The 56,769-nt window shown below is 71.5% G+C and carries 53 protein-coding genes and 1 pseudogene (2 of these 54 running past the window's edge); 28 read left to right on the top strand and 26 right to left on the bottom strand.

The features are described from left to right. Positions 1–597 carry the start of a toll/interleukin-1 receptor domain-containing protein gene (locus WH85_RS21030; protein WP_045743624.1) on the bottom strand. Its footprint begins 660 nt before the window's first position, so only the first 597 of its 1,257 coding nucleotides appear in the window; the start codon lies at positions 595–597; its stop codon lies beyond the left edge, outside the window. 203 nt (positions 598–800) lie between these two features. Here WH85_RS21030 and WH85_RS21025 point away from each other — a divergent pair, with 203 nt between their 5' ends. The 5 genes from WH85_RS21025 to WH85_RS21005 all read left to right on the top strand — a co-directional run bounded on the left by WH85_RS21025 (position 801) and on the right by WH85_RS21005 (position 5,380). Beyond that, on the top strand, positions 801–1,430 hold the full coding sequence (locus WH85_RS21025; RefSeq protein ID WP_045743623.1) for a hypothetical protein: 630 nt from the start codon (positions 801–803) through the stop codon (positions 1,428–1,430). Between the two features lie 382 nt (positions 1,431–1,812). Beyond that, on the top strand, positions 1,813–2,457 hold the full coding sequence (locus tag WH85_RS21020; protein ID WP_045743622.1) for an ABC transporter permease: 645 nt from the start codon (positions 1,813–1,815) through the stop codon (positions 2,455–2,457). After that, positions 2,454–3,644: an ABC transporter ATP-binding protein gene (locus tag WH85_RS21015; protein ID WP_045743621.1), complete on the top strand. Its 1,191-nt coding sequence runs from the start codon at positions 2,454–2,456 to the stop codon at positions 3,642–3,644. The genes WH85_RS21020 and WH85_RS21015 overlap by 4 nt, the downstream gene beginning before the upstream one ends. Then, positions 3,644–4,432, top strand: a complete 789-nt coding sequence (locus tag WH85_RS21010) for an ABC transporter permease (protein ID WP_045743620.1) — start codon at positions 3,644–3,646, stop codon at positions 4,430–4,432. The genes WH85_RS21015 and WH85_RS21010 overlap by 1 nt, the downstream gene beginning before the upstream one ends. Before the next feature lie 12 nt (positions 4,433–4,444). Beyond that, a complete protein-coding gene (locus WH85_RS21005; protein WP_045743619.1) occupies positions 4,445–5,380 on the top strand; it encodes a glycine betaine ABC transporter substrate-binding protein in 936 nt (311 codons plus the stop codon). A 141-nt stretch (positions 5,381–5,521) separates the two neighbouring features. On the opposite strand, the gene WH85_RS21000 is transcribed toward WH85_RS21005, so the two are convergent. Then, the gene (locus tag WH85_RS21000) at positions 5,522–6,580 is read right to left on the bottom strand and encodes a hypothetical protein (RefSeq protein ID WP_157411126.1); all 1,059 of its coding nucleotides are present in this window, start codon (positions 6,578–6,580) and stop codon (positions 5,522–5,524) included. Then, positions 6,463–7,395: a transporter substrate-binding domain-containing protein gene (locus WH85_RS20995; protein WP_157411125.1), complete on the bottom strand. Its 933-nt coding sequence runs from the start codon at positions 7,393–7,395 to the stop codon at positions 6,463–6,465. Before WH85_RS20995 ends, WH85_RS21000 begins: the two co-directional genes overlap by 118 nt. 131 nt (positions 7,396–7,526) lie before the next feature. On the opposite strand from WH85_RS20995, the gene WH85_RS20990 reads away from it, so the two are divergent. The 3 genes from WH85_RS20990 to rraA are packed head-to-tail and all read left to right on the top strand — an operon-like array spanning position 7,527 to position 9,335. Then, on the top strand, positions 7,527–8,408 hold the full coding sequence (locus WH85_RS20990) for a hypothetical protein (protein WP_052720588.1): 882 nt from the start codon (positions 7,527–7,529) through the stop codon (positions 8,406–8,408). Between the two features lie 31 nt (positions 8,409–8,439). After that, positions 8,440–8,835, top strand: a complete 396-nt coding sequence (locus tag WH85_RS20985) for a hypothetical protein (protein WP_045743617.1) — start codon at positions 8,440–8,442, stop codon at positions 8,833–8,835. Positions 8,836–8,870: 35 nt separating this feature from the next. Beyond that, positions 8,871–9,335, top strand: a complete 465-nt coding sequence (gene rraA, locus WH85_RS20980) for a ribonuclease E activity regulator RraA (protein WP_045743616.1) — start codon at positions 8,871–8,873, stop codon at positions 9,333–9,335. A 200-nt stretch (positions 9,336–9,535) separates the two neighbouring features. Here the strand turns inward: rraA and WH85_RS20975 are convergent, their stop codons facing one another. Continuing rightward, positions 9,536–9,931: a MerR family transcriptional regulator gene (locus WH85_RS20975; protein WP_045743615.1), complete on the bottom strand. Its 396-nt coding sequence runs from the start codon at positions 9,929–9,931 to the stop codon at positions 9,536–9,538. 60 nt (positions 9,932–9,991) lie between these two features. Between WH85_RS20975 and WH85_RS20970 the strand changes: the two genes are divergently transcribed. The 4 genes from WH85_RS20970 to WH85_RS50605 all read left to right on the top strand — a co-directional run bounded on the left by WH85_RS20970 (position 9,992) and on the right by WH85_RS50605 (position 13,736). Further along, positions 9,992–11,122, top strand: a complete 1,131-nt coding sequence (locus WH85_RS20970) for an oxidoreductase (RefSeq protein WP_045743614.1) — start codon at positions 9,992–9,994, stop codon at positions 11,120–11,122. Positions 11,123–11,144: 22 nt separating this feature from the next. Beyond that, a complete protein-coding gene (locus tag WH85_RS20965; protein ID WP_045743613.1) occupies positions 11,145–12,971 on the top strand; it encodes a S9 family peptidase in 1,827 nt (608 codons plus the stop codon). Positions 12,972–13,020: 49 nt separating this feature from the next. After that, entirely contained in the window at positions 13,021–13,488 is a 468-nt protein-coding gene (locus WH85_RS47175) for a hypothetical protein (RefSeq protein ID WP_052720587.1), read from the top strand. 62 nt (positions 13,489–13,550) lie between these two features. Continuing rightward, positions 13,551–13,736 (top strand): hypothetical protein, encoded by a 186-nt coding sequence (locus WH85_RS50605; RefSeq protein ID WP_157411124.1) that lies wholly within the window; start codon positions 13,551–13,553, stop codon positions 13,734–13,736. A gap of 300 nt (positions 13,737–14,036) precedes the next feature. Here the strand turns inward: WH85_RS50605 and WH85_RS20955 are convergent, their stop codons facing one another. Then, complete coding sequence (locus WH85_RS20955) at positions 14,037–16,781, bottom strand: beta-L-arabinofuranosidase domain-containing protein (RefSeq protein WP_045743612.1); 2,745 nt, start codon at positions 16,779–16,781, stop codon at positions 14,037–14,039. 255 nt (positions 16,782–17,036) lie between these two features. On the opposite strand from WH85_RS20955, the gene WH85_RS20950 reads away from it, so the two are divergent. Then, a complete protein-coding gene (locus WH85_RS20950; protein ID WP_045743611.1) occupies positions 17,037–17,255 on the top strand; it encodes a hypothetical protein in 219 nt (72 codons plus the stop codon). A 28-nt stretch (positions 17,256–17,283) separates the two neighbouring features. Here the strand turns inward: WH85_RS20950 and WH85_RS20945 are convergent, their stop codons facing one another. After that, positions 17,284–18,414: a Fic family protein gene (locus WH85_RS20945; RefSeq protein WP_045743610.1), complete on the bottom strand. Its 1,131-nt coding sequence runs from the start codon at positions 18,412–18,414 to the stop codon at positions 17,284–17,286. 132 nt (positions 18,415–18,546) lie between these two features. Between WH85_RS20945 and WH85_RS52320 the strand changes: the two genes are divergently transcribed. Beyond that, positions 18,547–19,065, top strand: coding sequence for a hypothetical protein (locus WH85_RS52320; RefSeq protein WP_083449138.1), 519 nt, complete (start codon positions 18,547–18,549; stop codon positions 19,063–19,065). Positions 19,066–19,141: 76 nt separating this feature from the next. Here the strand turns inward: WH85_RS52320 and WH85_RS20940 are convergent, their stop codons facing one another. Both WH85_RS20940 and WH85_RS53030 read right to left on the bottom strand, forming a co-directional pair. After that, positions 19,142–19,963, bottom strand: coding sequence for a YdcF family protein (locus tag WH85_RS20940; protein ID WP_063775528.1), 822 nt, complete (start codon positions 19,961–19,963; stop codon positions 19,142–19,144). Positions 19,964–19,994: 31 nt separating this feature from the next. Then, complete coding sequence (locus tag WH85_RS53030; protein ID WP_052720586.1) at positions 19,995–20,795, bottom strand: hypothetical protein; 801 nt, start codon at positions 20,793–20,795, stop codon at positions 19,995–19,997. A gap of 263 nt (positions 20,796–21,058) precedes the next feature. Here WH85_RS53030 and WH85_RS20930 point away from each other — a divergent pair, with 263 nt between their 5' ends. The 3 genes from WH85_RS20930 to WH85_RS20920 all read left to right on the top strand — a co-directional run bounded on the left by WH85_RS20930 (position 21,059) and on the right by WH85_RS20920 (position 23,208). After that, positions 21,059–21,754 carry a HEAT repeat domain-containing protein gene (locus WH85_RS20930; protein WP_157411123.1) on the top strand — a complete coding sequence of 232 codons (696 nt, stop codon included), beginning with the start codon at positions 21,059–21,061 and terminating at the stop codon, positions 21,752–21,754. A gap of 9 nt (positions 21,755–21,763) precedes the next feature. Then, complete coding sequence (locus WH85_RS20925; protein WP_045743609.1) at positions 21,764–22,702, top strand: helix-turn-helix domain-containing protein; 939 nt, start codon at positions 21,764–21,766, stop codon at positions 22,700–22,702. Between the two features lie 74 nt (positions 22,703–22,776). Next, a complete protein-coding gene (locus WH85_RS20920) occupies positions 22,777–23,208 on the top strand; it encodes an SgcJ/EcaC family oxidoreductase (protein ID WP_045743608.1) in 432 nt (143 codons plus the stop codon). On the opposite strand, the gene WH85_RS20915 is transcribed toward WH85_RS20920, so the two are convergent. Then, a complete protein-coding gene (locus tag WH85_RS20915; protein ID WP_245674029.1) occupies positions 23,165–24,052 on the bottom strand; it encodes a S1 family peptidase in 888 nt (295 codons plus the stop codon). The genes WH85_RS20920 and WH85_RS20915 overlap by 44 nt on opposite strands. Before the next feature lie 152 nt (positions 24,053–24,204). Between WH85_RS20915 and WH85_RS20910 the strand changes: the two genes are divergently transcribed. Both WH85_RS20910 and WH85_RS20905 read left to right on the top strand, forming a co-directional pair. Continuing rightward, positions 24,205–24,864: a response regulator transcription factor gene (locus tag WH85_RS20910; protein ID WP_045743607.1), complete on the top strand. Its 660-nt coding sequence runs from the start codon at positions 24,205–24,207 to the stop codon at positions 24,862–24,864. Further along, positions 24,861–25,952, top strand: a complete 1,092-nt coding sequence (locus WH85_RS20905) for a sensor histidine kinase (protein ID WP_045743606.1) — start codon at positions 24,861–24,863, stop codon at positions 25,950–25,952. Before WH85_RS20910 ends, WH85_RS20905 begins: the two co-directional genes overlap by 4 nt. Before the next feature lie 220 nt (positions 25,953–26,172). On the opposite strand, the gene WH85_RS20900 is transcribed toward WH85_RS20905, so the two are convergent. Continuing rightward, a complete protein-coding gene (locus tag WH85_RS20900; RefSeq protein ID WP_045743605.1) occupies positions 26,173–27,816 on the bottom strand; it encodes a phospholipase D-like domain-containing protein in 1,644 nt (547 codons plus the stop codon). Between the two features lie 46 nt (positions 27,817–27,862). Then, complete coding sequence (locus WH85_RS20895; RefSeq protein ID WP_045743604.1) at positions 27,863–29,443, bottom strand: peptide chain release factor 3; 1,581 nt, start codon at positions 29,441–29,443, stop codon at positions 27,863–27,865. Positions 29,444–29,640: 197 nt separating this feature from the next. Here WH85_RS20895 and WH85_RS20890 point away from each other — a divergent pair, with 197 nt between their 5' ends. Continuing rightward, on the top strand, positions 29,641–30,021 hold the full coding sequence (locus tag WH85_RS20890) for a PPOX class F420-dependent oxidoreductase (protein ID WP_045743603.1): 381 nt from the start codon (positions 29,641–29,643) through the stop codon (positions 30,019–30,021). Between the two features lie 44 nt (positions 30,022–30,065). Beyond that, entirely contained in the window at positions 30,066–30,809 is a 744-nt protein-coding gene (locus WH85_RS20885; protein WP_045743602.1) for a hypothetical protein, read from the top strand. A 52-nt stretch (positions 30,810–30,861) separates the two neighbouring features. On the opposite strand, the gene WH85_RS20880 is transcribed toward WH85_RS20885, so the two are convergent. Next, positions 30,862–31,260 (bottom strand): cellulose binding domain-containing protein, encoded by a 399-nt coding sequence (locus WH85_RS20880; protein WP_045743601.1) that lies wholly within the window; start codon positions 31,258–31,260, stop codon positions 30,862–30,864. 132 nt (positions 31,261–31,392) lie between these two features. Here WH85_RS20880 and WH85_RS20875 point away from each other — a divergent pair, with 132 nt between their 5' ends. Then, entirely contained in the window at positions 31,393–34,365 is a 2,973-nt protein-coding gene (locus WH85_RS20875; RefSeq protein WP_045743600.1) for an AfsR/SARP family transcriptional regulator, read from the top strand. Positions 34,366–34,419: 54 nt separating this feature from the next. Then, positions 34,420–35,277: a DUF4394 domain-containing protein gene (locus WH85_RS20870; RefSeq protein ID WP_045743599.1), complete on the top strand. Its 858-nt coding sequence runs from the start codon at positions 34,420–34,422 to the stop codon at positions 35,275–35,277. 213 nt (positions 35,278–35,490) lie between these two features. Here the strand turns inward: WH85_RS20870 and WH85_RS20865 are convergent, their stop codons facing one another. Beyond that, on the bottom strand, positions 35,491–36,198 hold the full coding sequence (locus tag WH85_RS20865; RefSeq protein ID WP_045743598.1) for an alpha/beta fold hydrolase: 708 nt from the start codon (positions 36,196–36,198) through the stop codon (positions 35,491–35,493). Between the two features lie 129 nt (positions 36,199–36,327). Between WH85_RS20865 and WH85_RS20860 the strand changes: the two genes are divergently transcribed. From WH85_RS20860 to WH85_RS20850, 3 genes and pseudogenes are all read left to right on the top strand, one after another. Further along, complete coding sequence (locus tag WH85_RS20860; protein WP_045743597.1) at positions 36,328–36,678, top strand: winged helix-turn-helix transcriptional regulator; 351 nt, start codon at positions 36,328–36,330, stop codon at positions 36,676–36,678. Positions 36,679–36,707: 29 nt separating this feature from the next. Then, positions 36,708–36,884: pseudogene (locus WH85_RS54155) on the top strand (LD-carboxypeptidase); the annotation flags it as partial. Between the two features lie 299 nt (positions 36,885–37,183). Next, the gene (locus WH85_RS20850; protein WP_157411121.1) at positions 37,184–38,059 is read left to right on the top strand and encodes a hypothetical protein; all 876 of its coding nucleotides are present in this window, start codon (positions 37,184–37,186) and stop codon (positions 38,057–38,059) included. 203 nt (positions 38,060–38,262) lie between these two features. Here the strand turns inward: WH85_RS20850 and WH85_RS20845 are convergent, their stop codons facing one another. Beyond that, complete coding sequence (locus WH85_RS20845) at positions 38,263–38,598, bottom strand: hypothetical protein (RefSeq protein ID WP_045743594.1); 336 nt, start codon at positions 38,596–38,598, stop codon at positions 38,263–38,265. Then, complete coding sequence (locus tag WH85_RS20840) at positions 38,591–40,300, bottom strand: hypothetical protein (RefSeq protein ID WP_045743593.1); 1,710 nt, start codon at positions 40,298–40,300, stop codon at positions 38,591–38,593. The genes WH85_RS20845 and WH85_RS20840 overlap by 8 nt, the downstream gene beginning before the upstream one ends. A gap of 87 nt (positions 40,301–40,387) precedes the next feature. On the opposite strand from WH85_RS20840, the gene WH85_RS20835 reads away from it, so the two are divergent. Then, the gene (locus tag WH85_RS20835) at positions 40,388–41,005 is read left to right on the top strand and encodes a hypothetical protein (protein ID WP_052720583.1); all 618 of its coding nucleotides are present in this window, start codon (positions 40,388–40,390) and stop codon (positions 41,003–41,005) included. A gap of 102 nt (positions 41,006–41,107) precedes the next feature. Here the strand turns inward: WH85_RS20835 and WH85_RS20830 are convergent, their stop codons facing one another. Together WH85_RS20830 and WH85_RS50595 are read right to left on the bottom strand one after the other, a co-directional pair. After that, the gene (locus tag WH85_RS20830; RefSeq protein WP_045743592.1) at positions 41,108–41,980 is read right to left on the bottom strand and encodes a phytanoyl-CoA dioxygenase family protein; all 873 of its coding nucleotides are present in this window, start codon (positions 41,978–41,980) and stop codon (positions 41,108–41,110) included. A gap of 179 nt (positions 41,981–42,159) precedes the next feature. Continuing rightward, a complete protein-coding gene (locus WH85_RS50595) occupies positions 42,160–42,318 on the bottom strand; it encodes a hypothetical protein (protein ID WP_157411120.1) in 159 nt (52 codons plus the stop codon). A 288-nt stretch (positions 42,319–42,606) separates the two neighbouring features. Between WH85_RS50595 and WH85_RS20825 the strand changes: the two genes are divergently transcribed. Then, a complete protein-coding gene (locus tag WH85_RS20825; protein WP_045743591.1) occupies positions 42,607–43,626 on the top strand; it encodes an LLM class oxidoreductase in 1,020 nt (339 codons plus the stop codon). A gap of 79 nt (positions 43,627–43,705) precedes the next feature. Here the strand turns inward: WH85_RS20825 and WH85_RS20820 are convergent, their stop codons facing one another. The 9 genes from WH85_RS20820 to WH85_RS47155 all read right to left on the bottom strand — a co-directional run. Continuing rightward, positions 43,706–43,993 carry a helix-turn-helix domain-containing protein gene (locus tag WH85_RS20820; protein WP_052720582.1) on the bottom strand — a complete coding sequence of 96 codons (288 nt, stop codon included), beginning with the start codon at positions 43,991–43,993 and terminating at the stop codon, positions 43,706–43,708. An 83-nt stretch (positions 43,994–44,076) separates the two neighbouring features. Beyond that, positions 44,077–45,120, bottom strand: a complete 1,044-nt coding sequence (locus WH85_RS20815; RefSeq protein WP_045743590.1) for a helix-turn-helix transcriptional regulator — start codon at positions 45,118–45,120, stop codon at positions 44,077–44,079. Between the two features lie 133 nt (positions 45,121–45,253). Continuing rightward, positions 45,254–45,880 (bottom strand): HAD-IA family hydrolase, encoded by a 627-nt coding sequence (locus WH85_RS47165; protein ID WP_052720581.1) that lies wholly within the window; start codon positions 45,878–45,880, stop codon positions 45,254–45,256. Beyond that, entirely contained in the window at positions 45,877–47,028 is a 1,152-nt protein-coding gene (locus WH85_RS20805) for a cytochrome P450 (protein WP_045743589.1), read from the bottom strand. Before WH85_RS20805 ends, WH85_RS47165 begins: the two co-directional genes overlap by 4 nt. Then, complete coding sequence (locus WH85_RS20800; protein ID WP_045743588.1) at positions 47,025–48,212, bottom strand: pyridoxal-phosphate dependent enzyme; 1,188 nt, start codon at positions 48,210–48,212, stop codon at positions 47,025–47,027. The genes WH85_RS20805 and WH85_RS20800 overlap by 4 nt, the downstream gene beginning before the upstream one ends. Further along, the gene (locus WH85_RS20795) at positions 48,209–49,303 is read right to left on the bottom strand and encodes a nucleotidyltransferase family protein (RefSeq protein ID WP_045743587.1); all 1,095 of its coding nucleotides are present in this window, start codon (positions 49,301–49,303) and stop codon (positions 48,209–48,211) included. The genes WH85_RS20800 and WH85_RS20795 overlap by 4 nt, the downstream gene beginning before the upstream one ends. Further along, entirely contained in the window at positions 49,300–50,007 is a 708-nt protein-coding gene (locus tag WH85_RS47160; protein WP_052720580.1) for an SDR family NAD(P)-dependent oxidoreductase, read from the bottom strand. Before WH85_RS47160 ends, WH85_RS20795 begins: the two co-directional genes overlap by 4 nt. Continuing rightward, positions 50,004–50,459, bottom strand: coding sequence for an RpiB/LacA/LacB family sugar-phosphate isomerase (locus WH85_RS20785; RefSeq protein WP_052720579.1), 456 nt, complete (start codon positions 50,457–50,459; stop codon positions 50,004–50,006). The genes WH85_RS47160 and WH85_RS20785 overlap by 4 nt, the downstream gene beginning before the upstream one ends. A gap of 17 nt (positions 50,460–50,476) precedes the next feature. After that, a protein-coding gene (locus WH85_RS47155) for a type I polyketide synthase (protein WP_052720578.1) crosses the window boundary here: on the bottom strand, positions 50,477–56,769 show its 3' portion. The gene runs 1,312 nt beyond the window's last position; only the last 6,293 of its 7,605 coding nucleotides appear in the window; its start codon lies off the right edge, out of view; it ends in the stop codon at positions 50,477–50,479.

Genomic DNA, 56,769 nt, shown 5'->3' with positions numbered 1-56,769 from the left:
CGAGTCGGGGCTGACCACGAACAGCACCGCGTCCGCGCGTTCGATCGCCCGGACGATCTCCTGCATCCAGTCGGCGGTCGGTGCGATGCCGGTCCAGTCGACCCACATCTCGCGGCCCCGTGCCACCAGGGCGTCGTGCAGCGGCCGCACGGTTGCCGCGTCTTTTCTGGAGTACGAGAGGAAGACCGTCGACGGCCCCGCGGCGGCAGCGGTGGTCACCGGTGGCGGCCCGGTCACCACGTCGCGGTAGAGCGAGTCCCGCCGGTGGCGCAGCACCGGCCGTGCCCCGAGGACGGCCAGCAGTGCCGTGACGAGCGCGATCACCGTGGTGGCGATCGTCCCCTCACGGACGTCGCTGTCGAAGCGCGCGGCGGACTCCCGCCGCTGCCGTGCCTCGTCGAGCAGCTGCGCAGCGGCCTCGGTCTGCCCGCGGGCCACCAGGTCCTCGGCCTGCGAGGTCAGCAGGGTCACCGCGTCGTCGTGCCAGTTGCGCAGGCTCATCGCGCGGGCGGTCGTCACCGTGCCGCGCAGGGTGACCGTCAGTCCGAACAGGGCGAGGAGCAGCAGGACGACTCCGGCCATCACGCTTCGGCGCACGCCCGGCACGGTACGCCGCCGCAGCCCATGATCGATGCCCCGTTGTCGGGGTTCCGGCGAAGAGGCACCGAAAGAGACCACCGCAGGCGCGCCGGACGGGTCACCCCAAGTGATGCTTTCCGTGATGTCATCGCGCCTCTGCGTAGGGGAGGCGCCCGGATCGCCCTATCTTTCCGAGGAGAGATCCACTCGAGGGGGAGACCGTGCGCTCTGTCGTCCACGCCTGCATCGCGGCCGTGCTGCTCGTCGTCCACCCCGCACCGGCCGTTGCCGAACCTCCGGCCGACCTGACCGGGAAGCTGCTCGTGGCGAAGGACCTGCCGCCCCGATACACCTCGTCGTGGCCCGACCCGTACACCGATCTGCTCGGGGAACTGCTGAAACGCGGCGACCTGTGCCGCCTCCCGGTCGACACCCGGCCCGCGCACGCGGTGAAGGCCGTCTTCGTCACCCGGGACCGGCAGGCCCTCGAGGTGGAGACCCTGACCGAGGTGCTCTCCGCCCCCGGCGCGTCCGCGGCCCGCCGGTCCGCGGCCACTCTCGCCGCCTTGCCCGACCGCTGCCCACGGGTCGAGACGCCCCGCTACACGATCAAGTTCACGCCGGCCGCCCTCCCGTCGCTGGGTGACGCCACCGGCGCGGTCGGCATCGAGATCGCCGTCAAGGCGGTCAGTGACCCGAACGCCTACGTGGACGCCCTGTTCGCCGAGGCCGGGGTGGTGGCGTCCGGCCGCGTCGCGGTGGCCGTGGTCCTGACCGGTTACTACCGCACCCACGAGCTCACCCTGGCCGAGGCCGCCGGTGCTGCCGTCCGCAAGCTCGCTCCGATGTGAGGACGGGCACTGCCTCGTGGCGGTGTGATCGTGACGAATATGGATGGTGGGCCACTCCCGGGAGTGGCCCACCATCCATATTCGTCACGAAAAGGTAACGGCCGATCCGGCGCGGCGGGTGGCGGCGTCGGACCATAAATGCATCGTTATCTCTTCGCAACTCGAGGAAAGCAACCTCGCACATTTATTGTTGCGACTATCACGTTGCGCCGTAAAAAGTCATGGAACTGTCATGTCAGGCCTCTGGACATTGCTCTACGGTTGTTCGAGTTGAATGATCAACTTGTACTGCACGGCTGTTCCACACTCCTTGGACGTGCTGGATCGCCTGCGTGCCGCCCTGATGGCGCGCATTTAATTGTCCCCGGCCCGAAGAAAGCCTATGGATTTCTACGAATATCTCGTCGATAACGCGGAGTTCCTATTCAGTGATGCCGTCGACCATGTCGTCGTCGTCGCCCTCTCGATTGGTATCGCCCTCGTCCTGGGCTGCGCCCTCGGCGTCCTCGCGCACCGCTCGGCGCGGCTGCGCCCGGTGATCCTCGCCGTGTCGTCCACGCTGCTGACGATCCCGTCGCTCGCACTGTTCGCGATCTTCATCCCGTTGCTGGGGCTCGGCACACCGCCGGCCGTGACGGCACTCGTTCTCTATGCTCTGCTGCCCATCGTCCGTAACACCGTCGTCGGCCTCGGTTCGGTCGACCAGTTCGTGCTGCGGGCGGCGCGTGGCATGGGCATGGGCTCGTGGCGTCGCTTCACCAGCATCGAGCTGCCGCTGGCCTGGCCGGTCGTGCTCACCGGCGTCCGGGTCTCCACCCAGGTCGTGGTGGGTATCGCGGCGATCGCCGCCCTGGTCAACGGGCCCGGGCTGGGCAACGAGATCTTCCGTGGGCTGCGTTCGCTGGGCAGCCCGTTCGCGCTGAACTTCGTGCTCGGCGGCACGCTCGCCATCGTCGTGGTGGCGCTGCTGTTCGACGCCGTCTTCGTCCTGCTCCGCCGTCTCACCACCGCCAGGGGGATCCGATGACCGTCACCGACAAGATCGCCCCCAAGGAAGAGCCGATGATCCGGCTCGAGGAGCTGACCAAGAAGTACCGCGGTCAGCAGCTCCCGGCCGTGGACCGGGTCACCATGGACATGCCGCGCGGCGAGATCGTCGTGCTGGTCGGCCCGTCCGGTTGCGGCAAGACCACCACGATGGAGCTGATCAACCGGCTGATCGAGCCGAGCTCCGGGCGCATCCACCTGGACGGCGAGGACGTCACCACCGCCGACCCGGACACGCTGCGCCGCCGGATCGGGTACGTGATCCAGCAGATCGGCCTGTTCCCGCACCACACCGTCGCCGAGAACATCGGCACCGTGCCCAGGCTGCTCGGCTGGAACAAGACGAAGATCGACGGCCGGGTGGACGAGCTGCTCGACCTGGTCGGCCTGGAGCCGGGCGTGTTCCGCAAGCGGTACCCGAAGGAGCTGTCCGGTGGCCAGCGCCAGCGCATCGGCGTGGCCCGGGCCCTGGCCGCCGACCCGCCGGTGATGCTGATGGACGAGCCGTTCGGCGCGATCGACCCGATCACCCGGGACCGGCTGCAGAACGAGTTCCTGCGCCTGCAGCAGACCGTCAGGAAGACCATCGTCTTCGTCACACACGACATCGACGAGGCGATCAAGCTGGGCGACCGGATCGCCATCCTGGGGGAGCGGTCCCGGATCGCGCAGTACGACACCCCGGCGAACATCCTCAGCAACCCGGCCAGCACGTACGTCGAGGACTTCATCGGCGCCGGCGCGTCGCTGAAGCGGCTCAACCTCAGCCTGGTCGGCGACGTCGCGCTGGACACCGGCGCGGTGACCGCGCGGATCGACGGCACGGCCGCCGAGGCGCGCGACCGGCTGGCGAAGTCGGAACGGTCGGCGCTGCTGCTGCTCGACGGTCAGGGGCGCCCGCAGCGGTGGGTGGACGCCGCCGACCTGGAACGGGCCGACGGCGACCTGCACCGGGCCGGTCAGCCGGTGAGCGCCCTGGTGGAGAGCGCCGCGACACTGTCGTACGCGCTCAACGAGATGCTCACCTCGAACGCGGGCGTCGCGCTCGTGGTCGACGGCGACGGCGGTTTCCAGGGCCTTCTCGACTTCGAGACGGTCATGGTGGCGACCCGGTCGGTCCAGCGCGACAGCAGCGAGTTCTACCGGGCGGCGAAGGTGGCCGGCTGATGGTGACGACCGCTTCACGCGTACCCCATGAGCTTGAATTCGAGGCGAAGCGTGCCCCGCGGGGGAGATGGACCCTGCGGCAGTGGCTGGGGATGCCGCTCTTCCTGGCCGTGGTGGGCACGGCGCTCTACGCCTGGGTCTCCGCGCAGGAGCTGGACAGCATCGAGCAGCGCACCCTGAACGCCGGTGAACTGACCAAACGGGTGATCGAACACCTGCAGCTCGCCGCGGTGTCCACGGTCATCGTGATCGCGGTGGCCGTCCCGCTCGGCATCCTGGCCACCCGGCGATCCGCGCGGTTCGTCGCGCCGGTCGTGCTGGTGCTGGGCAACCTCGGACAGGCGATCCCGTCACTCGGCCTGATCACCCTGGTCGTGCTGCTGGCCGGCGTGGGCTTCGAGTCGGTCGTCTTCGGCCTGGTCGCGTACTCCGCGCTGCCGATCCTGCGCAACACCATGGTGGGCCTGCAGCAGGTCGACCAGACCCTGGTCAAATCGGCCCGCGGGATGGGCATGTCGCCGATGCAGACCCTGCTGCGCATCGAGCTCCCGCTCGCGGTCCCGGTCGTGCTGGCCGGCATCCGCACCGCCCTGATCCTCAACATCGGCACCGCCACCCTGGCGACCTTCTTCGGCGTCCAGGCCCTGGGCTACGTCATCTTCCAGGGAATCCAGCTGGACCGCACCCCGGTCCTGATCGTCGGCGCGGTCCTGGCCTCCGGCCTCGCGCTGCTCGTGGACTGGCTCGCCGCCGCCGTCGAAGAACTGCTCACCCCTCGTGGGCTCTAGAAAGGTTTTCTCGTGAACATCTTCCGCAAGACCACTGTGCTCGCCGCCGGCCTCGGCCTCGTGTTCTCGAGCGCCGCATGCGGATCGGACGAGAGCTCCGGCGGTGACGGCCCGCTGGCCGGCACCTCGGTCACCGTCGGCTCCAAGGACTTCGACGAGCAGCTCGTCCTCGGCCAGATCACCAAGCTCGCCCTGGAGAACGCCGGGGCCAAGGTCAAGGACGAGACCAATCTCGGGGGTACGAACGCAGCACGGGCGGCGTTGACCGCGGGCCAGGTCGACGTCTACTGGGAGTACACCGGCACCGCCTGGATCAGCTTCTTCCAGAACACCGAGCCGATCGCGGACTCCGCCGAACAGTGGCAGAAGGTGTCCGAGAAGGACCTGGCCGACAACAAGCTGGTCTGGATGACCCCGGCCACCTTCAACAACACGTACGGTCTGGCGTACAGCCGCAAGGCCGCGGAGAAGCTGGGCAGCCCCACCACGATCTCCGACCTGGCAGCGAACCCGGCCGCCGCGACGATGTGCGTGGAGAGCGAGTTCTCCACCCGTGACGACGGTCTGCCCGGCCTGCAGAAGAAGTACGGCTTCGAGGTCCCGGCGGCCAACGTGACCGTCCTGGACACCGGCATCGTCTACACCTCGACCGACAAACAGGACCCCTGCAACTTCGGCGAGGTGTTCACCACCGACGGCCGGATCAAGGCCCTCGACCTGGTGGTCCTCCAGGACGACAAGAACTTCTTCCCGCTCTACAACGCGGCGCCGGTGTTCCGCTCGGAGTACTACGACGCCAACGCCGCGGCCCTGAAGACGATCTTCGACCCGATCGCGGCGGCCCTCACCCAGGACGTGATGACCGAGCTGAACAAGCAGGTCTCGGTGGACGGCGCGCGCCCCGAGCAGGTCGCCAAGCAGTGGCTGAAGGACCAGAGCCTCCTCTGATCCGCCAGGTGGTACATGTTGGCCCCCGCCGTTCGGCGGGGGCCACTCTTGACACGTTCCGCGGTCAGAGCGCGAAGCCTGTCCGCGTGGTGATTTCAGGCGCGCTGGACGCCCGAAATCACCACGCGGGGCCCGATGGCGCTAGCAGGGGTCTGAGGTCAGTGCGCGGGGGAGCAGCTGTTCGAGGGCGGTGTACTCGACCGGCCAGACGTCGAGCGCGAGGTTCGTGGTGACGACGTGCGAGGAGTCCGGGCACAGCGTCCGCGCGCCCACCTCGTCGTTGCTGATGAACCGCACCCGGCCCTGCACGTCCAGCAGGACCATGCCCTGCTCGTCGATGTCCAGGACCGAACCGTGCACCGTCGCCGGCTCCGGACCGAGGACCTGCACCGCGATGGTGGGCAGCACCGGCACCCGGATGAAGACCGCCGCGACGAACACCGGCAGCAGCACCATCAGGGTGGCGCTGAGGTAGCGCACCACCCGCCCGGCGAACGCGGCCGCGACCGGACCGGCCAGCACCGGCGTCACCAGCGGCGGGAGCAGCAGCAGGACCGCGGTGAGCCGGCACTCCAGCATCGGGTCGGTGTGCCAGGCCCGGACCGCGACCGGGCCGAACACGACGGTCAGTGCCGCCGCGCAGGCCAGCGGTAGGATCGTGGCCAGGACCGGCCGCCGGCCCCGCTCCTGGAGGGCGAACCCGAGCAGCGCCGTCATCGCCAGGATCGGCAGGAACCGCAACTGCCAGGTCAGCGCGGCCAGCAGCACGGCCGTCGCCACCAGCCACCCGGGTGCCCGGGTGGCCAGCCGCAGTGGCGCCGACATCCGCGGCGGCTCGCCGGGGCGGGCGCTCGCCAGCAGCAGCAGGCCCAGCAGCCGCCCGATCAGCAGGGTCGCCGGCAGCGCCCAGAACACCGCACCGAGCAACGACGTGAACAGGCCGAGCGGGCTGACGTACTGCAGCAGGAGCAGCATGGTCGGCCCGTCACGCTGGCTGAGGAACCACAGGCGCAACGCCAGCAGCAGGATCGGCAGCGCCGGCAGCGCGGCGAGCAGCCACTGCCGGTCGCCGGCCGGCCGGCTCAGCAGGTCCGGCGGTCCCAGGGGAGTCGCCGGACCCGGGGCGGCTCGAACACCTTCGGCTGGACCGGTTCGGCCACCTGCTGGCCGACCAGGGTCGTGGTCTTCTCGCCGAACCATCGCCGGAACACCTGCCTCCAGGCGCCGGAGGCCCGGGCCTGCTCCAGGGCGAGATCCACCAGCGTCCGCAGCGGATCGTTGCCGAGGACGTTGACGCCCCACCTCTCGTCGACGTCCGAGCTGATGTTGTGGATGGCCAGCCTGCCGCGGTGCTGCCGCAGGAAACCGGCCAGGATCGCGGTGTCGGTGCTGACCGCGTCGACGTCGCCGGCCAGCAGTTGCCGGACGCAGGCGACGGTGTCCTCGGTGGCCCGCACGTCGGCACCGGCCCGTTCCAGCAGGGACTGCGACGTGGCGGTGCCGGCCATGCAGACCGACTGGCCCTTGAGGTCCCGCAGGGTCTTGACCGTCGGATGCCCGCGGCGGGTGAGCACCGAGGACGTGGTCACCAGGTAGGGCCCGGCCAGCGCGTGGGCCTTCACCCGGTCCGGCGTCATGCTGTACGCGGCGACCACCATGTGCAGCGGATGTCCGCCGCAGTCCGGGTCGGCGGACGTGCCCCGGCCCCGGTCCTCGACCCGGATCCGGCAGAACTTCACGTCGTCGCGGGGGATCCGCAGCGCCCCGGCGATCATCAGCGCGATGTCGACGTCGAATCCGGACCAGCGGCTGGTCCTCGGGTTGCGGTCGCTGATGCCGGGCTGGGTGCCGGTGGCGCCGACGTACAGGGTGTCGCCCACGCCGGCCTGCCGGAGCAGCTCGTCCTCGGTCGGGGGTTGCCGCCGCAGGACGAGCACGGAAACCGCGGTGACCAGCACGGCCATGACGACGACCCACAGAATGGGGCGCAGCCAGGTTCGGACACCCACCCGCATGTCGGACACCTCCCGAAGTGGATCTCACTGTCACTCGGGAGCAGCCGGTCCGCAACGGACAATCTGTCCGCTTTTTTCCGCACTTATGGTGCCGTTAAGTTGAGTGATCATCTCCGGTTAGGCTCGTCGCTGTGACCAGCACCCCTGAGTTCGACCGCTTCGGACCCTGGATCGACGAGGTCCACGACGCCGGTGACCTGCCCCGCCTCTACCAGGGAGCGCTCGACCCGGCCGCCTACCGGCTCGTGCTCAAGGTGCCCCGCGACATCGAACGCCGCAACGCCCACCCCGGCATGCACCTGTACGACTACGTCCTCGCCGTGGACCCGGAACACCTGACCGTGCTGCGGCGGCGCGACGACGCGTACGACACGATCCGGGTGCCCCTCGACGGCATCGCGGCGATCGCGGACAGTGTGCGCCTGCTCAACGGCCGTCTGCTCGTCCACACCGTGGACGGGCAGACGGTGGCGGTGGCGTACAACGGCTCGGCCAACGCCCCGATCCGCGACCTCGTCCGGCTGCTGCGAAGCCACTATCTGCCCGCGGACGTCACCGGTTCGACCGGGGTGGAACAGCCGGCCGGCGAGGTCCGCCTGGGCCGGGAGGACACCGGACTGGTGACCGACTATCGCCGGCTGACCGCCGAGGAACCGGCGATGCGCCTGGTCAACGCCTCCCCGCGCCGCGTGGCCGTCCCGCTCGCGCCGCTCGAACGGCTCTACCGCCTCGTGTGGCCGACGACCCTGCACGCCTCGATCGTCGCCGCCGACGACCGGGAGATCCAGATCCTGCACCGCCGGGACTGGTTCACCGGCGGCGGCGACGACCTGTCGACGGCCCGCACCGTCCTGCCCCGGGCACGGATCACCGACATCCGGCTCGGCCCGCACCCCCGCTACCGCGACGTCCACCTGCTGATCGTCGACGCCGGAGCCACCCGGCTGGAGTTCCCCCTGGCGTCCGGCCCGCTCACCGAGGCGATCCGGTCCGGCGCCGCCGTCACGCTCTGACCTGTTTGCCGGGTTTCGCTACGGTGGCGGCGTGATCGAGCGTGGACTATGGCCGTACCTGATCGGAACCGGACTGATCGCCGCCGCAGCGACCGGCTACCTCATCACCGCGGCGACCACGGTGCAAGGATGGCTGGACGACGCCGGGACGCCGGACTGCCGCGATCCGAACGTGTGCTCGCCGGACGCCCTGGCCGCCCTCGTGCGACGCCGCCGGGACGACACTCCGGCCGAGCGGGTCACTGTGGTCGCCCCCATGCTGTTCGCGGCGGTCTGCCTGGTCGCGCTCGTCGCGGGCGGTGCCCCGGACGGCGGTTTCGCCGGTGACTACGCGCTCGGTGACGGCGTCGGCTGGGTGGTGGCCGCCGGCGTCATGATCGGTCTCACGGTCTCGGTCCGGCGAGGAGTCGCTGCGCGTACCGCATGATCGACGGTGGCCGTCTTGCGCAAGGAGAAGATCAGATGAAGAAGACCGCAGACCTCTATGACGAGTACGGGGACAAACTGGCGTCCTGCGACACCCAGCTGCGGCAGTTCGGTGGGGTGGCCCACTTCAGCGGTCCGGCCGTCACGGTGTCCTGCTTCCAGGACAACGCCCTGCTCAAGTCGGTGCTCGGCGAGCCCGGCGACGGGCGGGTGCTCGTGGTCGACGGCGGCGGGTCGGTGCACACCGCGCTGATGGGTGACATCATCGCCGGCCTGGCCGTCGACAACGGATGGTCCGGAGCGGTCATCAACGGCGCGGTCCGGGACGTGGCCGCGCTGCGCGAACTGCCGGTCGGCATCAAGGCGCTCGGCTCGAACCCGCGCAAGAGCGGCAAGACCGGCGCGGGGGAGCGGGACGTCATCCTGGAGTTCGGCAACTGCCGCTTCACCCCGGGCGCCGTGGTGGTCAGCGACGACGACGGCGTGGTCGTCCTGCCCTAGACACGTTTCGCCACCAGGGCCCGCGTGTTGACTTGTGGCGTCCAGCGCGCCCGTATTCACCACACCCCCGCGGGTGTGTTGATTTGGGGTGTCCAGCGCGCCCGTATTCAACACGCCCGTGGGGGTGTGGTGAGTTCGGGTGTTCGGCGCGCCCGAAGTCACCACGGGGGTGGGCTTTGCAGCCTGACCACGAAACGTGTCTAGTTCTGCTCTTTTTCGAAGCCGTCCGCGACCCGGCAGGAGCGGCCGCTGCGCAGGGTCGCGGACGCGCCGGCGATGATGACGTCGAGCCGGTCGCGGGCGGCGACGATCTCGGCGTAGCGCTGTTCGATGCGCTCGCGTTCGGCGGTGAGCAGGGCGATCACCTCGGGCGTCGCGGTGCCGGTCTCGGCGTCGGTCAGCATCGCCGCGATCGTCCGGCTGGGCACCCCGGCGGCGTAGAACTGCTGGATGATCCGGACGTGCCCGACGGCGCTCTCCGGGTAGTGCCGGTGGCCGCCGGAGCTTCGCTGCGGCACGAGCAGACCCTGCTCCTCGTAGTAGCGCAGCGCCCGTACGCTCACCCCGGTCTGGACGGCCAGGTCGCCGATGCGCATGGTGGTCTCCCTCACACGGACTTGAATCTCACGTGAACGTCAGGTTCTAGCGTACTCGGCATGAACGAACGCGCAGCTCAGACCCTGTCCCGGCCGATCACCGTCGGCGGGCTCACCCTCCCGAACCGGATCGTCATGCCGGCCATGGCCCGCGGCTTCGCGCCGGACGGGGTACCCGGCGAGGACATGGCCGCCTACTACGCCCGCCGCGCGGCCGGCGGCGCCGGGCTGATCATCACGGAGAGCACCTACATCGGGCACCCGTCCGCCGGGCAGCACCACCTGGTGCCCCGGATCTACGGCGACGCCCCGCAGGCCGGCTGGGCGCAGGTCACCGACGCCGTCCACCGGGCCGGCGGCCGGATCCTCGTGCAGCTGCAGCACATCGGCATGGCCCGCAACGCCGGAGACCAGCCGCATCCGGAAGCGCCGGCGATCGGGCCGTCCGGCGTGCCGCTGACCCGGGTCGGCGCGGCACTGTTCGGCACCGAGACTCCGGGCGAGACGATGACCCGCCAGGACATCGACGCGGTGGTGGCGGCGTTCGCGCAGGCGGCCGCGGACGCGGAACGCCTCGGTTTCGACGGGGTCGAACTGCACGGCGGGCACGGATACCTCATCGACCAGTTCCTGTGGCCGGTCACCAACCGGCGCACCGACGGCTACGGCGGGGACGCGCGGTCCCGGGCCCGGTTCGCAGCGGAGATCGTCGCGGCGATCCGGGAGCGGGTGGCGCCCGGCTTCCCGATCGTGGTGCGCCTGTCGCAGTGGAAGATGAACGACTACGACGCCCGGATCGCCGAGACACCCGAGGAGTTCGGGGACATCCTCGGCACGCTCGCCGACGCGGGGGCGGACGCCTTCCACGCGTCGACCCGCCGCTACTGGGAGCCGGCCTTCGCGGGCTCCGACCTGAACCTGGCGGGCTGGGCCAAGAAGATCACCGGCAAACCGGCGATCACCGTCGGATCGGTCGGCCTGGACGGCGAATTCATGACCAGCATGGCGGGCGGCACCGCCACGGCCACCGGCATCGACCGGCTGCTCGACCGGATGGAGGCCGACGAGTTCGACCTGGTCGCGGTGGGCCGGGCCCAGCTCGCCGACCCGCAGTGGGCCGCCAAGACCCTGTCCGGGCGGGCGGGCGACATCACCACGTTCACCCCGGCCGCACTGGGCACGCTCGACTGAGCTCTGTTCGTACGATGACAGCATGTTGATCAATGCCGATCTGGTGGTGGACGGCCGGACCCCGCAGAGCCCGGTCCTCGCGCCGGACGGGCGGTGGGTCTGCTACCTGCTGGACGGCGGGCTGTGGATCGTGGCGACGGACGGCGGCGAACCCCGTCGGGTCGCTGAAGGAACCCGGCCGCGTTGGTCGGCCGACTCGAACGCGGTGTTCTTCCTGACCGATGCGGCACAGCTGTTTCGGCTGACGATCGCTGACGACACGGTGACCGAGCTGACCGACGAATCACTGTGTGTGGTCGACCACCTGCCGCTCCTCGGGTCCGCGGCGATCGCCCTGATCGTCGCGGACCCGGCGGTGGCAGACCCGATCGTGGTCGGCGTGGACGAGCCGCGGAACCGACTGTGCCTGTTGACCCCGGACGGCGGGGTGCGCGACGTGGACCTCGGCGGACGGCACGTCGTGGAGGTGCGGCAGCGGCCGGACGGTGGCCCGTTGGCCGTTCTGACCTGGGAATCCCCGGACCTCGACCGTGGGCCGCGCAGCGTGCGGCTGCACCTGACCGGCCAGGGCGTGTCGTTCCCGGTCGCGGCGGACGCGCGGTCCCTGGCCTGGTGGCAGGACGCCGGCGGCTGGCACATCGGACTCGTCGCCCTCACCCCGCCCGGGCTCCAGGCCGGGACCGCGGTCTTCGACCTGACCCCTTCCGCGGGTACGCTGCGCAACCGCACCGAACGTCTGCCGATGTGTCCGACCGCCCTGTGCGAGACCGATAGTGATCCGCTGGTCGTCCTCGCGGACGGACTCGACGCGGCGGTCGGCCGGCTCACCCCGGACGGCCTCGAGGTGGTGGCGCGGCACCCGGGGCGCCTCGACGACCTGACCGTCTCGGCGGACGGTTCCCTGATCGCGGCCCTGACCGGTGGGCGGTACCGGTCCGCCGAGGTGCATGTGGGGCCGCCCGGCGGGCCACTGTCACCGATCACCGACACCCAGCCGGAACTCGCCGGAATCACGTTCGGCCGCCAGGAACCGCTCCACTATCGGGCGACCGACGGTCTCGACCTGGACGGACTGCTCGTGCTCCCGCCCGGCCGGGACGTGTCCGACGGGCCGTTCCCGCTGATCACGATCGCACACGGCGGGCCGTACGAACGCTACGCCGACCGGCTTCAGCTGTCCTGGGCGCCGAGCGGGCAGTGGCTTGCCGCCGCCGGGTACGCGGTGTTCCTGCCCAACCCGCGCGGCGGCCAGGGACACGGCCACGACTTCGCGGCGGCGGTCGCCGGCCGGGTCGGGAAGGAGGAGTGGACCGACATCCTGGCCGGCGTCGACCTACTGATCGACCGGGGCGTCGCCGACCCCGATCGGCTGGGCATCGCCGGCTGGAGCCACGGCGGATACCTGGCCGCGTGGGCGGTGAGCCAGACCGGCCGATTCCGGGCCGCACTGGTCGGCGCGGGCATCGTGGACTGGGGGATGCTCGCGGCGACCGGCGAGAACGGCCAGTTCGAGGCGGCCCTCGGCGGGAGCACCGGCTGGTCGGGCATCGGCCCGCACCCGCACGACGCGGTCAGCCCGATCTCGTACGCGAGCCGGATCCGGACGCCCGTGCTCATCGTGCACGGCGCCGAGGACACCAACGTGCCGCTGGGCCAGGCCGTGTACCTGCATCGGGCGTTGCGGCATCACGGCGTACCCCATGAGCTGGTCGTCTATCCGAGGGAGGGCCACCGCATCCGGGAGCGGGCACACCGGATCGATCTGCTGCACCGGACCCGGGACTGGTTCGATCGCCGGCTCAGCTCTAGTCAAGCGCCGAGCGGCGAACAGCCCGGTGACGGATCGTAGATCCACAATGTACGGTCGGTTGAAGATCGGTGATCTTCGAAGGAGCCGCATGAAACTCAAGGTTTTTGCCGCCGCCCTCACCGGAATCCTCGCCGCCCTCTGCCTCCAACCGCCCGCCTCCGCCGCCCCCGCCTGGGAGGAGGTGTTCGCCTCCGGCAACCACTCCGACAAGACCACCGGCGGAGTGTGCCAGTCGTCGGGCGGCCTCGAAGCCTTCGGCTGCTTCGAAAGCGACGGCGACTGGTTCGTCATCAAGGACGCCGCCGTGGACGGCTACTCCGCCGCCATCGTCTGGTGGAACTATTCGCAGAACGACCCGAACGAGCTGTACCGGCGCGGCGTGTGCGTCGAGAAGCGCGGCGAGGGCTACTTCGGCGGCTGCAACCAGAACTTCCACGAGGGCACCGTGGTGGAGATCCGCGTCTGCCGCTACTCGGCGGGCGCATCCGGTGCCGTGCCGGACAAGGTCTACAACTGCAACCTCGCCGTCGGCCTGCGAAAGATGACCACAGCCTGAGCCTGATATGCCCCGGATGGCGGCCGGGGCATACGCCCGTATCCCGCGTCCAAAGGTGTGTCGTGACAGCCCTGGTGGACAGCCTGTCGGCGAGATCCTGGCCGCCGACGCGGGCGATCGACCTGTGCCGGGACTTCATGGACGAGTGGATGGGCGGCCTCGACCCGGGTGACGGCCGGCCGGAACCCGGAGGTGCTGGCCGACCTGATGGACCGCAAACCCTCGACTGGGAGATCTTCGACCACTGAGCGGTTCAGTCCGTGCCGCGGTGAAGTCCAGCCGCCGGTTGAGTAGTCGGCGCGCCCCTGGGAGAACAGGAACCGGAGAGGCGGCCGGGCCCCTGACCAGTCGCAGCGCGGGGACACGCACGACACCCCGCGAACAGCTGAGTCCGAGACGTCACCGTGCCCGCACCCCTCGAGCTAGCACCCGGCGCTGCTTCACCACGGGCTGGACAACGCTGAACGCTAGCCGGACCGCGAAACAGCACCCGACGACAACGTCAGCGCGCTCAACTGGCCGCGATCCGGGTAAACGGCGCGGGCCCGTCAGGCGACCGCACGGACCGCGGTGACCTCCGCCTCCGTCAGTAGACCGGCGGCCTGCCAGTCGCGCGTCAAGCCGGTCACCGCGCGCTGGAACGTGCGGCGGCCGGCGAACGGCGCGCTCGACCACAACCGGTCCAGGAATGTGGTGCCGGTGGGGTCGGGACGGTTCGGGACACCCGAGTCGACGCCGAAGAAGACGATGCGGGGCTCGTCACGGCGGAAATAGGCGTGGTACGCGGCGGTGTCGCCGATGTGGAACGGACCGAACTCGACCTCACCGGCACGGAACGTCAGCGGTGCGGTTCCGGGCTTCACCACCTCGGCGAGATCGCCGGTCAGCGGCAGACTTCCGTACCACGACATCGGCAGGTAGGACGACTGTGCGGACTTGGCGATCAGGGCCAGCGGGCCGTAGAGCAGGGCCTGCAGCGACGGGTCGTCCAGGGCGCGTTCGATGCGGAGGCGGAACGGCAGGGTCAGCCCGACCCGGTCGCCGGAACGCCACTGTCGCCGGAGGCTGACGTAACCGGTGGCGTCCACGCGTACCCGCTGGACCTTGTCGTTGAGGGTGACCGAGAAGTCGTCGCGCGCCCACGACGGGATCCGCAGGCGCAGATCCAGGAGACCGTTTCCGGTCACTGTCAGGGTGGTCGCTCCCGGACTCGGCCAGCTGCCGGTCTGGGTGATCGTGAGGCCCCGGGCGGTCCAGCGCAGTGTCGACGGCAGGAACAGGTTGACGTAGAGGACGTCACCGCGGGCCGACCGGAAATAGATGGAATCCTGGTATTTGGTGTGGTTCTCCAGGCCGGTGCCGCCGCAGCAGGTGCCGATGTTGCCGTAGTCGCGGCGCACGCCCGGGCCGACCGGGACCATGTAGGTGACCAGCGGATCCTCGGTGCTGTCGGCGTCCCGGCGGGAGCCGAGGATCTGGTTGACCAGGGTCTTCTCGTAGTAGTCGAAGAACGCCGCGTCCGGTGCGTGCAGGAAGAGGTTCCGGGCGACCTTGAGCATGTTGTAGGCGGCGCACGATTCGGCGTTCGTCGTCGTGACGATGCTGGCGGCGATCGCGTCGCGCTTGCGGAACACCTCGCCCTGGCCGGTGCCGCCGTGCACATAGGTGCGGTGCGGCACGACCATGTCGAAAAAGTTCGCGGCGGCGGTCCGGTAGTCGGGGCCTTGACCGTTCTCGAACATCCGCAGGTAGCCGAGGAACTGCGGGATGTGCTGGTTGGCGTGCCTACCGTCGAGCGTGTCGGTTCCGGACACGCAGGCGGCGAGCAGGGCGGTGTTGTCGAAACAGCGGGCGGTGACCAGGAACCGGTCGTCGCCGGTCAGCGCGAAGAGGTCGGCCATCACCTCGTTCATGCCGCCGTACTCGCCCGCGATGTAGAGCGACCACATCCGGTCAAGTTGTTCGCGTGGCAGCACGCTCAGCCGGCTATGAACCCACAGCCCCATATTTTGTACGATTCTGAGCGCCGTCCCGTTGCCCGCCAGCGTGTACGCGTCCAGCAGCCCCCGCATGATCTTGTGGCAGGTGTAGTAGGGCGCCCAGATAGCCGGATACGTCACGTATTGTTCCAGCTGGATGAACTGCGTCTCCGGATAGGCGGCGAGGAACCCGGCGTGACTCGGGCCGGGCGCCCCACCCGCACCGGTGATCACCGCCGCGTCCCAGGACCGGCCGGACGAGTCGGCGACCGTGGTCCCCGCCGTCTCGTCGAACCGGTAGGACACCAGATTGCCGGTCGCGGTCGTCAGCTCATCGGCGGACAGCGCCCGATCGAACAGCTGAAAGTCGTCGAGCACACCCGTGAAGTAAGCGTCGCCGTATTGCGAACGGCCGATCCAGTTGTTCTTCGGCGCGCCGAGGTCGGCCGGGGACAACGTCATCCCCGGGTTGGTTCCGGCGACGGTGCCGTTCACGTACAGGCTGCCGGTACTGCCCTTCCGCGTGACCGCCAGGTGCACCCACTGATCAAGGGGCAGGGGCGCGGAGCCGGTGATCCGCTGCTCGCCCGCACTGCCGGTGGTGGTGATCGCGAACCGCGGCCCGCTGCCGGCGTCCGCGGTCAGGAACATGTTGACGCCCGTCCCGGTGCCGAAGTCGAACACCCGCGACCAGGTGCGGCGCTCGGTGATCCGCACCCGGACGGTGATGGTGAAATCGGTCAGGCCGTCGACCGTGCCGTCCGGCAGGCCGACGTACTGGCCGTCGCCGGTCAGCGTGAGACCACCACCGGTCCAGCTCGGCGCGGGCGGCGGCGTGCCGGGCAGGCCGACCCGGGCGTCCCAGGCGGTTTGGCATTCATCGAGGCCATGGACGATCTGGTCCAGCTTGTCCTTGAATGCGGTGTCGCCGGTGCCGGCCCACGCCTGCGCGAGCAGCGACAGGAAATGGCCGCTGTAATGGCCGCGCAGATTCCCGGTCGCGTCGTCCCAGCCGCCGGGCGGTTCCGCGCCGAACGTGTCCAGGCCGGCGGCGGCCCGGAAATTGCTGAGGATCCGGTCGGCGGGATAGGCCCGGGCGTAGGCGAGCATCCGGTTCCGTTTCGCGGTGAAGACACTGTCGCCGAGATCGACCTGGTCGAGGCCGAAGGGAACGGCCTGCCAGCTCGCGGGGACCGGCAGGCCGTTGACTCGCGGCCGGTCTTCTCTTTTCAGTGCGGGACCTGTGAGCGCTGCGCCAGCGACCGCTGCCGCCGACTGCATCAACTGACGCCGGGAGATCGGGAATGCGGCCATGCGGGACACGCACCTTCCGGCCGAAAGCGTTTTCGGAAACGTAAGCCCGCGGCGGATTTTCTGTCAAGACCTTCAATGTCTTAATGCTTCAGTTCTCCGGGGTTTGACGTCTTGGCGGAGGCAGGGATGACCGTGTCCCTCCGCGCCCCGACCGTCGCGCTGAACTGGTCAGGTTCGGAGAAGCGATGCGGGCCAGGTGATGCCTAACGTGATCGTCATCGGGTTCGCTGATCCTCGTCGACGTCGGAGGTTTCCATGAACAAGTCGATCCGGCAGTTCCACCGCTGGACGGCGGTCGCCTTCACGGCCACCGTCATCGCCACGATCGTCGCCCTCGCCCAGGAGGAACCGGTCCTGTGGGTCTCGTACCTGCCATTGCTGCCGCTGGCGGTGCTCTTCCTGACCGGCGCCTACCTGTGGGTCCTGCCCTACCGGAGCCGGCGACGCGGAAAGGCCGACCGGGCGGCCGCATAACCCCCGAAGAATCCACGAACCGAAACACTCAGGCGTACGGGTCCCGCCCCGGTCCCCGCACGGCGGCCGCGGCGGCCTCCGCGATCTCGGCGGCGACCCCACCCAGCACGTAGACCCGGCCGGTCGCATGCCCGTGCGGCGTCAACAGTCCGGCCCGAGTCAGCGCCTGAACGTCCCGGATCGCACGGTCCCGGCTGAGGTCCTCGTCCCGCTGGTAGGTGGTGCGCCGCAACTCGCCGATCGCCGCCGCGTACAGGGCGGAGACCGTACGCTCGGCCAGCCCACGATCCTCGGCGAGACGGGCCAGATCCGTCCACAGCCGCACGGTCCACTCGTACCGGCGTTGCACGCGCTGCGCCTGCCGGTGATGCGCGGTGAGCGCGAACGTGAGCCACGGCCGGGCATCCCGCTCCGGCTGGAAACTGCCGCCCTGGGTGACCCGCAACGCCTGGTAGTACTGCAAGGTGTTGATCTGCTCGCCCAGCCATTCCTCGATGGACGAGAATTCGGGCGCGGGCTCGCCGGTGCGCGCCAGAACCAGCGTGTGCAGCGCCCGCGCAGTCCGCCCGTTGCCGTCCCGCCAGGGGTGGATCGCGACGAGGTTGAGGTGCGCCATCGCGGCCCGCGCATAGGCCGGAGCGTCCCGATCTCCGTCACGGAGCCAGTCGACGAGTTCACCCATCAGGCCAGGCACACGGTCGGCGTCGGGTCCGGTGTACATCGGCTCGAGCGGATCGGAACTCGACACGAAAATGCCGCCGGGCCGGTAGCGGCCGGGCCACTTGGCCGGCTGATATCTCGTAATCATGAAGTGAATCGCGGAGAGCGCCGTCTCCGAATACTCGAAGAAATCCATGAGCGGCGCCTGCTGCACATAGGTCATCGCGTCCCGATACCCGACAACCGCCTGCTGCGTCTCATCACTGGCGGCCGCGGAAAGCGGCGCGTGTTCCACAAGTGCGCGGGCGTCTGAGTTGCTGATCGTGATGTTCTCGATGGTGTTCGAGCCCTGGATGGCCGCCGCGAACAGACTCCGTCGCAGTTGCCCTTCCCATCGCGGCTTGGACCGCAGATGCATACCCAGCTCGGCACGCATCGTCTTCAGTTCGTCCAGCACGCGAAGGTCCGCGGCACTCAACTCCGGCATCGCGTACAGCATGCGACCATGCTATCAGCGAGATAGCACCTCGGAGGTCGATGTTTACTGCCGCGGTTCCATAGGCACACCGGTGTGCCTTTTGTAAGGCCCCCGCGAACGGCCCATGATGGCTGCACTTCGTCAGGGGGAACCATGAACATCGGGTACTGGATCGTCGCCGGGCTGCTCGCGGCCTTCTTCGTCTACGGCGGCGGCGTCAAAGTCGTGCAGAGCCGGGAACGCGGAAGGTCAGCGATCCGTCGCTCGCCTACGGGCGCCGCATCAACGCGTTGGCCGGCTGTGTGGAGCGTTATGCGCCGCTCGGATACGTCACCACGTTCGCCTATCGTCGCCAGCGACTTCCACCACGACGAGCGGGCGCTTCTGCGGGCGTTGGACGCGCTCACCGCCAGCCGTGTCGTGTGCTTGGCGGAGGCCGAGGCGTGGGCGAAACTGCGCAAGGCCGCCAAGGCACGGGGCGAGCGGACACCCCGATCCGCCGAGGCCCGGCCGCGATGGTCGGTCTGGCACGGCGATCGGCGGCGGGCAGCACTGTTCACCCTCGGGGTGGTGCTTCGGCGTACCGAGAAAAAGCGTCCGGCTCGCGGCGGCCGCGCCCACAAGGAGGTTTCGCGGTGGCCGAGTCCTGTGTGGCGAACGACGGCCGTCTGAGCCGCACCGAGCAGGAACTCCTGCCGGAGCTGCGACGCCGTTTCGACAGGCTGCAGCGGGATTCCGGCCAGCCCGACTACGACTGGCCGAACTGGTGGCTGGCCGCCGACTCACTGCGGCTGCTGGACCTCGTCGCGGAATCCGCCCACTGCTGATCGGCGACCCGGGGCGCGGCCATCCCCGTTTCCGCCAACGTTGCGAATGCCCGGGTGACCTCGTCCGGAACGTCGACAGCGGCGATGAATCCACGACCGTCCGGCCCGTAGTCCCGGAAACGCGGAATCTCACCCATCAGCAGGGAGACGTACCGTTCCACCGGCCACATCCCCTCCGGCGGCTCCCGGAACCCGAACGCCCCGCCGACGAGCGCGACCGGCGTCCGGTGCGCCGCGAAGTTGACGATCCGCGCGTCCGGCGCGTACAGCCGGAAACCGGCATCCATCCGCCGTTGCATCGACGCGTCCTGAATGATCAGAATCCGCCGCCGCTGCTCCGGCCCGAGCATCGCCAGAACATTGCGGACGTTGCTGCCACAGTTCGTCGACTCATACTCCAACAGGTCGGCGCGCACCCCGTGCCGTTCCCGCAGGTAGCGGTCGAAGAGCGCAGCCTCCGTCTGATCCGCCACATCGTCCCAGCCCATGCACTGTCGCAGGGAGTCCCGCAGCGCGTCGGTGGAGTGCCCCTGCCCGCCGGAGATCACGAACCGGTCGGCTAGGTCGTCCTTGATCGCCGCGGCGAACAGGTCACCCCCGGCGAGGATGCTGCCGCCGTAGAGGACGGCGACGTCGACCCGCCCACCCGCCGCCTCATCGACCGCGTCCCGGTGCAGAGCGTCGACGTCCCGCAGCGCACAGAAGTCGACCAGGGTATTGAGCTGCGCCACGGCGTCGATCACAGCTCCGACCCTATCCCCGGCAGGCCGCCACCTACGGCAACATCCAGGCCGGCGGCGAACCGGCCGACTCGGGCAGACGCGGCAGCGGAAGCCAGGTTCCGTCAGGCCCGTCCGGAACGGCGGTGAGGACGCCGTCGTCACCCATCGCCCATCCGTCCGGCCACACACTGCCCATCTGCGATGGCGTGGATCCACGCGGCGCAACCTGGCGGGCACCGGCGAGGTAGGCGTTCTCATCGGAGAACGACGCCTCGGCGAAGATGGCACGGCGATGGAAGGTGACAAACCCGAAGCCAGCTGGTTCCTCGCTCACCGGTGCCCGTAGAAAGGCGCAGAGAAGGTTGACGATCATCTGCCGCTGGTCGGGGTTCTCCTGCGCGAGGCGTTCGAAAGCGTAGAGACCGGCAAGCCGCACGACGGTGTTGTCTGCGGCGAACTGTTCAGTCGCCCTGGTCAGGGTTTCGGTGAGCCGGCGGGCGGACGCGTCGGCTTCGGTGTGCCGCTGGGCCTGCACGGCGGCATCGAACTTCCGGTCCTCCTGGACGTGGGTGTGCTCAGCCATCCGCTGGCGGCGGAACTGCAGAATCAGTCCAGCGACAACACCGGCACCCGCGGCTGCCGTGGCCCCGAACGTGACCGCGTCGAAGTACCTCCCCACCTGCTCGTCGGCCGGGGCGGTCCCGGCGAGATGCCACAGGAACGCCGTGATGCCGCCGCCGGCCGCCACGAACGTCGCGGTGCTGGCCACGGTCAACCAGCCGGACAGGTACCACGGCCACCGCAGGCGATCCGGGACGCCCGTTTGCGGACCCGTGACCGGTTCAACAGACATGCCCGCATCATGCCCGAAGGCCACAACTGCGAAGGAGATCAATCCAGGGTGTGCGGCGTGGTGACATCCTGGTGTGCCACCCCGGTGGTTTCCTCATAGCCTGTCGATACGAGGGCCGTATCCGCGCCTCGATTGGGATGATCTTTCGCATGTGGGCCGAGCTCGATGAGATTCCCTGGCGGAAGATGCGGCATGAGTTCGGACGTGCCACCGACGTGCCGGGCTGGCTGCGAGCCAGTGCTAGCCCGGTCCTCGCAGAAGCCATGGAAGCCCAGTTCCAGTTTGACATCAACGTCTACTACATCGGTGGCGGGGTGAGCCCGGTCGCCGTCGCGGCGCTGCCTTACCTGGTGGACCTGGCGGCAGGGACCGCCGTCCACGGTCGTGACGACCTCATCGTGACGATCACCCGGATCCTTGGCGACGCCTGGGAAAGTCAGCAGTCGGTGGAGACCCTGGCCGGGCAGGTTCCGCGGTTGCTGGGACTGCTCGACGACCCCGACGTGCGGTTGCGGTGCCTGGCCGTCGAACTGGCCGGCGTCGGCGGACTGCCCCACGAGCAGGCCGAAGCCGCGCTGCTTCGGCGCTGGCAGGTCGAGACCGACCCGGCCGCCCGTCTCAACCTGATCCTGGTCTTCGGTGACCTCCTGGCGCGGCGTCCCGGTGACCTCCGCACCCTGCTCGACGGCCTGCTGGACAGCGAGGACCGTCAGGTCGTGCTGGCCGCTGTGCACGCGCTGGCCCGTACCGACCCGGACCTGCCGCACCGGCGGGTGCCGGAGCTGATCGCCGCCGTCCGTGACGCCGGGGTCGAAGTCTGGCAGCGCACCGGCCGGTTCGACGGGTCGCCGACTGCGATCGTCCACCACACCGGACAGCTGCTGCGCGACGGAAGCAGCGACCGGGAGGTGTTCGCCGCCGCCGTCCCTTTCGACGGTGACAGGCGTCGACCGGCATAGGTTGCAGCGATGCGAGTGAACAGTGCGGAGGCGTGGCTGCGGGCGGTCGGGGAGGCCGGTCTGCCGCCGCTGCGCAGCCGGCTTTCCGGCGGCGAGGACTTTCGGGCCAGCCTCATCGGGTACGCCTTCGGCGCGCTGCGGGTCAGCGAAGCGGTCACCCCGGCCGGGCTGTGCGTGCGGGACGAGACTCTGGTGCGGGAACGGGACCGGCGGTTCGTGCAGGTCGAGTGGGTTCGCCGGGGTGAGGTGCTGGTCGAGCAGCACGGCAACCGGGCCGAGCTGGGCCCGGCCGATCTGGTGCTCCTCGATCCGGCCCATCGTGTACGGATCACCAGCACCGCCAGCACGAACGTGACCATGATGGTGCCCCGGCACCTGTTGCGCCTGCCCGACGGCGAGCTGGCCGGGCTGTCCGCGGTCCGTCTCGGCGCGGACTCGGGTGCCCCGGTGTCGTCGCTGGCCGGGAGCCTTCTGCAAGCGGCGGGGCGGTACACGCCGGGGGAGCGGGCCCGGCTGGGTGCGGCACTGATCGAGGTGATCGCGGTGGCGCTGTCCGCGCGGCGCGGCCGTGGCAGCAGCGTTTCCCGAGGAATGCCGGCCGTGGGGGACCAGCGGGGCCGGATCGTGGCGTTCATCGAGGCGCGGCTGCCGGACCGGGCTCTGGCGCCGGCGTTGATCGCTGCCGCGCACCACATCTCCGTACGCCGGCTGCATCAGCTGTTCGAGGACGGCCCGGAGACGGTGGCCGCGCTGATCCGGCGGCGCCGGCTGGAACGCTGTCACGCCGACCTGGCCGACCCGGTCCAGGGTGGGCGGACGGTGGCCGCGATCGCCGCCGGGTGGGGGTTCCCCGATCCGGCGTCGTTCAGCCGGCAGTTCAAGGCGGCTTACGGACTGACCGCCGGTGAGCATCGAAGACTGCACTCGTCGCCAACGATCGTGCACTGACGATCAACGGATTGGTGGGGACGGTTCGGCAGGATTGGGGGGCTTTGCTGCGTACCCCCGGAAGGTTTTTGATGATGGAACAGACTGTCGAAGCGATGGCTGCCGTCCCGTCCCGCATGAACGAGGCCTGGAACCGAGGCGACGCCGCCGGATTCGCCGCCGACTTCGCCGAGGACGCCGAGTTCGTGGCGTTCGAGGGCACCGTGCTGCGGGGACGTGCCGCGATCGTCGCGTTCCACCAGCCGCTCTTCGACACCCTGCTGAAAGGCTCGCGGCTGGTGGACGGTGAGACGCCGTTCGCCCGGGTCGTGGCGCCCGGCTACGGCGTGGTGCACCACCGGGTCCGCGTCGTGATGCCCGGCGACGACCAGCCGCTGGCCAGCCGTGACTCGATGCAGCTGTTCGCCCTGGTGTGGCAGAACGGGCGCTGGGAGGTGGCCGCCTCCCAGAACTCCCGCCTCATCACCCTGCAGACCCAGGCGGCCCTGGACGAACTCGCCGCCTGACGATCAGCAGGAGCAGGACGGCCGTCACGACACCGCCGGTCGCGCCGGCGGCGGCGAGCATCCGGTACGAGCGCGGCGGCGCGGCCATCGTGTCGTCGATCCAGCCGGCCAGGTTGTCGGTGCGGGCGCTGAAGTCGGGCCCGGTATGCGGGCAGCCCGGTCCGGAACTGACCACCGCCACCAGGGTGGGGGTACCGTCCGGGTCCTCCCGGAAGTACGGCCCACCGGAGTCGTGCGGGCACGGGCTGGTCTCCGCCGCCGGTGACCGGCCGGTCGTCTCGATGAGGGTGTCGCCGAACGCGGCGACGGTGAACAGCCCGGTCTGCATCCGGGTGGCCGGTGTGGTGTTCCGGCCGTCGTAGGTGAGCCCGTACCCGGTCAGCCGGAGCACCTCGCCGGGCACCGGCGGGCGGGCGCCGATCCGCAGCGGCGTGATGCCGGTGACCGGCTCGGCCAGCCGGACCAGGGCGACGTCGGCGCTGTCGGCCTGGTGGACGTCGGTCACCTCGACCTCCCGGCCTTCGCCGCTGCTCAGGTCGGTGCGGCCGGCGACCACGGTGGTTCGGTCGGCCACGGTACGGCTGACCCGGCGCTCGCCGTCGCGGAAGCAGTGTCCGGCGGTGATCACCCACAGCGGCGCGATCAGGGCTCCGGAGCAGGAACTGTCCCGGGTACCGCCGCCGTCGGCGGGCAGGCCGGTCATCACCAGCCGTACCGCGAAACGGTAGGCGCCGTCCGGGGCGTTCTCGCCGTACGCGATCGCCGCCGCCGGTGACGGCGACCAGGGCACGATCACCGCGCAGGCCGCGAGGACCGCGACGGCACTTCTGATCAGCTTGTTCACGGCCACGATGGTGGTGACCGGGCCGTCGGCGTGCCGTCAGCGGCACTCTTATCCCCGGCTTACGTTCGGTCTGCGAGGCTGGCTGACGGGAACCGGACGGTCGTTCGGTCCTGCGGGGTTGGCGGGCGGAAACCGGACGGCGGGGGGCACGGGTGCGGGTGCTGGTGGCGGACGACGAGCGGGTGCTGGCCGACACGGTCGCCGTCGGGCTGCGCAAACTGTCGATGGCCGTCGACGTGGTCTACGACGGTGACAGCGCGCTGGAACGTCTCACCGTCAACCGGTACGACGTCGCCGTCCTCGACCGGGACATGCCCGGCCGCACCGGCGACGAGGTGTGCCGGCACCTGGTCGGCACCGGCGACGGGACGAAGGTGCTGCTGCTCACCGCCGCGGCCGGCATCCGGGACCGGGTCGAGGGGCTGGGCCTGGGCGCCGACGACTACCTGACCAAGCCGTTCGCGTTCGCCGAACTGGCCGCGCGGGTGCAGGCGCTGTCCCGGCGGTCCGGAGCCGCCCTACCACCGGTCCTCGAGCAGAACGGGATCGTGCTGGACAGCACCCGGTACACGGCGTTGCGGGACGGGCGGATGCTCGACCTGTCGTCGAAGGAGTTCGCCGTCCTGCACGTGCTGATGCGGGCCGAGGGCCGGGTGGTCAGCACCGAGGAACTGCTCGAGCAGGCGTGGGACGAGCACGCCGACCCGTTCACCAACACCGTGCGGATGACGGTGATGACCCTGCGCCGCAAACTGGGCGACCCGCCGGTGCTGCGGACCGTGCGCCGGGCCGGTTACCGGATCGGCTCGTGACCGGCCGTTCGCCGGCCCGGCGGATCCTGCTGCTCTGCGCGGCGGTCCTGGTGGTGGCCCAGTTCCTGCCGTGGGTGCTGACCCGGGCCTACCTTCTGGTCGACACATTCACCCCCACCCTGTGTACGCCGAGCACCGACCGGGCCCCGGACGCCGACACGTCGGTTACCTGCACGCTGCTGTTCCACTGGCCGAACCTGCCCGGCACGCTGTCGCACGGTGTGACCCTGCTGGCCGTGCTGGCCGCTACGGTGGCCGCCTGCCGGCCAGCGGTGCACTGGTGCCTGCGCCCGCTGCGGGACATGGCCGACGTGGTCGGCGGCGCCGGACCGCAGAACCTGGGATACCGGCTGCGGCCCGGGCCGGGCTCCAGCGAGCTGGCGGTGCTGGGCCGTGCGATCGACGACATGATGGACCGCATCGCCGTCGGTTACGAGGCGCAGCGCCGGTTCGCCGCCGACGCCTCCCACGAACTGCGCACCCCGCTGGCCGTCCAGCGGACGCTGATCGAGGTCAGCATGTCCGACGAACTCACCCAGGAACAGCTCGAACTGTTGACCGACCAGCTGTTGACCACCAACGAACGCAACGAACGCCTGGTCGAGGGGCTGCTGGTGCTCGCCGAGAGCGACCGGGGACTCGCGTCGCGTACCCCGCAAAGGCTGGACCGGATCGCCGAGGCCGTGGTCGGCGCGCATCACAAACGGGCGGCCGAGGCCGGCGTGACGGTCACCACCGACCTGCGGCCGCGGATCGTGCCCGGCGAACAGGTCCTGCTGGAACGACTGGTCACCAACCTGGTCCAGAACGCGATCAAGTACAACCGCCGGGACGGCACGATCGACGTGCGGGTCGGCGAGGACCCGGCGCTGGTCGTCACCAACACCGGTGACGACGTGCCACCCGAGGAGGTGCCGGCCCTGTTCGAGCCGTTCCGGCGCCGCACGGGTACGCGCATCGACCACAGCGGCGGCGCGGGGCTCGGCCTGGCGATCGCCCGCTCGATCGTCGCGGCCCACGGTGGTGTGATCGAGGCGTCCTCGACCGGAGCCGACGGCCTGCGCGTCACCGTCACCCTGCCCCACTGATCCGCTGCCGTGCCGGTGACCGCCCTCGTCGCGTGGACCTGCCTCGCCGTGGGAACCGCGGCTCAGGCCCTCTGGCAGACCCTGCACCACCTGGACCCACGCGACGCACGCTCCGAGTACGCGTACACCTCCGCCGGTCTATCTCGGCAGTGCCGTGTTGCTCTTCGTCGCCGCGCTGGCCGGGTTCCTCGCGCTGATCAAGCGCCGGAAGACGCGCACGTCAACGTGAAATCCCACGCTCAGCGCGGAGAAGGCCCGGGCGCCGCCGTCCCTCCCGCCGCAGCACCGCCGGCGAGTAGCGGGCCGGCGTCAGCACCCACTCGGTGGGAGCGAACCCGGCCGGCGCCCCCGCCCTCCGCCACGTCTGCGGCGGCTGACCGTCCGGCAGCCATTCCCGGCGCCAGATCCCCAGGGCGGTGTCCAGGTCGGCGAGCGCCGGGGCGAGCTGTTCGCCGACCGGTGTCCGCAGATGTTCGCCCCACAGCGTGACCCGCAGGTCGCGGACGAGGCCGCCGGTAGTCACCAGCGTGGAGGTGATCTCGCTGTCGGTGCCGACCATCGAGCGGCTGAAGAAGTTCGCCGAGCCGATGCTGGCGAACACGTCGTCGACCAGCATCAGCTTGGTGTGGACGGTCAGGTTGTCGATCCGGTACATCACCACGTTGCGGCGAGCCGCGTCCGGAAGCCGGTCCAGTACCCGCCGCCGCAGGTCATGGGTGATCACCGGGGCGACGGTGCTGCTGCCCCCGTCGGCGGGATCCTTGCGGCCCGAACCGACGAGGATCACCTTGACGCCACGGCGGGCGGCGGACCGCAGGGCGTCGTACAGCTGGAATCGGGGATCCCCGCCGGGCGCCTCGTGAAAGTACTGGTCCTCGAGGTAGATGTAGCGTTCGGCGGCGCCGATGGCGGTGGCCATCGCGTGGTAGACCTCCTGGATCCCGGCCCGGACCACGTTCGCCCGCCGCATCCGGTGCCATCCGCGCCGCCGGTACAGACTCCACGGCCGGTAGGAGCGCACCACCTGCACCGCGGTGCCCTCCGCCGGATGCGACGGCTGTTCCGCGACCGGCGGCAGGTCGAGCGGCGCGTCCGGCGGGTTGATCACGACCCGTTCGCCGCTGTAGAGGTGGAAGTACTCCGGTGGCAGGTTGCTGGCGAGGAACCGCGGCGGCAGGGCTGTGGTGTTCTGCCACCGGAACTGGAACGTCTCCCGCACCCGGACGGCCGCCGGGCCGTGCAGCCGGGCCGCCGCGTCGTGCCAGCCCCAACGGTGCAGGCCGAGCCGGAGCCGCCGGTGCGGCGCGTGGTCGAAGCGGGTGGGCGACAGGTCGAGACCGCCGACGTAGGCGGTCAGCACCCCGCCGTGGTTGAACACCACCAGTTTCTGATGGTTGGATCCCAGCGCCGGACCGGACCAGTCCAGCAGCACCCGGTTCTCCAGGGTCGGCCCGCTGTCCCGCGTCGACGGCTTCCACGCCCGGATCACCCGCGCGGCCAGCGTGTTCGCCAGGAACGGCCCGACCGGCAGCCACGGCACACCACCGGAGTACTCGGCCGCGCTCAACACGATCCGCACGTCGACACCGTCGGCGGCCTTCTCGGCGAGCACGTCGGTGAACGACCGGTACCCGGCCTCCCCGACCGTACGCCCGGTCAGATCGAGGTGCGGGTCGGCCTGATATCCGGCGATGTAGACGGCGTCGCCGGGCGCCAGCGCCGCCATGTGCCCGGCCAACTCGGCGAAGTACGACGCACCGTCGATGATCGGTGCAAACCGTGAGTTCTCGGTGAACGTCGGGCACGCCTCAGTGGCCGGCGGCAGATACCGCCCGATCAGATCGGTCAACAACGCATGCGGCATGCCGTGATTAGACCGGAACTCCGGCGGGCGTGTCGGCAACGGTCGCCTACTCCAGGTTGAGGTCCGGGTAGCGGCCGGCGATCGAACGCATCCGCCACTTGTGCGGGAAGACCGCGAGCAGGGCGCCGTCGCGGACCCGGGTCATCACCTCGACGTTCGACTCGGCCTTGAGGATCTCGCGGCCGGCCGCGTCGGTGCGCATCGCCAGCTCGTACGGCAGGAAGTCGAGATGCACCTTGACGCCGAACTCGGCCTCGAGGCGGTGGGTGGCCACCTCGAACTGCATGGGGCCGACCGCGGCGAACACCGGGGTGCCGTCGCCGCGCTGCTCGGACCGCAGCACCTGGACGACACCCTCACCGTCGAGCTGTTCGATGCCGCGCCGGAACCGCTTGAACGCGCCGGTGTCGTTGGCGCGCACCGCGGCGAAGTGCTCCGGCGGGAACGACGGCAGCGGCGGGAACTGCACCGCCGTACCCGCGTAGAGGGTGTCGCCGATGCCCAGCGCGGTGGCGTTGACCAGGCCGACCACGTCACCGGGGAACGCCTCGTCGATGGTGTCCCGGCCCTGGCCGAAGATCTGCTGCGCGTACTTGGTGGCGAACGGCTTGCCGGTGCCGGAGTGCGTGACGATCATGCCGCGTTCGAACTTGCCGGAGCAGATCCGCATGAAGGCGACCTGGTCGCGGTGCGACCGGTTCATGTTCGCCTGGATCTTGAAGACGAATCCGGAGAACGAGCCGTCGACCGGGTGTTCCGGACCGGCCAGCGTGGGCCGTGCGGACGGCGGCGGCGCGAGTTCCAGAAGAACGTTCAACAGCTGGCGTACGCCCAGATTGGCGACCGCCGCGCCGAAGAGGACGGGCGTGCTCTTCGCCGCCAGGAACTCCTTCTCGTCGTAGTCGGCGCCGGTCAGCTCGAGAAGCTCCAGTTCCTCGGTCGCGGTGGTCCAGTCCGCGCCGAACCGCTCGGCGGCCTCCTCGGCGGACATCTCCTCCTCGATGGCGAGATCCGCGCCGCCGGGGGAGCGTTCCATCCGGGTGAACCGGCCGGTCCGCCGGTCGATGACGCCCTGGAAGTGCCCGGCGATGCCGACCGGCCAGGTCAGCGGGGTCGGCTTCAGCCCGATCCGCTGCTCGATCTCGTCCATCAGCGCCAGGGCGTCCAGGCCCGGCCGGTCCCACTTGTTGATGAAGGTGATCACCGGGATGCCGCGCTGGCGGCACACCTCGAAGAGCTTCAGCGTCTGCGGCTCCAGGCCCTTCGCCGAGTCGAGCAGCATGACCGCGCTGTCCACCGCCGTGATCACCCGGTAGGTGTCCTCGGAGAAATCGGCGTGACCGGGCGTGTCCAGCAGGTTGATCACGGTGTCCTGGTACGAGAACTGCAGCGCGGCGGATGTCACCGAGATGCCGCGCTCCTGCTCCATCGCCATCCAGTCGGACACCACGCCCTTGCGGTCACCCTTGCCGTGCACCGCACCGGCCTGCCCGATCACTCGCGCGTGCAGGGCCAGGGCCTCGGTCATCGTCGACTTGCCGGCGTCCGGGTGCGAGATCACCGCGAACGTACGCCTCCGGGCCGCCTCCGCGGCGACCCCCGTCGCCGACGCCACGTTCTGACTCACGATCCCGCTCCCCAAACTGCCGATTTCTTAACCTTCCCATCATGCCCTCCCGGCCGGAGCGGCCGGTCCGGTGGGTGGCCCGGGGCCGACCGGGCCACGCGATGCCGGCGGAACGATCAGTCCGCCGCCGCACGGACCGATCGTTCCGGGGCCGACGCCTACCCGGGCGGACCGAGCGGCCCGCTAAGGTCAACAGCATGAGTGCCGGGGCGCAGTTCGCCGCAACCAAGCAGATCAGCCTGACCACCTACCGCAAGGACGGCACTCCCGTCGCCACGCCCGTCTGGCACGTCGTCGAGGGTGACACGATGACGATCATCTCGGAGGCGGACGCCTGGAAGGTCAAGCGGATCCGCAACAACCCGCGGGTGCGGGTGACGGTCTGCGACATCCGGGGCAAGGTGGCCGATGGGGCGACCCCGGTCGACGGGACCGCCCGGGTGCTCGACGAGCGGGAGAGCCTCGCCGCGCGGGACCGGATCGCCCGCCGCTACCTCATGTCGCGGGTGGGGAACTGGTTCGCCAAGGCGTTCCGGGTGAAGCGGAAGCCGATCGTCGGCATCGTCATCACCTTCTGAACCGGCGTCTTCTGCAGGATGGCGTCACAATGCCACGATGAGCCATGACCCGACTGTTCCTCGCGGGTGTGGTGACGGCTTCCGCGGCCGTGGTGCTGGTCTCCCTCGTTCCCTATTGGCACCTGCGGCGTTTCCTCGACCATCGGGCGGCCCGGCGGTTTCCCCGGATCGCGCCGGACCCCTACCTGGTGATCGCCACGGTGTGGTCGCGAACCGATGACGGTGTTCTCGCCGCGGCGGCCGCCGCGCTGCTCGGGGCCGGTCTGATCACCGTCGGCCCGGACGGGGTGGTGCGGGTGACCGATCGGGGTTCCGCGCCGCGGCATCCGCTTGAGGCCGCCCTGCTGGGCTGTCTCTACCGGGCCGGGCGGCCGGTCACCCTGGCCGAGATCCGGTCGGCGGGCGAGTGGCGGGCCCGCCGGGACGCCTTCTTCCGGGTACGCGTGGAGCTCCTGCCCCGTGGTGCCCGGCAACGGGCCGACGGTGTCGCGTGGACGGCGATGGTAATCGTGGTGGGGTTGTCGCTGTTCTACACGGTGCAGCTCACCTACTTCGGCGAGACGCTGATCGTGCCGTTCGCGGTGCTGTGGTTGCTGGTCGTCGTCCCGGTCGGCTGGACGGTCAGCGGGCGGTGGCCGCGCCGCCGGTACCTGTTCCGGGAGTACTGCGCGGAGCAGCCGCCGCACCCGGCCCTGTCCCGGCTGGACACGGCCGGCCGGGACCGGCTGGTGGCCAGCCTGGCCCACCAGCCGCCGGCCGGACGGAAGGTGCAGCCGGAACCGTGGTGACCGTGCCGGCGCCCCGGATCTGCCACGGGGCGCGGGCCGTGGAGGCGTCGACTCATGAGGTCGTGCACAGGCTGTCGTTGATGCGGAACTCGGCGGGGCGCGGTCCCTTCACGTCACCGGTGGCGTTGAAGCCGACCTGCACCGACCGGCCGGGCTCGACCTTGGCGTTGTACTCGTAGCTGGTCCCGGTGACGTTCTGGCCGTCCACCGTGAAGGTCGCCTCCCAGCCGTTGCGGAACGTCTGCGCGACCGGCAACGCGAACCGCAGTGTCCAGCCGTACAGGATGACCGTGCCGGTGTTGGTGATGGTGACCTGACCGGTGAACGACACCGCGTCGCCGTAGGTCAGGTAACCGACGTGGCAGCTCGCGGGCTCGGCGGCGAGCGCCGGGACGGCCGGGCCGAGCAGGGCCGCGGACAGGCCGGCGGCAAGGGTGAAGAATCGACGCATCACGATGGTCTCCCGTGCTTGTGGTATCGGTTCGAGCCTGCCTAAGGTTCGTCAGGGGGACTGGATCCTCACTGGACGGTGGCTGGACTGCGCTGGGCGCCGGGGGTGGGGTCGTGCGCCGGGGGTGGGAGCGTGCGGATTCAGGTGCTGGGCCCGGTCCGCGCCTGGCTCGGCGACGCGCCGGTGGAGCTCACCTCGGCCGGCCGGCGCGCGGTGCTGGGCCTGCTCGCGGTGGCGGGTGGTCAGCCGCTGGGCCAGGCCGAGCTGATCGGGGCGCTGTGGGGTGACCGGCCGCCACCGAGTGCCGCCAACGTGATCCAGACCCACGTCAAGCATCTGCGCCGGCTGTTGGAGCCGGGCCGGGCGTTCCGCTCGCACAGCGCCGTGCTGCCCCGGGTCGGCGACGGCTACGCCCTGCGCGTCTCGGACGCCAACCTGGACCTGCTGTGCTTCCGGCGGCTGCTGGCCGAGGCGGCGGCCGCGCAGCGTACCGGCGAGTTGCGCACCGCGGCCCGGATGCTGGCCGAGGCGCTGGCCCAGTGGCGGGGTGCGCCGCTGATGGACGTGCCGGCCCTCGCCGGACACCCCAAGATCCTTGCGCTGGCCGAGGAACGGCACGTCGCGGTGGGCCGCTACGGCGAGTTGATGATCGCGCTGGGCGCGGTGTCCGAGGTGCTGCCCGCGCTGGAGGAGGCGGCCGCGGCCCAGCCGCTCGACGAGGCCGGCCAGGCCCGGCTGATCCGCGCCTACACGGCGGCCGGGCGGCGGGCCAAGGCGTTCGCGACCTTCCACGACATCCGGCACCGCCTCGCCGACGAACTGGGCGTCGACCCCGGGCCGGAGCTGGCCGCCGCCCACACGGCCCTGCTGCGCGAACCGGCCGCGACCACCGGGGAATCCCCGCCGGCCCCCACGATCACCACCGATGAGGGGGTACGCCCGAAGCCCGCTCAACTCCCCGCGGTCGTCGCCGGGTTCACCGGACGCGACGGTGAACTCGCCGCCCTGGATCGCCTGGTCACCGGCGGCGACCAGGTCATCGTGACGGTCTGCGGCACCGCGGGCGTGGGGAAGACCGCGCTCGCCGTCCGCTGGGCGCACCGGGCCCGGGCCCGGTTCCCGGACGGTCAGCTGCACGTCAACCTGCGCGGCTACGACACCGAGGCCCCGATGAGCCCGGAGGACGCCCTCGCCGGGTTCCTCCGCGCGCTCGGCATGCCCGGCGGCGACATCCCGCCCGGACGCGACGACCGCGCGGCCGCGTACCGGAGCCTGCTCGACGGCCGTCGCATGCTCGTCGTGCTGGACAACGCCGCCACCGTCGAGCAGGTCCGCCCGCTGCTGCCCGGCACCGCGTCCTGCGCGGTCGTGGTGACCAGCCGCGACATGCTGCCCGGACTGGTCGCCCGGCACGGCGCGGGCCGCCTGGTCGTGCCGCTGTTGCCCGGTGGTGAGGCGCTGACCCTGATCACCCGGCTGATCGGTGACCGGGTGCGTGACGACCCGGCGGCCGCGTCCGACCTGATCGGCCGGTGCGCGCGGCTGCCACTGGCGTTGCGGATCGCCGCGGAGCGGGCGGCCGGGCGACCGGAGACGCCGCTGCGGGACCTGGTCGCCGAACTCGCCGACGAGAGCCGCCGCCTGGAACTGCTGAACGCGGACGGTGACCCGTACACCGGGGTCGGGGCCGTGTTCTCCTGGTCCTACCGGCAACTCCCACCGGCCGCGGCCCGCGCGTTCCGGCTGCTCGGACTGGTGCCCGGACCGGACACCGGCGGGTACGCCGCCGCGGCCCTGCTGGGCACCGACGTCCCCGAGGCGGCCGCGCTGCTGGAGGTACTGGCCCGGGCACATCTGGTCCAGCCGGTGACCGCCGGCCGGTACACCCAGCACGACCTGCTCCGCGCGTACGCCAAAGATCGGGAAAGGGGTGAGGGCGACCAGGCACTCGGCCGGCACGCCGACGCCGTGCTGTACACCGCGACCAGGGCGATGGACACCCTCCACCCGGCCGAGCAGCACCGGCGGCCCCGTGTCGAGCAGCCGGACGCGCCGGTCCCACCGGTCGGTGACACCGCCGGGGCGCAGGCCTGGCTCGACCGGGAACGCGACAACCTGGTGGCGCTGGTGGCGCACACCGCGGTCCACGGCCGCCCCGGGCACGCCGTCGGTCTCACCCTGACGCTGCTGCGTTACCTGGAGAGCGGCGGGCACTATCCGGAAGCGGTCGTGATGCACGAGCACGCGGTCCGCGCGGCCCGGCTGACCGGTGACGCCGCCGCGGAGGCGCAACTGCTGACCAACCTCGCGGTGATGGACGTCCAGCAGGGACACTACGAGCGCGCGGAAACGGTGTTGCGGCGCGCGGTCACCCTGGCCCGAGCCTGCGGCGACCATGCGGCGCAGGCCCGTGCGCTGGGCAATCTCGGACACGTTGACCAGTGGCGGGGCCGGTACGACGACGCCGCCGACCGGCTGCGCGAATCACTGGCCCTGTGCCGTCTCACCGGCGACCGGGCGGCCGAGGCACGGGCGCTCGGCAACCTCGGCCAGGTGTTCAGGCGGCAGGGCCACGACGAGCAGGCCGCCGCCTATCTCAGCGAGTCCGCCCGGATCTGCCGCGACATCGGTGACGCGGTCGGCGAGGGGTACGCCCTGGTCAGCCTCGGTGACATCGCCGCGCGGCAACGCGACACCCGGCGCGCGGCCCGGGTGCACCGCGAAGCGCTGGCGATCTTCCGGCGGACGAACGAGCGCGCCGGAACCGCCCTGGCCCTGGACGGTCTGGGCGCGGTCACCCAGGACACCGTCTTCCTCCGCGAGGCCCTGGAGATCTTCCAGCGGCTCGGTGAACGCGCCGGCGAGGCCCGCGTCACCAACAGCCTCGGCGAGGTCCTCACCGTCACCGGGCAGCCCGCCGACGGCCGCGACCACCACCGGGCGGCCCTCGCCCTGGCCACCGGCACCGGCGACCGTTACGAGACGGCCCGCGCCCACGCCGGCCTGGCCCGGGCCGCCGAGGCGCTCGGCGACCCGGGCGCCGCCGAGCATCACCGGGAACAGGCCCGCAGCGGGTATGCGGCGATCGGCGCGCCCGGCTGGTGACCGCTCCATTCCGCGTCCAGTCCCGGTCCATTCCGCATTCCTAGTTTTCGATGCATGAATCGTTCAACGCGTTTCCGCAAGCTTGCCGCCTCCGCAGCCGTCCTCGTCACCACCACCGGGGCCGTGATCGCCGGGCAGCCCGGCAGCAGCGCGGCCGCCACCGCGCCGTCCCTGCAGGCGTTCGGCATCGCCGGCAACGGCACCCTGATGCTGGCGTTCTGGACGAACACGCCGGACCGCAACGACTGGGTACGCCGGATCACCGGACTCGCCGGCGACACCGCGGTCATCGGCATCGACATCCGCGTCCAGGACGGCAAGGTGTACGCCGTCGGCAACCAGGGCGGCATCTACGTCATCAGCCTGACGAGCACCGCCGCCACCAAGGTGTCCCAGCTGCAGGTGGCGCTCTACGGCACCAGGTTCGGGGTGGACTTCAACCCGGCCGCCGACCGGCTCCGGGTGATCAGCGACAACGGGCAGAACCTGCGGCACAACCTGGCCGACCACACCACCCTGGAGGACACCACCCTGACCACGCCGCCGGCCACCGGTCCGGCCAAGGGGGTGACGGCGGCGGCGTACACCAACAACGACCTGGACGGCAGTACCGCCACCACCCTGTTCGACATCAACACCACCACCGACCAGCTGGTCATCCAGTCCCCGGCCAACAACGGCTTCCTGGCCCCCACCGGTAACCTGGGCGTCGACGCGGCACTGGACGCCGGCATCGACATCTTCAGCGACCTGAGCGGCGGCAAGACCGTGTCGAACACGGCGTTCGCGGTGCTGACGGTCGGCGGTTACCAGACGCTGTACATGGTGGACCCGCTGACCGGCACAGCGTCGAGCGTCGGTGTCTTCCCGCTGGACGTCTCGGACATCGCGGTGGCCCTGGACGCCTCATAGACACGTTTCGTGGTTCAGCCTCCGCGTGGTGACTTCGGGCGCCCAGCGCGCCCGAAGTCACCACGCTTTACGACGGTGTGGTGATTTGGGGCGCTCAGCGCGCCCGAAGTCACCACGCTTTACGACGGTGCGCTCAGCGCGCCCGAAGTCACCACGCGGACGGGGTTCGCGCCCTGGCCGCGGAACGTGACGGCCGGGGTGGTCCGTCCCGGATCAGCCTGCCACCCGCAGCAGCAGCGCGGCCAACTCGGCCGGCACCGTGATCATGCAGTCGTGCCCGGACGTCAGCTCCCAGACCCGCCCTGAGGTGGCCGGGCGCCGTGCGAACCCTTCCGGCTCACTGCCGACACAGTGGATATGGGTACGCGGAACCGCATCCGCCGCCGGATCGTCCAGCCGGACGGGCTCGGTGAGGCAGCGGACCGGCTGGTCGCCGAGCATGGTCCGAACCCAGGCGACGTCGGCCGGATCGGTCACGCCGAACAACCCGTGCCCCGGCATCTCCGGCAGCGGCGGGATCCGCCACGGCTCGCGGGTTCCGGCCGCCGCGTCGATCAGCGCCTTCGTGATCGGCATGACGTCGGCGGCCGTCTCGCCGTGCACCGGCACCATGGCGTCCAGGAAGACCAGTTCGGCGATCCGCTCCGGTACCCGGTTCGCCACGTTGGCGATGACCATCCCCGCGTAGCTGTGACCGACCAGGATCACCTCGGTCAGGTCCTCGGCGAGGATCAGGTCGACGATGTCGTCGGTGTGGGTGCCGAGGCCGACCTCCGGGCCGAACAGGTGCGTCTTCTCCCCGTACCCGGAAAGGGTGGGTGTGAGAACGCGGTGGCCGGACCGGCCCAGAAGCGGAACCACCCGCGCCCAGGCCTGCCCGCAGTGCCAGGCGCCGTGCACCAGAAGATAGGTCTTGCCCATGGAAAAGCATCTCCCTGTGGGATTCGGAACGTGCGGAGATGCGGCGCCGCAGGAATGATCCTCGGCCGGAGAGGGTTCCTCCGGCAATCAGGCACTTTTTTCTGCCCCGGTTCCCTGGAGGTAACCAGCATGAGCGAGCCGTCCCGCGAAGGCGGATGCAAGGCCATCGTCGCCGACAAATGGACGCTGGTCGTGCTGCACTCGCTGATGCCGGGCCCGCGCCGGTTCACCGAGATCAAACGGGGCCTGGACGGCATCAGCCAGCGCATGCTGACGGCGACGCTGCGCGGCCTGGAACGCGACGGCCTGGTGACCCGGACCGTCCACGCCGTGATGCCGCCGAACGTCAGCTACGCGCTGAGCCCGCTGGGCAGCGAGATGCTGGCGGCCGCGGCCCCGCTGATGGTGTGGAGCACCACCAACCTGCCCCGGATCCAGCAGGCCCGCGCCGGCTACGACCGTGATCGAATCACGTCATGACTTCTCCTCAGCCGCTGTGACCCGGTGACGTGGTGGCGCTGGTCGCGCCGTGTGGATGGGTGCCGCCGGAACTGGTCGAGGCGGCCACCCGCACCCTGACCGGCTGGGGTTTGCGGGTCCGGGCCGGTGACAACGTGCTGCGCAGGCACTTCTACCCGGCCGGGACCGATGAGGAGCGGCTCGCCGACCTCGACGACGCGTTCCGGGACCCGCAGGTGCTGTCCGAGCAGCTCGGGGCGTTCGGCGTTCCGCTACTCGGTGGCCTCCCGTTCGGACACGGCGAGCAGCAGATCGCCCTGGGACTGGGTGTGCCGGCCGTCCTCGACGCGGATACCGGAACACTGACGGTGGCACCGGTTGCGCCTGTCGCCCGCTGAGAGGCGGACGACAGCCCGCCGACTGTCGTGCCGGTCGCCCGCTGAGGCGCGGGATTCACACCGAAAGGCCAGCCTGGATCAGTCCTGCGGGTGTGTCCGGCATCATGATCCATCGATAGGGTTGCCCGATGGTGTGTCTCACCTGTGGCCTAGAGAACGATCCCGCCGCGGCGGTGTGCGCCCGGTGCAACAGCGTGCTGGACGCGGCGACCGTGCCGATGGTTGCGCCGCATCCGCGATCAGGGCCCGATCCGCGGTCCACGCCGGACCCGCGGTCCGGACCCGATCCGCGGTTCGGGCCCGACCTGCGCCGGCCCCGGGGTCGTCTGCTCCCGATCGTGGCCGGGGTGACGGTGGCCGTGTTGATCGCGGTGATCATCGGGCTGGTCGTCCGCGAGCCGGGGGAGCCGGACGCGCCGGTCGCCGGTGACCAGGACAACCCGGTCGCCACGGTCACCGTGGTGCCGCCGGTGGAGCCGTCGGTGGTGTCCCCGCCTTCGTCCTCGTTCTCGCCCTCGCCTGAGGTGACCGAGACCCTCGCGCAGGAGACCGCCGATCCGGTGGCGCAGGGCCGGGCTGTCGACGGGCTGCTCCGGCGCAGCGGCGTCACCCGGGACAAACTCAACGAGGCCATCGACCGGGTGCACCGTTGCACGGGACTGTCCGGGGCGCTCGCCGACATGCGCGAGGTGGGCGAGGAACGCCGCGACCAGATCGGCGAGGCCGGCGCCGCCGACCTGTCCGCGCTGAGCGACGGCGAGGGCATCCGGTCGGCGCTGGTCACCGCCCTGCAGCACTCGCTGGACGCGGACGCGGCGTTCGTCGACTGGGCCGAACCGGCCGCCGCCGGCAGTTGCACCGACAGCGCCGCACGGCGGGCCGATTACTCCCGCGGCCAGTCCGCGTCGAAACGTGCCGGCACCGCCAAACAGGCGTTCCTGGACCGGTGGAACCCGGTCGCCGCCGAACTGGGCCTGCCGTCCCACACCCGCGACGACATCTAGGCACTTTCGCAGTCAGGGTCTGCCTCTGTGGTGAATACGGGCGCGCTGGACGCCCGAAGTCACCACACCCACAACAGCGTGGTGATTTCGGGCGCTCAGCACGCCCGTATTCACCACACCACCAGGGGTGTGGTGAATTGGGGTGTTCAGCGCGCCCGAAGTCACCACGCGGATGGGCTTCGCACCCTGACCACGAAACATGTCTAGAACGGCCAGTTCGCGGCGATCAGACCGCCGAGGACGAGACCGGCCGTCGTCACCTCCTGGACGTCGGCGGCGCTGGAGGCGAGGGCCCGCAGGCGGTCCTGGACGCGGGTGCGGGCTTCCGGCGTACCCTCCCTGATGTCCTCGGTGATGGCGGCGACCTGAGCGCCGGCATAGACCGGGTCGGGGTGGTGGTCGCGGATCGCGGCGAGCAGGTCGCGGACCTGGTCGGCCGGTGCGGCGTAGTTGTTCTGGATGTTGGTGTTCCGGCCGCCGAGGGACTGCTGGCCGCCGCTGATGTTCATGCTGCCGATGTTCAGGTGCTGGTCAGGCACGGGGTCCTCCGGTGGGGCGGGCCCGGGTGGCGCCCGGGCGGTTGTTCTGGATGTTGGTGTTGGTGCCGCCGAAACTCTGCTGTCCGCCGTGGATGGTCATGTTGTCGATGGACACCATCGTGACCGCCTGACGCAGTTCGGTGGTGTCGACGCCCTGCTCGTCGAGGAAGTCGAGCACGGTCTCGCTGACCGTGCGGTCGAGCAACTTGATGTACTTCTCCGCGTCCAGGTGCTGCATGAACTTCACCGTGGGCCGCTGCGCGGCGAGCTCGCGTACGCTGAAATGCGCCCCGTAGTCGTAGAACTTGTAGTGGTCGGCCCGTCGTCCGTGCCGGGCCATCCGGCCGGGCAGCCAGATCATGTCCCAGGCGAGCGTGGCCAGATAGCGTGGCCCGAGCAGGTTGTCGTGGGCGAACGTGAGCAGGGTGTCCCAGGCGGCGTGCACCGGGATGCGTTCCGCGCGCAGGTTGTCGACCAGTTGGTAGAGCGGGTGCACCTGCGGCATCACGGTGCAGACGAACTCGGTGTACAGCATGCCGCCCTCGACGGCCAGGTGCACGAACGCGGTGACGCCGATCCCGGAGTCCTGCGCCGGCAGGACGAGCCGGCCGTCCGGCGTGCGGATCTCCTTGCCGTTGGCGGGGACGACGGCCCGCAGGTAGTGCCGCAGCCCACCCTGCGGATTGGTCATGATCGCCGCGATGGTCTCCGGGGACGCCAGCGTGCGCGGGGTGCGGGTCTGCGGGTCGATCAGCGGATCGTCGCGTCGTCGGTTGCCGTCCGCCGCCACGTACGGAACCACGTAGATGTTCGGGATCCGCTCGCCCTCCCGCAGCGATGGATGCCGCAACGCGATGATCACGTCGTGGACCCGCTGGTTCAGGGCGGCGCTGTCGATCTGCACCGGCGCGCCGCCGTCCCGGGCCTTCAGCGACGTGGCGAACGACCAGCTGTGCTCGTTCCACCCGGCGCCGGCGAACGGGTCGATGTCCTGCACGCAGATGTTGCCGCGTTGCATGGCGGCGACCACGCCGAGCCGCCACTCGACCCGCGGATTGTTGCTGCGCGGCACGACCGGGGCGATGCCGGGGGCCAGCTCGGTGACGAGGACGCCGTAGACGTGCCGGCGGGACAGGAACAGCGTCAGGAACATGGCCCCGGTCAGCAGCACCGGGGCGAGCAGGAAACCGGCGCTGACCAGGCTGCCGCTCACCGGCACGCTGTCGGTGGGGTACCCGAAGTCGTCGCTGAACGAGCCGACCAGGCTGCTCGCCACGTACGAGAGGACCAGGTAACCAGCAAAGCAGGACAGCACCCCGACGAGCCCGGTGACGACGGCCAGCCGGACTGCCGGCGGCAACTCCCGCAGCAGCGCGGACCGGGCGCCGACGACGACCGCGCAGACGAGCAGCCAGCCGATGGTGGCCAGCGGGTTCACACACAGGCCGATGATCAGGAGTGCGGTGACCAGGCCGTACCGGAGAAGCATCAGACGCCGGGCGCGCAGGCAGTGCCGGACCACCGGGTCCAGGTCGAAGCCGTAGGAGGGTGGCACGGCCTTGCACTCCGACTCGACCACCTCCCGGATCACCGCGTTGCCGAAGCCGGGATTCAGGTACGGCGCCGCGCACAACTGGCGGGTGGTGTCGTTCAACGTGGTGCCCGGCATGTAGGCGGGCATGCTCAGCAGCGGCGCGTCCATCCGGGCAAGATATCGGTGACGGTGAGTGCACGTCACCCTCCTTTTCGGTCAGTGGAGCCGGATGATCGGCGGTGGGATACTCGGCCGGTGGAGTTGCACCCTCACCTCGGTCGGGACGAACTGGTCGCGGCGTCCGTGCGGGCCGAACCCCGCGACTTCGCCGCCGCCGGGTTCGGCTGCACCCGCCGCATCGACCGGGCCTGTCGCGGCCCGGAGATCTGCTCCCGGCCCCGCACCGGCGACACTGACCGCCGGGTCCGCCGGGAGGGCCCGCTGCCCGGTGGTTGCGACGCGTACCACCTGACGCATCCCGGCGGCTTCGCCTGGGTCGACTTCAGCGCCGGCGACCGGCACCGGGCCGTGTTGTGGTGGGAGAGCCCGGCGGGCGGCATGCTCTGGGTCGACGGCGTGCGGGTCGGCGCGGACCACACCCTGGACGGTTGCGGCCGCTGGCTCGACGACCGTTTCTACGCCGTCCAGGCCGCCGGGCCGGACGATCATCCGGCCCAGTCCTACGCGATGGGCACCCTGGTTCACCAGATCAGATCCTTGCTGGTGTACGACGCCGCCCACGCCCGCACGCACCTGTTCGAGCCGGGCCCCGCCGAGCGCTGGACCGACCCGATCGTCGTTCGTGACGGCGACACCCTGCTGCTGCGCCCCCGTCGCGACGCCGCCCCCGCCCGGACCCTGCACCTGCGGTAGCCGTTCCGAGGGGAACGCGGGCGTCTCGTCGGACCCGCCCGCAACCCGGCCGATGATCTCGAGGCGCCGGAGCGGTCCGAGCGGGCAGGGCGTGTCGCGTGGTCAGCGTAGCCAGGGGACCGAGCGGTCCAGCAGGCCTCGCGCGGAGAGTTCGTGGCGCAGGGGGATCCGCTCGTCGACGTAGCCGTCGCCGCCGATGCCCCAGTGGTTCGCGGCGTTCGGTGAGTCGCCGGCCAACTGCCGCTGCAGCGGGGTGCGGTTGCGCCACCACGGGCTGTTGCGGTCGATCGGCATGTCGTCCAGGGGCCGGACCCAGCGGTACGTGTACCCGACGAACAGGATCTTGCGGGTGACGGTGCTGCGGTTGACGGAGCGGGAGTGCCACAGCCGGCGGTCGAAGATGAACGCGTCGCCCGGGTTCGCGGTGATCTCGATGGCGCCGTGCGGCTCGTCGTCGGTGCGTTCCAGGGTGTTGTTCAGGTGGCTGCCGGGGATCACCCTGGTCGCGCCGCGGCCGGGCTGCGACAGGTCGGACAGCACGTACGCGACCTTCAGCGACATCATCGGGCGCGGCTGGCCGTACACCTCGGGGTCGGAGTTCTGCCGGAATCCGTCCTGGTGCCATCCCCAGGCGGGCAGGGTGTCGTCCGGGTTCGGCGGGGTGACGTCGAGGTGGTTGTGGTGAGAATAGATGTTCCATCCGGCCAGGCCCCACACGTACGGGAAGGTGCCGGGCGTGGTGAGGAGTTCGCCGAACGCCTCGTCGCGGGGCAGGAACCCGCGCAGGTGCAGGGTGCCGTCGGCGCGGAGGTTGCCGGCGGTGCGTTCCTCGTCGTAGACCCGGTCGACGGCGGCTTCCAGGCGGGCCCGCTGCGTCTCGGTGATCGCCTGCCGGATCAGCAGGATCCCCCAGCGCTGGAATTCGTCGCGCTGCCGGGAGGTGATCGCTTCGAATCCTGTCAGTGGTACGGCCATTTCTCTCTCCCCGTGGACGTGTGGAAGTTTCCTATGGGGAAAGTAGAGCGCCGCTCCGTCGAAAAATAGACTGATGTCACTTTGGGGACTGATCGGAGAGGGCCGGAAAGGTGAAGGCGGCACCCGGTGGGCGCCGCCTTCGTGATCAGCTGTGGTCGATGCCCCGGCGGGCTCGCCGGTCAGCCGCCCCAGCTGGTGTCGGTCGTGGTGCCGGGGTTGGGAACGAGCTCTCCGGTCGACACCGTGGGGACGTCGGTGGCGGCGGGCTGTGCCGTTCCCGTGAGGACCGCGCCGCCCACCAGTGCGAGGAAGAAGGCTGCGGCGATCAGTCGTTTCATCGGTGACTCCCTGGTTGATCGGGCGTTCGGTGGTGCCCGACAAGATTCGCAAGGATCGGGGGCCGGGGGTGAGGGGTGGGCGGCGTCACCAAACGGTCAAGCATGAAGGTGAGCTACCACATCGGGGGCGAAAAGGGCATTGATCATCTTTGGTGTCGCGGGTGGCCGCACTCTCTTGCCCTAGGCCAGCGCCGGGTGTGCCATCGTCGGGGTCTCACCTTCCCGGCCCGCCACCGCGGGGCCCTTGCCGGGAGGGACGACCGCATGCCCGGAGGGACCCGAACGTCGATGCGATTCAGCCTGGTCTTCGATCTCGCCGCCCGGGGCGGCCTCGGCGAGGACGGCTTACGGATGTTGCTGGACCTGGCCCGGCTCGTCGACGACAGCCCGATCCGGGCGATCTGGATACCGGACGGCACCGGGTGCCCGTCCGCCGATCCGGCGGTGTTCGCCGCGGCCGTCGCGGTGCACACCGCGACCGTCGGGATCCGCGGGTACGGCATCCAGACCCCGGTGCCCAGCCGGGAACGCCTGGTCGGCAACTGGTCCGTCGTGGACGGTCTCTCCGGCGGGCGGGTCGAGCTGGCCTTCGCCGCGGCCGGGGCCACCGGTCTGCGCGACGTCGACGAGGTGTGCCGCCAGTGGCCCGGGCCGGCCGAGCTGCCGGTCTGGATGGTCGCGCGGACCGCGGCGCAGTGGCGGCAGCTGGACCGGTCGTCCGCGCGGGTGCTGACCACGCCGGGCCAGGTGGGCAGTGCCGCGTTCACCCGCTGGAGCGCACTGCGCGGTGACCGGCCGGGTCCTGCCGTCCTCATGTACGCGTTCGCCGGCGCCAGTGACCGGGAGGCGGTCGCGGCGACCACGGAGCCGCTGCGCCGGCATCTGCGTCGCGGTGTGCGGTCCGGGGCGTGTGCCGAGGGTGCGGTGCGGTCCGAGGGCGCGGCGCGGTCCGGGGCTTGTGCCCAGGGTGCGGTGCGGTCCGAGGATGCGGCGCGGTCCGGGGCGAGTGTCGAGGGTGCGATGCGGTCCGGGGCGAGTGTCGAAGGTGCGATGCGGTCCGCGGCGACGACCGGGCGGGCGGTGCGGTCCGAGGCCGCGGTAGAGCGGGCGGTGCGGGACGTGCAGGCACGGCACGGGCTGATCGGCGGCGCCGCGACCCTGCACGCCCGGCTCGACGCCCTCGCCGCCCGCGGGGTCGGCGAGGTGGCCTGCCTGGTCGACTTCGGGGTGGACGCGGAGGCGACCGAGCGGGGGATCCACCGCCTGTGTGCGCTGGCCGAACAGTTCCAGGCCGGTCCACGCTGGTGAGAGCCGAGCGGTTCCAGGCCGGTCCGTGCTGGTGTGCCGAGTGGTCTCCGGCCGGTCCGTGCTGGTGAGCCGGGCGGTTTCAGGCTGGTCCGCGCTGGTGAGAGCCGCCGGACGCCCGGGGCGGCCAGGCATCGGCGCGCAGCACGCCGAGCACGTACGCGCGTGAGATGAGCGAGGCACGGTTGCGCGCCCGCAGTGACCGCTGCAGCCGGTTGACGTGGTAGTCGACGCCCTGCCGGCTCAGATGCAGTCGCAGGCCGATCTGCAGGCTGGTGGCCCCGCCCGCCAGCGCCTCGAGGACGCGCAGCTCCGTCGCGGTGAGCGGCTTGAGGCGGCCGGGCGGGCCGGGGACGGTGGGGGCTGACACGGCGGGACCATCTCCTCGGGCTGGCGGGGCTCAGGACATGCTGGCGCCATGATCGTCCCCGGCGCTGCCCGCGGTCCCGTCAGTTAACTGTCTGGCAGCTTGATGGTGTCCGTCCCGGCGAGGTCCCCGGCGGCCAGCATCCCGGTCTGCGCGGCGCGGACGCCGGCCTGGAAGCGGCTCTCCGCGCCCAGTTCCTGCATGATGTCGGCGACGTGCCGGCGGACGGTCCGCAGTGACATGCCGAGCCGCCGGCCGATGGTCTCGTCCTTCAGCCCGGCGCCGAGGAGCCCGACGATCGTGCTGTCGATCTCCTCGGCGACCCGTTGCAGGCCGTCGGACGCCGCGTCGGAGAAGGGTTTGGCGTCTTCCCAGGTCTGTTCGAAGACCTCACGCAGGTAGTGGACGATCGACGTCTCCCGGGCCAGGACGGCGCCGCCCGAGCCGTGGATGTCGGGCAGCAGCACCGACTCGTGGTCGAAGATGATCAGCCGGCCGAACAGTTTGTGGACGGTGCGGTATTCCGCGCCGAGGCCGGACATCGCGGCCACGTACGCCTGGCTCGGCCCGTCGAAGCGGGCGGTGTGGTGGTACAGCGTCCTTATCCGGATGCCCCGTTTGACCTGCCGGATGTCCCGGGCCATCGCCTCCTGCATGGCCTCGGGCACCCGGTTGCCGCCGGGCTGGCTGGACAGGATCTCGCTGCGGCACTCCTCGGAGGCCTGTTCGATGAACGCCCGGACGCCGGCGATGCCGGGGATGTGTTCGACCAGGCCGCTGCTGCGCCGCCGACTGTCCAGGTAGTCCAGGCGCAGGGCGCCGAGGCCCTCGCGCAGGGAGCGCAGCCGTTCCTGGCGTTCGCGGATCTCCTGTTCGATCGGTGTGGCCATCACGGTGGCCACCAGGTCGGGGTCGACGGCGACGTGCCGGCCGGGGATGGTGGGGTCCTCCCGGAGCAGGCCGGCGTCGACGCATCGGCGCAGGCCGGCCTGCGCCTCGTCGGCTGACATCTCGAGGTCCGAGCATGCTCGGACGGGATCCCACTGCCAGTCGTTGAGGGCGAGCCATCGGTAGACGGACACCTGACCGGGCGTCGGAGCGAGGTCCTGCTCACGCGAGCCAGCGTGCACCGGCTGATCAGCTCCTCACGCTTCCGCGCCCCGGGTGTGGGGCCGAATCGAGTGATCATGGTGCCGCCACCCCGATCGCCGTGTCAACGTCGGCGCGGTGACTTCACGAGATTCTTACAGTCCTCCCATCCATTCATTCAGGGAAATCGAAAATCATTTCGAGGGCCATTATCGTGTTCCCGGCGGAAACGTGATGTATTCCCTCTCCTCCCATTTCCCGGAGCGCCCGCACATTCTCGGGTTTGTCGTCGACGAGCACCAGGTCGGCGGGCGAGCAGCCGACCCGTCGGGCGAGTCGCAGGTAGAAGCGGGGATCGGGCTTGCGGGCCCCGAGATCGCAGGAGGCGAAGACGCCCGCGACCCGGTCCGGCAGAAGCGGCAGAACATCCTTTATCCACACCGGATAATTCGAGCCGACCACCGTACGCCGGACGGCGCAACAACCGTCGAGCACCGATCGCATCCCGTCGAGCCAGTGGTACCCGCCCCGGCGCAGGGCGTGGAAACGGGGCACGTCGAGGTCGACCCCGGCGGCGCGCAGCCCCCGCCAGTACTCGTCCTCGTCGATGACCCCGCGTTCGAACCGGTCGTACAACGCGGGGGAGCGGGCCCGGTCGAACTCCTCGAACGTACGGCCGGCCGCCTCGGCGTACGCGGTCCGGTAGGGATCGTGCAGCAGGGTGCCCATCAGGTCGAACACCACGACGGCACCGGCCGCGGGAGGGCGGGCCTCCCGCGGCGCGGGGAGCGGCCGGGTCAACGGGCCCGGACCGTCAGGCCCAGGATCTGGTCGGCGCCGAGGTGCCCGGCCCGGCGCAGGGTGGCCGGGTCCGCCTCGACCGTGACGTCCGCCGTGGCGAGGGCGTCGGCCGCCACACCGATCGCGGCGCGGGCCAGGCCCGAGCCGATGCACATGTGGGCGCCCCGGCCGAACGCGAGATGCCGGTTCTCCCGCCCGTCCGGCCGGAACTCCAGCGGTTCCGGGAAGACGTCCTCGTCGAGGTTGGCGGCGCCGAGCACGAGCAGCACCCGCTGCCCGGCCCGGACCCGGTGCCCCTCGACCTCCATGTCCCGGGTCGCGTACCGGACCGCGAACCGGAACGGGCAGCTCAGGCGCAGCACCTCGTCGGTGAAGCCGGCACCCGGGTCCGCCCGGTGCAGCAGTGTCTCGGTGAGCGCCGTCGTCAGCGGATCCATCGTCCCGGTGATGATCTGCACGGCGACCGCGACGGCCACCGGGCGGCCCAGCGCCGGGTCGTCGGCGATCGACCGCAGGGCCACCGCGAGTTCGGAGGCCGGCGCGTCCAGGACGATCGCCCGGACCGCGGCGCCCGCCTGCTCGATCGACGCCCGGGCCCGGACGGCCAGGTCGTCGTCGCGGGCCGAGCCGGACTTCGCCACGTACGCCATCAGGCCGTCGGTGGACCGGGCCAGGACGTCCATGTCGTGGTCCGAGGCACCGAACACCGCCCCGAGCACGGCCAGGCAGTACGGCCGGCAGAAGTCGCGCACCCAGTCGGCCGGTTCCGCCGTCGCCCGCAGCCCTCGCAGGAGTTCCCCGGCGGTCTCGCGCAACCGGGGCAGCAACGGGTTCAGATGGTGGCGGCCGAAGATCGGGAGCAGACGGCGGCGTACCTCGGCGTGGTGCCCGCCCCAGGCGCGGAAGAAGTCGGTGACCGGCCGGTGCAGGGCGATCCGCTCCGGCGGCAACCCGTCGAGGGGATCCCGCTGCGGCATGTTCGTCAGCCCCGGATCCAGCAGCAGCCGCTGGACCAGGGGATGGGCGGTGACGATCAGGGCGCCGGTCCGCGGTTCCACCGACACCGGCCGCGCGGTCATCTCCCGTAGTGCCGCGCGGGGGTCGCTGTCGCGGTAGTCGGCGAAGATCGGATGCTCGGCGGTCCTCACGATTCCAGCCGCTGGGTCACCTCGAGACCGGCCGGGGCCTGGAACGCCCGGGAACCGGAGACGATCACCGCGACCCGCGCGCCCGGGTCGAGCCGGGACTTGAGCATGCCGGCCAGGGAGATGTACGCCGACTTCTCCCGGGTGTAGTCGAGGGCGATGCCCGCGTCGGCGAGGATCTCGTCGACGACCGGGCGCAGGCCCTCGACGTCCTCGGCGTCGACCGAGTGCAGTTCGGTGCCCTCGGGCAGTTCGCGGCGCAGCTGCGGCAGGGTGGCCACCGGGTTCGTCGACTGGAGGGTCGGTTCGTACGGCTCGTCCGGCAGGCGCAGCTCGTCCTGGGTCACCTCGGTCACGTCGTTCTGCCACGCCCAGGTGAGGGTGTCCGCGTCGCCCGGCTGGTACATCAGGTAGCGCCGGTCGGTCAGCACCCCGGACGGTTCCTCGACGATGCGGGCCAGCCGGTGGAAACCGACCTCGTAGCCGAGCGGGCCGTATCCGCCGGCGACGGTCTGCACGATCGTGTCGGTGCGCGGCGCGGCCTCGTAGATGACCGACGCCAGCGCCGCCTTGCCCTCCAGTTTCCAGTCGATCGGGGCCAGGTGGTGGCGCCCGGCCGCCGCGGCGGCCTTCTTGGCCTCCCCGGACAGGTGCGCGTAGTCGCAGGTCAGCGTGTAGATCGGCTGCTCCGGGTCGGCTTCGATGTCGCCGAGCTTGCCGAGGTTGAGTTCGGGGATGTAACTGGCGCAGGACACCCCGGCGCGGATGGCGTAGTGCCGGTAGGCCAGGGCGGTGTTGCCGGTGGAGTGCACCGACACGTCGTGCAGGCCGAGCTGCTTGGCGGCGGCGAGCACGACGGCCGCCTCCAGGTCCTTGAAGGTGCCGGTGCCGAGGAGGGTGCAGTCGACGAGCCACACCTCCTCGACGCCCAGGTGCGACTCCATCAGCGTGCTGCGGACCACACGCGGCGCGACGCCGTCGTCCAGGGCCGGCTCGTAGTCGACCGGGATCAGGTCCGGGTAGCGCCACGGCAGGCCGCGGCTCTCGTCGACCAGGTCGCGGAACGGGCCGGGGGCGGGCAGACGCAGCTCCAGGCGGCCGCCGCAGTCACCGCAGGCGTAGCGGACGAGGTCGTCGGTCGCCGGGGTGCGGTCCGGGCACTGGGGACAGAACAGACGGATGGTCATCGGACTTCCTGCTTTCCTTGAACGGAGGGGGTGTGGTGATCGGTGAAGGCGAGGGTCGCCCGGCGCTGCCGGACCGCCTCCAGGTCCATGAGCCGCAGTTCGGGGCAGGCCCGGACGACGTCGTCGAGCAGCGCGGCCGACGCGTTCGGGTGCCGGACGGCGTACAGCACGAGGTTGCGGTCCGCCCACCAGGCGCCGGAGTGCCGGGTGTCGCGGATGATCCGGCGCAGCGTGGCGTCGCCGGTGTGCGCGTTCATCAGGGCGGCGTGGCGCACCCACCAGCTGCCGCCGTGCGCGGTGTCGAGGAGTCCGGCGACCTCGGCGCCGGACCGGGCGGCGAAGACGCTCCGCATGACCCGGGTCTCGTCCCCGGCGTGGGTGCGCAGCCAGTCGTCGTGGCGGTGCAGCAGCCGGCGGGCCGACGACAGGTACGCCTCCGCCGAGACCCCGTGGAAGGACCGCGTGCCGGCCTCGCACTCCCGGCGTAGCCGCATCGCCGCCGCGAAGGAGTCCGCGGCGTCGCCGTCCACGTCGCCGGCCGCCGCGAGGGCCGCCAGCGCGGTCGCCGTCGACCGGTGCCGTACCCGGCCGTCCAGCAGGGACGCGCACTCCCCGAGCGCCGACCAGCCGCGCGTGCCGCCCGGCCCGAACTTCTCCGGGCGCAGCAGCGCCGAGCCGTGCACCCGGGGCAGCGCGGTCGTGGTCGCCAGCAGGTGCAGGACCTCGCGGGCACGCAGTGCCGTGTCGTTCCACAGCCCGGCGACGACCTCCTGGAAGGCGGGCAGCAACCGGGGGTCGCCGCCGGCCGGCCGGCTGAACATCACCGCGTGCAGGTCGGTGGCGTTCGCCCGGGCCCAGGACGCCAGCGCGGCGGCGTCACCGGTGCAGACCACCAGGTCGAGGTAGCCGCCGGCCACGGTGACCTCGGGCAGTGCGGCGCCGGTGGGGTTCCAGCACAGCAGGTCCACGTCGCTGAGCGGCGTCTCCTCGTCGCGGGCGGTGCTGCCCCAGGTGGCGACCAGCACCCCGGGGACCGCGGCGAGTGCCTGGACCGCGGCCGGGGTGTCCCGGCGTACGGCGGTGGTGATCACCGGGCGGCTCCCAGCGTGCTGCCGCCGTCGAAGGTCAGCGACTGTCCGGTGAGGTGGCCGGCGTACGGCAGCAGCCCGGCGACGAATCCGGCCAGCTCGGCCGGCTGGACCAGACGGCCGCCGGGGCGTGACGGGTCCCGGGGCGCGTCCGGGTACTGGCCGGCCACCCGGTCCGCGTTGCGGGGCACGGTCACCGTGCCGGGGAGCACCCCGATCAGGCGGATGCCCTCCGGCGCCCAGCCCACGGCCAGGCTGCGGACCAGGCTCGTCACGGCGGCCTTGGTCGCGGCGTACAGCGGCTGCCGGGGGCGGGCGAGGTGCGCGGCGTTCGAGGAGACGACGACCGCGGTGCAGGTCTGCGCGCGGGGCGTGTGGTGGACGGCGTGCAGCACGTTCACGCAGCCGATCAGGTTGTCGCCGACCACGTCGGCGACCTCGTCCGGGCCGGCGTCCTCCACGGTGGCCGGGGAGACCGTGCCGAACGCGAGCACCACGACCCGCGGCGGGCCGTACCGGTCCGCCGCGTCCCGGGTTGCCTTACTCAGCGCCGACCGGTCACGGACGTCGACCATGTGGTCCGGTTCGCCGGCCCGGTCGAAGGTGACCGTGCGGTACTCCCCGGCGAGCCGGTCGCGGATCGCGGCACCGATGCCACCGGCACCGACGATCCACGCGGCGGGCGCGGCGGCGGGGGGAACCGTCATCGGCGGGCGCCGGCGAACCCGGCCAGCTCGTCGATGCGCTTGATCTTCGGCACCGAACGGGCCGAGTCGAAGTCGTACGCCAGCCAGGTCCGCATCAGGGTCGCCGCCAGGGCGGGCGGAGTCAGTTCGGCGCCCAGGGTGAGGACGTTCGCCGCGGAGTTCCGGCGGGCCTTCTCGACGCTGTAGGTGTCACCGCAGCGGGCGGCCCGGATCCCCGGGACCTTGTTGGCGGTGATGCTCATGCCGAGGCCGGTGCCGCACATCAGCACCCCGGAGTGGTACCCGCCGTCGGCGACCTTGACGGCGGTCTGCCACGCGACGTCCGGGTAGTTCTCCACACCGGATCCGGGGGTCACCTCGTACGGGTGGCCGGCCGCGGTCAGCGCGTCGACGACGGCCTGCAGCAGGTGTTCTCCCATGGGGTCGTACCCGATGACGACGGTCGTGTTCATGACGATCTCCTTCGATCTCAGTGGGCGGGTGCGCAGGCGCGCACCGCGTCGGCCATGTCGGTGAGGGTCTTGGCCTTGAGCACCGCGCGCAGCGGCACGTCGTGCCCGAGGCGGACCCGCAGGCGCGCGGCGATCCGGGTGGCGGCGAGCGAGTCGCCGCCGAGGTCGCGGAACCGGTCCTGGGGACCGATGTCCGGGTGGCCGAGGATCTCGCTCCAGACGTGGGTGAGGACCCGGGTGATGTCGTCGCCGTCCGCCGGTGCCGGTGCCGGTGCCGGTGCGGGTGCGGGTGCGGGTGCCGGGGCGGCGTCCGGTGCGGTCCAGCGAAGCCGGCGGTCGCCGAAGTCGGCGGCGGTCACCAGCAGGTGCGGTTCGGTGCTGCCCAGCGCCGCGCGGAAGGCCGCGAGGGCCCGCTCCACGGCGAGTTCGTGCGGTTCGCAGGGCCGGTCGCCGCCGTCGTGCCAGGTGTCCCAGCCCAGGCTCAGCCACCGGGTGTCACCCCGCTGGGACAGGTCGGTCGCCAGAGCGTCCAGATAGGCGTTGGCCGCCGCGTAGGCGCCCAGCCCCAGGCCGCCGAGCACCGCCGACGTCGAGGAGAACAGCACGACCCGGCCGGCCTCGTGCCCGCTCAGGGCCGTCGCCAGGTTGCGCACCCCGTCGACCTTCGGCCGGAGGATCTCGGCGGTACGCGCCGGAGCGGTCTCCGCCACCGCTGTGGTCGCGGCCGCCCCGGTCACCCCGGCCGCGTGCACGACGGTGTCCAACCGCCCCCACCGGGACACCGTCGCGTCCAGCAGCGCGGTGAGGCTGTCGAGCCGGGTGACGTCGACCGCGGCGGTGAGCACCGTGCTGCCGGTGGCCCGGATCCGGTCCAGCGCGTCCCGCAGGTGCTCCCCGGTGTGCAGGGACCGTCCGGCCAGGACGATCCGCGCGTCACCCGGGCGGGCGAGCTCCTCGGCCAGGAGGAGCCCGAGCCGTCCGCCACCGCCGAGGATCACGTGGGTGCCGCCGGTGGCCGCGGCCGGAGCGGGCGGGACGTTCTCAGGCCGTACCTCCGGTGCCCAGAGGAACCGCCCGCGCAGGGCGACCTGGCCGGTCACCGTGCCGCCGGTCAACCGGCCGAGCAGGCCGGTGTCGGCGGTGTCGTCCAGGTCCACATGGACGCAGCGGGTGAGCGGATCCTCCTGCCCGATCACGGTGGCCAGGGCGGCCACCGCCGCGCCGATGGGTTCGAGACGCTCGGTGCCGGTCACGGCGAAGGCTCCCCGGCCCACCGTGACCAGCGTCTTCTCCGCTGCCGGAGCGGTGTCGCGCCAGGCCTGGTACGCCAGGGTCAGCGCCTCCGGGGTCGTCCACCCGTGCATCACCGACCGGGCCGGCACGCTGCGGAACAGCCGCCGGTGGTCGTCCGCGCTGCCGGGGTCGATCTCGAAGCTCCGGTCCCCGGTCCGGCGGAAACCGTTGCCGGGGCGGACGACGACGGTCCGCTCGCCGACGGGCAGGCGACCGTCGGTGAAGCAGAGGTCCGGCGGGGACGCGACCTCGGGAACGGCCGTCCTGGTCCACACCCGCAGGCCGAGCGTGGCACTGCCGCCGGTCACCCGCGAGGGCTCGTGCCAGTGCCGGTCCTGGGCGAACGGGTAGCCGGGCAGCGAGACCACCCGGCCGCCGCCGAGACTCGCGACCCGGTCCCAGGCGATCGGCGCCCCGGCGGTCCACAGGCTGCCGAGCCCGTCGAGCAGGGCGGCCCGCTCGTCCTTCGGGCCGCCGGCCATCAGCGTCGCCCGGGCGCCGCCGGTGCGCCGGGCGGCGGCCAGCCGGGTCAGCACCTGGCCGGGGCCGGCCTCGACGAGGACGGCGCCGGGCGGGCAGCGGTCGAGCGCGGCGTCGAAGTGGACCGGGGCGACGGCCTGACCGGCCCAGTACGCGGGGGTGGCCGCCTCGTCGCCCAGCGGCAGGCCGGTGACCGTCGAGATCACCGGGATGCCCGGCGCCGACAGGTTCATCCCGGCGGCCAGTTCCGCCAGTTCGGCGGCGGCGGGGGCCATCGCGGCGGTGTGGAAGGCCCGCCGGGCGGCCAGCCGGTGCACCGCCCAGCCGCGGTCCCGGCAGCGCCGGGCGTACCGGGCCAGCTCCGCGGCGGGGCCGGCGACGACGGTGTCCCGCGGGCCGTTGACGGCGGCGACCGACAACCGGGCGGGCAGGCCCGCCCGGACCTCGGCGGCCGGCACGCGCAGGGCCAGCATGGCGCCGGGCGGGCAGTCCTGCATGGCCCGGCCGCGGACCGCCGTGAACCGCAGGGCGTCCTCCACCGAGAAGACCCCGGCGACCGTCGCCGCGACGATCTCGCCGACACTGTGGCCGATCGTCGCGGCCGGCCGCACACCCCAGTCCCGCAGGGTGGTGGCCAGGGCGTACATCACGGTGAACAGGGCCGGCTGGGCGTACCGGGTGGACCCCAGCAGGCGACGGCCTTCGGCGCCGGGAACCATGGCCCGGCGCACGTCGACGCCGGTCAGCGGCTCCAGGATCGCGGCGCACCGGTCGACCGTGCGCCGGAACACCGGCTCGTCCCGGTAGAGCGCGTGTCCCATCCCCGGGTACTGCACGCCCTGCCCGGGGAACAGGAACACCGTCCCGGTGCCGGCCGCCGCCGTGCCGGTGATCCAGTCGTGGTCGGCGGAGAGGCGGTAGGCCCGCTGCGGGAACCCGCGGCGCCCGGCGCGCAGGGTGTGTGCGGCGTCCGCGACCGTCGGGGACGGCGCGTCCCGCAGGACCGCGTCGAGCCGCCGGGTGAGTTCGGCACGCTGCTGCGGGGTACGCGCCGAAGCGGTCAGCAGGTACGGCCCGGGAACCGGCCGGTGCGCGGCCGGGACCGGCGGCTGCTCGATGACCATGTGCGCGTTGGTGCCGCCGACCCCGAGCGAGGAGACCGCCGCCCGGCGCACCGGGGACCGCCAGCGCCGGCGCCGGGCCGCCACCGTGAACGGTGTCCGGGTGATCCCGATCGCCGGGTTCGCCCGCCGGAAATTGATCGTGGCGGGGACGTCACCGGTCCGGACGATCAGGGCCGCCTTGATCAGCCCGATCACCCCGGCGACGGTGTCGGTGTGCCCGGTGTTGCCCTTGACCGAACCGAGCGGGATGCGCCCGCGGGGCAGGTCCGGCGCCAGCGCGTCGTACGCCTCGGTCAGCGCCGCCACCTCGATCGGGTCGCCGAGCCGGGTGGCGGTGCCGTGCGCCTCGACGTACCCGATGTCGGCCGGGGTCAGCCCGGCGTCGGCGAGGGCCGCGCGGACGACCGCGGACTGTCCGCGCAGTCCCGGGGCGGAGAAGCCGACCTTCTCGGCGCCGTCGTTGTTGACCGCGCTGCCCCGGATGACGGCGTGGATCCGGTCGCCGTCGCGGACCGCGTCCCGCAGACGTTTGAGCACCACGCAGCCGGCGCCACCGGTGAACACGGTGCCGTCACCGGCCGCGTCGAACGGCCGGCAGTGGCCGTCGGCGGCGACCACCCCGCCCTTCTCGTGCAGGTAGCCGTCCTCCTGGGGGACCCGCAGCGACACCGCACCGGCCAGGGCGGTGTCGCATTCGCCTGCCCGGAGGCTGCGGACCGCCAGGTGCGCGGCGACCAGGGAGGTGGAACACCCGGTCTGCACGGTGATGCTGGGCCCGGTCAGGTCGAGCTTGTAGGAGACCCGCGGGGCGAGGAAGTCCTTCTCCGCGGCGATGAGCACCTGCAGCGCCTCCAGGGTGCCGCCCAGCATCGGGGCGAGACCGGACGCCGGGTCGAGGCGGAGCCGGTCCGGCAGCAGGTTGTTCAGCAGGTACGCGTTGTGCCCGCTCCCGGCGAAGACACCGATCGGTCCGGCACCGCTGCCCGGGTCGATCGCGGCGTCCTCGAACGCCTCCCACGCGGTCTCCAGGAACACCCGGTGCTGCGGGTCGAGCAGGCGGGCCTCGGCGGTGCTGAACCCGAAGAACGCGGCGTCGAACCGGTCGTGCCCGGGCACCTCGCCGTGCGCCGCGACGTAGGTGACCCCGGCCGCGGTGGCGTTCGCGGGTTCCGGGGCGGGGGAGAGCAGTTCGGTGCCGTCCAGCAGGCCCTGCCAGAAGTCCGCGGTCGTGCGGGCCCGGGGCAGTCGGCTGGCCATCCCGACGATGGCGATCGGCTCCCCGTGGTGATCCCGCTGTGCGCGGGGCCGCGGTGCCGGGGGTGCCGGGCGGCGGCGATCCAGCAGCGCCGTCTGGGCGGCGATCGTCGGGTGCCGGAAGTACTCGGCCACCGGCAGGTCGACGCCGAGACGCTGCCGGACCAGGGTGCGGACCCGCAGCAGGTGCAGCGAGTCGGCACCGAGGTCGTGCAGGGAGGCCGCCGGGTCGATCGCCGCGACGCCGAGCACCTCGCTCCAGATCCGGGCCAGACCGTCACCGGCGGCCGGGGTGACGGCGGGTGCCCGCAGCCGCAGCCGGTCGACCTTGCCGTTCGGGGCCAGCGGCAGCGCGTCCAGGACGGTCACCGTCGACGGGACCATCACCGGGGGCAGCAGGTTGCGGACGAACCGCAGCACCACGTCGGCCAGGCCGGGGCCGGTGCCGGTCACGAACGCGGCGAGCCGGGCGCCGTCCTCGACGACCGCCGCCGCCGTTCGTACACCCGGGCAGGCCAGCAGCGCCGCCTCGACGTCACCCAGCTCGACCCGGTGCCCGCGGACCTTCACCTGGTCGTCGAGGCGTCCGTGGAAGCGGAACGACCGGTCCGCGCCGAGCGAGGCCCGGTCGCCGGTGCGGTAGAGACGCACCCCGGGCAGTTCGGCCACCCCTGCGGTGACGAACCGTTCCTCGGTCAGGTCCGGCCGGTTCAGGTAGCCCAGGGCGAGACCGGCGCCGCCGAGGCACAGTTCGCCCGGAACCCCGGGCGGTGCCAGCCGGCCCGCGGCGTCCACCACGTACGCCAGACCGTTCGCCACCGGCCGTCCGATCGGCGGGTCCCCGGGGCCGTCGTCCGCGGTGACACTCCAGGACAGCGCGTCGATGGTGGCCTCGGTCGGGCCGTACAGGTTGGTCAGCCGGGCGCCCGAGACGGCGGCGAACCGGCGGGCCAGGTCCGCGCCGAGCCGCTCGCCGCCGGCGAACACCTCCCGCAGCCCGGTGCAGGTGTCCAGGCCGCCCTCGTCGAGCAGGGCGCGCAGCAGGGTCGGGACGAGCTGCACGACGGTGATGCGCGCGTCGCGCAGCCGGGCCAGCAGCCGTCCCGGGTCGCGGTGCTCGTCCTCCCCGGCGCAGACCAGGGTGGCGCCCGCGGCGAGCGGGACGAAGAACTCCCACACCGACGCGTCGAAACTGATCGGGGTCTTCTGCAGCACCCTGTCGCCCGGCCCGACGCCGAACGCGTCCCGCATCCAGACCATGTGGTTGACGGCGGCCCGGTGCGGGATCACCACACCCTTGGGCCGGCCGGTCGACCCGGACGTGTAGATCACGTAGGCCGGGTCGTCCGGGGTGACACCGGGATCCGGGACGGTGACCGGACCGGTCGTGTCCAGGTCCACCGTCCATACCGGGACGCCCAGCCGGTCCACGGGCGTGTCCGCCAGGAGCACGGCCGGACGGCAGTCCTCGACCATCAGCCGCAGCCGTTCGGCCGGGTAGCCGGTGTCCAGCGGCACGTACGCCGCGCCCGCCTTGAGCACGCCCAGCAGGGCCACCACCAGCTCGGGGGACCGGCGTACCGCGACGCCGACCAGGCTGCCCCGGCCGATCCCGGCGGCGGCCAGGCGGGCGGCGAGCGCCGAGGCGGCCGCGTCGACGGCGTCCAGGGTGAGTTCCCGGCCCGCGCCCACCACGGCGATCCGGTGCCCGTGCGCGTCCCGTTGCTGTTCCACCAGCCCGTGCAGCAGACCGCCGCCGTCCGCGCTCGTGCCGCGGGTGTCCACGACCGCGCCGGCGGCGCTGTCGACGAACCGCCGGTCGGCGTCGCTGAGCAGCGGCAGGGCGGTCAGTGGGGCGTCCGGTGCGGCCACCGCCGCGCGCAGCCAGTGCCGGATGCGGTCATCGAGCCGGTCGGCGTCGCGTCCGGCGCCGGCGGTGCCGTCGGTCCACCAGGCGAACCGGGCCGGATCACCGGGCTCGGCGATCAGGGCGAGACGCCGCCCCGCTGCCGCCGCTCGCGCTTCGTGGCCGGGATCGAGGACCAGCAGGGGTACGCTCGCGCGGTCGTGACCCGCGAGGACCGCCAGTTCGGGGCTGCGGTCCGCCAGGTCCCGGCTCTGCGGTCCCAGCGCGGTCCGCCCGCCGACGAGTGCGGTGG

The sequence above is a fragment of the Actinoplanes rectilineatus genome, assembly GCF_000962825.1.
Classification (GTDB): domain Bacteria; phylum Actinomycetota; class Actinomycetes; order Mycobacteriales; family Micromonosporaceae; genus Actinoplanes; species Actinoplanes rectilineatus.
Note: the sequence above shows the minus strand (reverse complement) of the source record. Positions and strands in the feature narration are given on the sequence as shown.

Bases quoted from the DNA above. Each gene is read 5' to 3' on its own strand.
- WH85_RS21020 (WP_045743622.1), top strand. From the start codon at position 1,813: ATGGATTTCTACGAATATCTCGTCGATAACGCGGAGTTCCTATTCAGT.
- WH85_RS21015 (WP_045743621.1), top strand. From the start codon at position 2,454: ATGACCGTCACCGACAAGATCGCCCCCAAGGAAGAGCCGATGATCCGG.
- WH85_RS21010 (WP_045743620.1), top strand. From the start codon at position 3,644: ATGGTGACGACCGCTTCACGCGTACCCCATGAGCTTGAATTCGAGGCG.
- WH85_RS21000 (WP_157411126.1), bottom strand. From the start codon at position 6,580: ATGGTTCGGCGAGAAGACCACGACCCTGGTCGGCCAGCAGGTGGCCGA.
- WH85_RS20995 (WP_157411125.1), bottom strand. From the start codon at position 7,395: ATGCGGGTGGGTGTCCGAACCTGGCTGCGCCCCATTCTGTGGGTCGTC.
- rraA (WP_045743616.1), top strand. From the start codon at position 8,871: ATGAAGAAGACCGCAGACCTCTATGACGAGTACGGGGACAAACTGGCG.
- WH85_RS20975 (WP_045743615.1), bottom strand. From the start codon at position 9,931: ATGCGCATCGGCGACCTGGCCGTCCAGACCGGGGTGAGCGTACGGGCG.
- WH85_RS20970 (WP_045743614.1), top strand. From the start codon at position 9,992: ATGAACGAACGCGCAGCTCAGACCCTGTCCCGGCCGATCACCGTCGGC.
- WH85_RS20965 (WP_045743613.1), top strand. From the start codon at position 11,145: ATGTTGATCAATGCCGATCTGGTGGTGGACGGCCGGACCCCGCAGAGC.
- WH85_RS47175 (WP_052720587.1), top strand. From the start codon at position 13,021: ATGAAACTCAAGGTTTTTGCCGCCGCCCTCACCGGAATCCTCGCCGCC.
- WH85_RS20955 (WP_045743612.1), bottom strand. From the start codon at position 16,781: ATGGCCGCATTCCCGATCTCCCGGCGTCAGTTGATGCAGTCGGCGGCA.
- WH85_RS20950 (WP_045743611.1), top strand. From the start codon at position 17,037: ATGAACAAGTCGATCCGGCAGTTCCACCGCTGGACGGCGGTCGCCTTC.
- WH85_RS20945 (WP_045743610.1), bottom strand. From the start codon at position 18,414: ATGCTGTACGCGATGCCGGAGTTGAGTGCCGCGGACCTTCGCGTGCTG.
- WH85_RS52320 (WP_083449138.1), top strand. From the start codon at position 18,547: ATGAACATCGGGTACTGGATCGTCGCCGGGCTGCTCGCGGCCTTCTTC.
- WH85_RS53030 (WP_052720586.1), bottom strand. From the start codon at position 20,795: ATGTCTGTTGAACCGGTCACGGGTCCGCAAACGGGCGTCCCGGATCGC.
- WH85_RS20930 (WP_157411123.1), top strand. From the start codon at position 21,059: ATGGAAGCCCAGTTCCAGTTTGACATCAACGTCTACTACATCGGTGGC.
- WH85_RS20925 (WP_045743609.1), top strand. From the start codon at position 21,764: ATGCGAGTGAACAGTGCGGAGGCGTGGCTGCGGGCGGTCGGGGAGGCC.
- WH85_RS20920 (WP_045743608.1), top strand. From the start codon at position 22,777: ATGGAACAGACTGTCGAAGCGATGGCTGCCGTCCCGTCCCGCATGAAC.
- WH85_RS20900 (WP_045743605.1), bottom strand. From the start codon at position 27,816: ATGCCGCATGCGTTGTTGACCGATCTGATCGGGCGGTATCTGCCGCCG.
- WH85_RS20890 (WP_045743603.1), top strand. From the start codon at position 29,641: ATGAGTGCCGGGGCGCAGTTCGCCGCAACCAAGCAGATCAGCCTGACC.
- WH85_RS20885 (WP_045743602.1), top strand. From the start codon at position 30,066: ATGACCCGACTGTTCCTCGCGGGTGTGGTGACGGCTTCCGCGGCCGTG.
- WH85_RS20880 (WP_045743601.1), bottom strand. From the start codon at position 31,260: ATGCGTCGATTCTTCACCCTTGCCGCCGGCCTGTCCGCGGCCCTGCTC.
- WH85_RS20870 (WP_045743599.1), top strand. From the start codon at position 34,420: ATGAATCGTTCAACGCGTTTCCGCAAGCTTGCCGCCTCCGCAGCCGTC.
- WH85_RS20865 (WP_045743598.1), bottom strand. From the start codon at position 36,198: ATGGGCAAGACCTATCTTCTGGTGCACGGCGCCTGGCACTGCGGGCAG.
- WH85_RS20860 (WP_045743597.1), top strand. From the start codon at position 36,328: ATGAGCGAGCCGTCCCGCGAAGGCGGATGCAAGGCCATCGTCGCCGAC.
- WH85_RS20850 (WP_157411121.1), top strand. From the start codon at position 37,184: ATGGTGTGTCTCACCTGTGGCCTAGAGAACGATCCCGCCGCGGCGGTG.
- WH85_RS20840 (WP_045743593.1), bottom strand. From the start codon at position 40,300: ATGGACGCGCCGCTGCTGAGCATGCCCGCCTACATGCCGGGCACCACG.
- WH85_RS20830 (WP_045743592.1), bottom strand. From the start codon at position 41,980: ATGGCCGTACCACTGACAGGATTCGAAGCGATCACCTCCCGGCAGCGC.
- WH85_RS50595 (WP_157411120.1), bottom strand. From the start codon at position 42,318: ATGAAACGACTGATCGCCGCAGCCTTCTTCCTCGCACTGGTGGGCGGC.
- WH85_RS20825 (WP_045743591.1), top strand. From the start codon at position 42,607: ATGCGATTCAGCCTGGTCTTCGATCTCGCCGCCCGGGGCGGCCTCGGC.
- WH85_RS20800 (WP_045743588.1), bottom strand. From the start codon at position 48,212: ATGACCATCCGTCTGTTCTGTCCCCAGTGCCCGGACCGCACCCCGGCG.
- WH85_RS47160 (WP_052720580.1), bottom strand. From the start codon at position 50,007: ATGACGGTTCCCCCCGCCGCCGCGCCCGCCGCGTGGATCGTCGGTGCC.
- WH85_RS20785 (WP_052720579.1), bottom strand. From the start codon at position 50,459: ATGAACACGACCGTCGTCATCGGGTACGACCCCATGGGAGAACACCTG.